We start from the raw sequence: 45,923 nt of genomic DNA on the forward strand, positions 1-45,923 counted from the left end.
ACGGCCCGCACGCCGGCGACCGCGCAGTGGAACGCCACCGCCGCTCCCGCCGGGGCGGCACCGGCGGAGGCACCGGCCCTGCCCTACGCGGCCGACGGACAGTTCGACGAGCGGTTCGAACAGACGCTGGATGCCTCCCCCGTGGCCGTGTCCACCGACCGCCACACGGTGTGGGGTCAGGGTCAGGACGACCCGGACCTCCACGTGTTCGTGGCCGAGATACCGTCCCTCGGACTGCGTGGCGAGTACAACCCCGACGGCCCCTCCGCCGGAGGGGTGACGGACATGACCGGAACCGTCCACACCAGGGGCCCTGCCTGGGACTGGTACCTGCCCGGCCGGGGGCTCGTCGCCTCCTCCCGGCTGCTGACGGTCCCGCGCACCGCGGTCGAGGACGGGCCGTCACCCGTGCCCGTGGGCTGGCCCGTCACCGGCCCGGTGAGCCCGACACCGCCCGTCGACCCGGCCGCGGTCGCCGCGGACCCGGCCGCCCTGGCGGGTCGCAGGCTCCCCGAGGCGCTGTGGCGCGATCACGACGGCCCGCTGTACCGCTTCAGCCCCGACCCGCCCGAACACGTCTTCGGTGCGGGGCTCAAGCCGTACGGCCCCGACATGGTGCACCTCATCGACCACGTCTACGGCGGGAGCGCGCTCGTCCCGCACACCGCCTTCGCGAGCGCGACCGCCAACCGCGACTACGTGCGCGACAGCGCCCGCGCGAACCCGAGCGGCGCCCCTGCCCTCTACCGCCGCTACCGCTGGCGCTACGACATCGAGGTCCCCGGCGGGATCGACGTGAACGCCACGCTGGGGTTGGCCTCGCCCTTCCCCGACCAGGAGGAGATCCTCTTCCCCGGCGGCGTCGCGCGCCGCTACATCCGGGGCGCACAACCGATGGAACACGGCATCCCGCTCGGACCGTACGTCGCCAATCCGCACTTCCGGCCGCCCGCGCCGTCCACCGGGGGCGGCGGGACGTCCGTCGTCGACGCGGACTTCGCGGGCCCGGCCACACCGGCCACCGGACCCGTGCTCGAATCGTTCCCCGCCCTCTCCCTGGGCTCCGGCTCCGACGAGGATTCGGACCAGGACGACGACCCTCGCCCGCTGCTGTCGAGGGGGGACGACCCGGACCCGGAAGACACTCCGCGACCACTGCTGTCCCGCGACGCCGGGGCGGGCCCGGACGAGGACCCGGCGCCCCCGCCGCCACGGCCCGGGGACCCCTCCGTCGGGGAGACGGACGGGCCCCCCGCCCCCGACTGGGTCCTGGCACGTGTCCGTTACACCGAGGAAGCCCTGCACTTCGAGCAGCGGCTGGCCGCGTACCTGTCCGGGAACGAGCAGGTCAACGCCGAGTTCGGCAAGGTCGTGAGGGCACTCTGGCTGATCGCCCTGCACAACCGCACGGACTACCGGATGTTCGGCAGCGACAGCGGGGAGGACGGCGGAGCCGTCGGGACCTCGTACGAGAACCTCGCGCGGGTGGTGGAGTCCGGCAACCTGCGCGAGCGGGTGACGTTCCTGTTCAACGGCGTGGCCAGGCAACTCGTCCCCTACCTCCTGGGCGGCGCGGAGCCCGCGCATCCCGTGATCGCTCTGGAGCGCCGGGACCGGCACCGGAGCGAGCGGCTCGAGCGCTTCGAGCGGGAGTGGGCGGAACTCAAGGCGGCGGGGCTGGACCCCGAGGACGAGGCCCTGGAGCTGGACGAACTGGAGCGGATGCTGCGGACGCCGCTGCGCCCCCACGAGGTGTGGCCGGAGCTCAGCCCGGCCGAGAGGCGGCTCGCGGTCCGGGAGGGGGAGCTGCTCTGGTCGCCCGCGGGAATGACGCACACGCTGCCGATGTCCGCCGACTTCCAGGCGCGTTCGGAGGACTCCGGCGGGCTGGTGCTGACCGGAACCTCGGGCAGCGCCTACCGCATCCTCACGCACGTGGCCAGGCTGCCCCGGCTCGCCGGTGTCCCCGTGGACCTCGGCCTGATCAGGGCGGGGCTGCTGAGCGTCCTGGTGGGCGTGGGCCACCACAGCTTCCACGAGGTCATGACCGGCGCCCAGCACGCCCTCGACGAGACCGACCGCGCGGCGGCCTCGGTCTACGTCGACAACTGGGGCCGGTACTGGGACGTGCATCCGCTGACCGAGGCGGAACTCCGTGCCTTCGTCGCCCGCGACGGCCTGTTCCCGGACGAGCACGCCCGGGCGCTGCTGGCCGAGCTGGAGGCGGCCCGGAAGACGCCGGAGGCCGGGCCCGCCGCCGGCGCCAGGGTGGGTGACGACCGTGAGCCACCCGGGTGATGGGATGGGTCCAGTGCCTTCCTCCGAGCCGGGCATCGCGCGGCACGACTGTCTGGAGTGACCCGCATGACTGATACCGGCGAGGAGCGGGGCGTCGCCCAGGGGCGGTCCATGCCTCCTTCCACCCCGGCGGTGCCCGCGCGGGCGACCGTGGCGCGAGGCGAGCCGGGCTTCCCCGTGCCGCCCGAGGACGTCACCGCCGCGGCCGGTGCCGCCCCCGACCACTGGCTGTCGGTGACCGACCGGCACTGGCTCGGCGGGACGGACGACGAACCACCGCCACCGTGGGCCGTACTCGGCCGCTGGCGCAGCGACGCCCACGGTGAGATCACCGAGTGGGAGGCCAATCCGGACTACCGTCCCTCGCCCGCAGCGCTCGGCTGGGCCCCACCGGTCACCGACGCCGACGCCGCCGTACACCTGGCCGCCACCGGGTACGGGCCGGACGCGGACGTCGCCGAAGCCCTCGCCGAGGCCGGCACGGTGGCCGTGTGCGTGGCCGGTGACGGGGGGCCGGCGTGGACGCGGGCACCAGGTGGCGCGTCGGCGGTTCCCGTCTTCCCGGCGTCGCCGCGGGCGGCGGCCCGGCCGCTGCCCGCGCACGTGCTGATGACCGTCCCCGCCCTCCTCGACCTGCTGCCACCGGGCCGGGACGTGCTGTTCCTCAGTTCCTCAGCCCCGGCCGCCCTGCTCGTCCCGGCGGACGACCTGCGGGCACGATGGCAGGAGACCACCGGCCGGTCCGCGCCTGAGGGCCCGGCGCGAGGCACCGGACCGGACGAACCCCAGTGAGCGAGGACACGCACGAGATGACTGATTCCGGCGCGGGCGAGACCGCGGTCCCCGAGCCCCCCGAGGAGTTCGTCCGGGCCGCGAGGACGGCACCCGACCACTGGCTCTTCCTGAACGATCCGGCCTGGCAGGGGGAGGGCCCGCCCCCCGCGTGGGCCGTGGTCGGCCGATGGCGCTCCGACTCCGACGGCGTCATCGTCGCGTGGGAGGACAACGAGGAGTACAGGCCGTCACCGGAGGCGATGGGCTGGCCGGAACCCGACGACGAAGTGGACCGCGCCGTCCAGCTCGCCACCACCGGGTACGGCCCGGCTGAGGGCGTCACCGACGCCCTGGCCAGGAGCGAGGTGGCGGTGCTGGTCACGGCGGACGGCGAGTTGGTGAGCGCGTCGGCGCCCGACGGAACGGCGGTCGTCCCGGTCTACACCTCCCCGCGCCACCTCCGGGCCGCCGGGCGGCTGGGGTTCGAGCGGCTGCCGGCCGCGGACCTGCTCGACCGGATCCCCGCAGGCCACAGCTTGTACCTCAACAGCTCGGCCGCGGTCGGCATGGTGCTGCCCACGGACGGACTCGCGGACCTCCTGCGGGAAGCGGCGGCCGGGGAGGCGGCGATCCCGGCGGGGGAGTCGCAGGAGGGGCCGGCCCGGACAGGGGAGTCGCGGGACGGGCCGGTCCGGGCAGTCCCGCCCGGGGTGGCGCACTCCTCGGCCCCGGCGTGAGATCCGCCGGCCCGTAGGGCGCCAGGTCGGGCGCGCGCACGGAGCCGGACACGCCGTCCCGTCCCCCCCGGCGGGAGGGCCGAGGCCACCGCTCGCACCGCAGGTCAGCCGTCCGCCGGGCCGAAGCGCTCGGGAGCGAGGCCGGCGAGCAGCGACGTGACCACGAGGTCGGTGGAGGCCGCCATGTCCACGGAGCCGGGGTCGAGGAGCCACTGGACCTGGAGACCGTCCATCACGGCGATGATCGCGTTGGCCGCGTGTTCGGCGCGCCGCCCGCTCTCGCCCCCGGGCAGCCCGCACGCCTCGCGCAGTGCGTCGGCGACGAAGGTGCGCAACCCGGTGTAGCGGTCGCGGAAGTAGTCCTGGGCCGGGTGGTCGTCGGTGACGGACTCCGCCGAAAGCACCGCGTACAGCCGGACGATGCCTTCGCGCTCGGCGTTGCGGTGCGCGGTGTTGACGAGGTGGCGCAGGAACTCGAGACCCTGCGGCCGGTCGGGGCCGAGCTGTTCGATGTCCGTCCGGTCACGCAGTTCCAGGACGCTGGTGAGCAGCAACGCCTTCGAGCGGAAGTAGTGCAGGACACCCGCCTGGGTGAGTCCCGCGCGGTCGGCGATCTCGGCCAGGGAGGCGTTGTTGTAGCCGCGGGCGGCGAACGTCTCCATGGCGATGCGCAGGATGTCCCGCTGCCGCTGCTGGGCCTCGGGGCTGCGGGGGGTTCGCGGTCGCGAGGCGCGGGGTGTCCTGCCCACTGACTGGTTGCTCACCCGCGACAGCTTAAGCCCGGCGACTCAGCTCCCGGAGCGGTCTCCGCCGGTCCCGCGCCGCCCCCGCGCGGGCCTCGTACCAGCCCGCACCGGACCCGTTCCCCCTCCCGGCGGGCCCGAGCCCCCTCCCGGCGGGCCCGTGATCCCCGACTCCGTTACGGCACCGACCTGTTCCGCTCCCACGACCGTGGCCGCGCCGGCCCCGATCGTGCGCAAGCGATGTGACCCAAACCACTTACTAAGTAGTTAGCAAGTGTGCTTTCATGGCGCCGTCACGGGGCCGTACCCCGCTCGCAGCCCCGGTCCGCCCGAGCCCGTCCGGAGCGCGCTCCACCCGTCCGGCCGGCCCGGTGCACCACCCGTCCGACGCACGGCATCACCCCGAAGGAGAGCCGCCCGTGTCTCATCCACGCCGCTTCTGCCCGAGAGTTCGTGCCGCAACAGTCGCGCTCGCCCTGGCCGCAGCCGGGCTCGGCCTCACCGGCACGGGCTCCGCCCATGCGGCCGATCCCGTGGCCCAGGTGTGGGTCACCACTCCCGACGGAGCCAAGAAGCTCGCCGCCGAGGGCGGCATCCCGTTCACCGCGACGCCCCAGCCCGTCGACATCCGCATCGACGCGAACAGCAAGGGGCAGAGGTTCACCGGGGCCGGCGCCTCCGTCACCGAGGCCTCCGCCCACCTCGTCCAGGGCCTGCCCGCCGACAGACGTGGCGAACTGATGCGCTCGCTGTTCTCCACCGGCAGCGACGGCATCGGGCTCAACTACCTGCGCCAGCCCCTCGGCAGTACCGACTTCAACGCCGGCGGCTTCTACACCTACGAGGACACGCCCGGCCAGTTCGCCATCACCCGGGACCGGGCGGAGATCATCCCGGTGCTCCAGCAGGCCACCTCGGTCAACCCCGCGATCCGCTTCATGGGTTCCCCCTGGTCCCCGCCCGCATGGATGAAGACGGGGAACTCGCTCAACGGAGGCAGCCTGCGGCCCGAGCACTACCAGACCTACGCCGACTACCTGGTCAAGGCGATCAAGGCGTACGGACAGCAGGGCATCACGCTGACCGACCTGACCGCCCAGAACGAACCCGAGTTCGCCACGTCCTACCCGTCCACGTCGATGACGTCCGCCGAGCAGGCCGAGTTCTTCAAGGTCCTCGACCGGGCCCTCACCGCCGCCGGTCTCCCGACCAACCTGCTGGCGTACGACCACAACTGGGATCACCCGAACTTCCCGCTGGACGTCCTCTCCCGGACGTCCGGCATCCCGCGCGTCATCGGCGCCGCCTTCCACTGCTACGGCGGGACCCCCGCGGCGCAGCAGCAGGTCACCGCCACCGGGAAGCGCGTCTTCTTCACGGAGTGCTCCGGCACGGACAGCGCCGACAGGTCCACCACCTTCGCCGACACCCTCAAGTGGCACGCCGAGAACCTCGTCGTGCAGAACATGCGGACCGGTGGCGAGACCGTCGTCAACTGGAACCTCGCCCTCGACCAGAACGGCGGCCCCCACCAGGGCCACTGCACCGACCGGTGCAACGGCATCGTCGAGATCGCGAACGGCACCGTCACCAAGGGCGCCGAGTACTACGTCCTCGGCCACGTCACCCGATTCGTCAAGCCCGGCGCCATCCGCATCGGCTCCACCAGCCAGGGCGGCGGCGGTGTCCGTAACGTCGCTTTCCAGAACCCCGACGGCACACGCGCCGCCTATGTCGTCAACACCGCGTCGAGCGCCCAGCGCGTCTCCCTGACGGACAGCGGCAGGTCGGCCGCGTACACGCTTCCCGCCGGTGCCGTCGCCACCTTCACCTGGAGCGGCAGCGGGTCGGGCACGGGTGACACCCAGGCCCCGACCGCTCCGGGCGGGCTCACGGCCACCGCGGCCGGCGCCGCCGCCGTCGACCTGCGCTGGGGAGCGTCCTTCGACGACACCGCCGTCACCGGGTACCGCGTCTACCGCGGTACCACCCTGGTGGCCACCACGGCCGCCACCGCTCACACCGACACCGGTCTCACCGGCTCCACCTCGTACACCTACACCGTCCGCGCGATCGACGCGGCCGGGAACGTGTCACCGGCGTCCGCCACCGCCACAGCCACCACCGCCCCGGGCGGGAGCGGTTCCACCATCGACCCGACCGTCTGGTACCAGGTGAGGAACAGCGCCGGCGCCAAGTGCCTCGACGCCGCCGACTGGGGCACCGGAGACGGCACCGCGCTCCAGCAGTGGGCCTGCGGCGGCGGCGCCAACCAGGCATGGCGGTTCACGCCCACCACCGGCGGTGCCTACCAGGTCGTCAACCGCCACAACGGCAAGGTCTGGGACGTCGACGGCGGTCCGGGCGCCACCGCCGACGGCACCGCGGTCCACCTGTGGACCTCCGGTGGCGGCACCAACCAGCAGTGGACGGCCACGGACCGCGGCAACGGCGCGTACTCCTTCACCGCACGCCACAGCGGGAAGTGCCTGACCGTCGAGAACGCCTCGACAGCCGACGGGGCGAGGCTCGCGCAGCGGCCCTGCACCGGTGCCCCGGCCCAGACGTTCACTCTCGACCGCTGACGGTGCGTCGCCTTCCGGGCTGACCCCTCGTGCGGGATCCGCCGCATCCGGGCCGGATGCCGCACGAGGGCACACAAGGCCCCGGACCGATCCGGGGATTACTTTCGGTCGCGTCGCGCTCACTGCGCCGCAAGCGCTCCCTGCGTTCATTGGTCGACGCCAACGGCTCTCGGACGGGGGCACGACCTGCCACTTCATCAGGGCGAAACCTCTTCGTGGCCCCGGAACCGCCTACCCACCCCCGGCACGCCACTTCCTCGCATCACGTCCCAGTGTGTCTCTGAACTGGCCCTACCTTCGCGATGGAGGTGGGCTTCGGTCGCTCACCGTCGGTTCGTCGGGCTCTGAAAGTTGCCGCAAAATCTTTCATGCCGGGATGGGGTCGCCTTAGGTTGAGGGCAGACCATTCAGCAAGTGAAGGGAAAAGTGCGGTGAAGTCCTTCTTCCGTTCAACTGTCATGGCGGCAACGGTGGTTATGGCTGTGGCGGCCTCCGGTGCGGTGGCCGGCGCCGAGTCCCGGCTGGGTGTGGAAGGCCGGCTTCCCGCCCCCGACTGTGTGACGTACAGCGCGGACTGGCGCTACACGTTCGTCACCAACAACTGCTCGGACACCCACACCGTGCAGGTCGTCTACCGCGACGGGACCACCGTCCCCAGCCGTGTCGCGCCTCCAGGAGCCTTCGTCACCTTTCCGGGGTACGGGACTTCGGGCAACCAGGTGCTGGGGGTCGTCCTGTGCGACGACGGCGACGACGACAGCGCCTGACCCGCTGCCCACCGGCGGCGGATGTGGCAGGGAGTGGCTGTGCGATGCCCCGGCCGCTCCGGGCTCGACCGGCAACGCCGACGCCGCACCGCCCCCGGCCGCCTCGCGCCGTCGTGCCGGCCACCCACGACGACACCGCCCCTCCCGGCGGGCGGGGGAGGGGCGGCGTCATCCGGGTGGGGCAACCACCGCGCGCGGGGCGCCCTGACTGCCCCCACCACGTCACGGGACGGGGGAGGTCAGAACTTCCCCCGGTAGCCGGTCAGGTCGGCCTCCGGGCAGGCGACCGATCCGATCAGGCAACTCGCGCTGGCGTAGCTGCGGGTGTACACGTTCTTGACCTTGCCGCCGTCGTAGATGTAGATGTGGTGATTGGGCATCAGGCGGTGCTTCCCCGAACGGATGGTGTAGTTGCCGCCCGTCGTCAGCTGGATGGTGAAGGCTCCGTCGATGGCCCCCTTCACGCCTCCCAGTCCCGTGCAGAACGGGTTGGTCGCGTGCGTCACCATCCGGAGGTCCACGTAGTTCTTGCCCGACCCCAGCTTCTTGGCCTGCATGTTCTTGCTGGTGGCGGTTTTCGTCGCCACCTTCTTGCCGGTCTTCTTCGAGTACACGGTGGTAGGACTGACGGACTTGTTGCCTGTCACCTTCTTGGAGCTCCAGGTGATGGTCGCATGCAGTGCCGTGCGGTACTTCGAGGACTTCCAGTCGAACTTCGTACGGCCGTCGCCCCCGAACTGGTACTTCGATCCGTAGGTGCAGCCCTTCGCGGGGCCGTTGATCCTCTTCTGCGGGATGAAGGTGATCCAGGACAGTGTGGTCGTCCTGGCCACCGCGGCCGCGGTCGCCTGTGCGGTGGCCCCCTGGCGAAGAGCCGCCAGTGAACCGGCGGCGGGCACGGAGACCTTCATCCCCCACAACCGGGCCCGCGGATGGCCGCCCTCCGGGAGAACCGGCACCACCTGGTAGTCGTAGTCGTTGCCCGGCACCACCCGCGTGTCGCGGAACGCGGTCACCCCCGGGCGGAGGTCGGCGACGCGGACGCCGTCGCGGGTCACGACGTACCGCGCTTCCGGTGCGTACCCCCGCCACGACAGATCCACGAACGAGGGACCGTATGCCGCGGTGATCCCCTGCTGCTGCATGGACCGGTCGACGATCGCCTTCTCACCCGAGGGTGCCTGCGTCACGCCGAACCCCTGCGTGGCGAGGACCTTCCCCTCGGCGCTCACCTCACTGACCCCCGAGATGTCCTTGGCGGTGCCGCTGGACAGTGCGGATATGGAGAACGCCGGAGCGTCCGGCCGGGGCCCCTCGTCCGGTGCCGCCGTCGCCGGCGTACCGACTGCCAGAAGTGCCATCGGCACCACGGCCAGCAACGCCTTCTTCGTCGTAGGGCGATACTTCACTTTTTCTCCCGTTTGATCTTTCGTCGTACCCTGACTGCCCAGGCGTGAGGTCGATCTCACTCGTCCCGTCCGGGCGGTCAGTCCCGGACTCTGAGCAGGAAATGCCATGATGGAGTTCGCGGGATGGTCTTCCCGCGCCGGTCGGACATCGCGAACCGGCTGACAGAAATGCGAGCAAGGATCACTTCATGACCGCCCCCGAACAGGCAGACAGCCCCGCATCCCTCTACGGAATCGCGTCCCTGGTTCTCGGCCTGATGGCTCTGCTCACCGCGGTGCTCGTCAACTACGTCGGGATCGCGTTCCCGCTGCTGCTCGGCTGTCTTGCCGTTACCTTCGCCGTCCTCGGACTCACGAAGCGGCTCAGTCGTGGCCGATGCATCGTCGGCCTGGTCACAGGGGGCTTCGGAGTTCTGTACTGCGCTTTTCTCCTGGCCACGTTCGGCGGCTGATCCGCACCGCCCGGTCCCACGCTTTCCGGTGCACACGAAACGTCTGCGCCGGGCAGGGCTCCGGTGGCATCGCCGAGGGCGGCCACGCTCGGCCGTTTCGGCTTCACCACTGTTGTGCCGGAGCCCTGGCAGGCAGCGGAACTCTGGTGTGCCACCTGCCAGGAAACTCCGTGCGCAGTTTTCTTCCACTGCTCCGAAGTGTCATCCGTCACCGCGGACCGAAGGAGGTACGCGCGACCCTCGGCGGGTGATTCAACCCCGGGGCGGGGCGGAGTTCGACCGGCGGTAACCGGATGTACCGGGTCGCGGCGGAACCGCCGTTCCCTTACGAGGTGACGTTGTAGACGTTGGAGCAGAGAAGCCCCGCGCTGTTGCTCCCGATGCAGGCCCAGAACGTGTACGTCCTGTCCTCGGTCAGGTCCCTGTGCGCGGTCGCCGTGTACGGCGAGTTGTGCCCCGAGGTGTCGGCGATGAGATAAGGGTCCGCGGTCACGTAACCGGATATCGCGTAGCCGTCCGCCTTCGAGTCCGCAGCGGTCAGCTTGTCCCCGTTGGCCGTCCACTTCACGGTGCCGGCCGTCGTGCCACCGGACTTGACGGTGATGGTGCGCGAGCCGTCACTCTGCATGGCTCCCACCGAGAACGTGGCGCTCGGGGCGGCGGATGCGGTACCCGCGCCCATCGTCAGAGCCGCACCGGTCGCGACGGCCGCAGCGGTAAGGACGGTCGCCACACGCTTACGAATGGAAGTGCTCATTCTTCCCCCAATTGGTACTGATGGTCGGTCGAACATGATCATAGTCGAACCGATCTTCGGGAGCGAGGGAATTAAAAATGGGTGCCTGAGGTGGGGAGATTCCCGATCGTGCGCTTGGTGCGAAGATTCCTGGATGTCCGTTATTTCACTTTGTGTGTGACGTGGACAGGTGCGTTCCGTATGGTGTGCATGGCACTGAAGGCTGATGTGCGGCGGCAGGTCCTCAGTAGGTCGGGAACAGGTTAGGATCCGGGTCCGGTGAGGGTTCACTTCTCCCCGACAAGGGGGTCGATCGCCTTGTGGAGTTCGCTGTCGTCGACCGCGCCGAGAACCCTGGCGGCAATCTTCCCCTCCCGGTCCAGGACAATGGTCGTCGGTAGGGACTGGGCATTGATCGTGCCCTTGGGGAATCCCGAAAGGAGAAGCTTTCCGGCCGGGTCGTACAGGCTCGGATAAGACATCCCGTAGTTGTCCTCGAAGGCCCTGGGAAGAGACCTGTCGCCGTCGCGGGCGTTGATGCCGACGAACTCGACACCTTTCGCCTTCACCTCCTCGGCGACCTTGTTGAGGTACGGGGCTTCGGCCCGGCACGGCGGGCACCAGGAACCCCACGCGTTGATCACGACGACTTTCCCCCGCAGGTCGGCGACGTCGAGGTGCTCGTCCTGAAGAGTCTCGCCCTTGATCGGCCCGACCGGCTTCCGCTCGCCCTTGGCGACGGTGGCGATGCCGCCCGCGCCCGCGACGTAGTTCGTCCGGCCGCCACCTGTGGCCTTGCCGCCCCCGCAAGCTGACAGAGCGAGCGAAGCACATGTGACGATCGCGGTCAGCGCGACCGCACGGAATACCGGCCTGTGAGTCATGGGGCCGAGTTTCCCACGGGCGTCCTGAAGAGGAGTCACCCCCTCGGCCCAGGTACCCGCCGGGCCACCCCTGGGCCGGCCCGCACATGCACCCGCGAACCGGTGACTTGGCACCTGCTGAAGCCGTCCCGGCGAGCACATGGTGTGTGTGCGCCCAGGTCTCCCGGAACAAACAACCGCTTCTCCCGGGACAGCCGTCCGCGGTGCACGGCCGTCGAGTTGGGCCCTTGATCACAGCCTTTGATCACAGCCCTCGATCACGGCCCTCGATCACATCCCTTCATCGGCGCCCCAGGAGGCTCGTTCGCCGGTCGCGTCCCGCCGCTCCGCCCTGTCCGAGCAGCCGTGCCTGCTCGCTCTTGAGCCGGGCGAACCGCTCGGCGATGTACCCCCGCAGTTCCCGGCCGGGGAAGGTGATGACGGACAGGTGCTCCGTGTAGTCTCCCTGGGCCCAGCGTGCGGCAGTGATCTCGTACCCCGAGACGTGGGCGCAGAGTCGGAGCAGGGCCTGGGGCATCTCCTCCTCGATGAGGAGGTCCGCCTTGGCGACCACGACGTCGCGCATCGCCCGGATGTTGGGGATGAAGAGGTGGTCGCCCAGGTGCGCCACTGTGCCAGTTCCTGCTCGGTGGGGGGTGTCTCGTGGTGGAAGGGGTCGCGGCCGTCGGGGCGGGCGTACTTCGCCGAAAAGGTGTCGTAGGTACGGCTGTTGGTCTCCATCAGGGCGAACAGCGGCCCGTAGAACTCACTCAGCTGCTGGTTGACGCGCGTGAGCCGGGCCTGCCTCTGTGCCAGCCGCAGTCCGTTGAGGTAGGTCGCCAGATAGCCGACGAACGCCAGCCCGACGGTCACGATCACTGTGAACATGAGAGGCGATGGTATGAGCGCGCCCGGCCCCCGTCGACGGCGAGGGGGTACGTGCGGGCGCCGGTGGCTTCCGCGGCATGCCGCTCCGCCCACCGGCGGCGCCCGGCCGGCCCCTGTCGCTAGCATGCGGCCCATGGCCATCAGACTCGAGAACATCGGCATCGCCGTCCGCGACCTCGAAGCGACGATCTCCTTCTTCACCGATCTCGGCCTCACGGTCGTCGGCCGCGACACGGTGAGTGGGGAGTGGGCCGACACCGCTGTCGGTCTGGACGGCAACCACGCCAAGATCGCGATGCTCCGGACGCCGGACGGTCACGGTCGCCTCGAGTTGTTCGAGTACATCCACCCCGAGGCGATCGAGACGGAGCCCACCCGTCCCAACGAGATCGGCATGCATCGCGTCGCCTTCTCGGTCGACGACATCGACACGGCACTGGAGGCGGCCGCGAAGCACGGATGCCGTCCGCTGCGCGGCGTGGCGACCTACGAGGACGTCTACAAGCTCGCGTACCTCCGTGGCCCCAGCGGCATCCTCGTGATGCTCGCCGAGGACCTCAGGAAGAACTGAGACTCCATCAGGTCCTGTCCCGGCCGGAGCCCGGTCACGCCGGTGCGGCGGGATGCGCGAGGCACCCCGCCGCGGGATCGGGCGGTCCGGGCGCTCACCGCCCGGCTCCTGCCGCCGACCGGCTACTGCGAGACGCGCACGTAGTCGACGAGCATCTTCTGCGGGAGGACGGTCGTGGCGTCCGGCGCTCCGGGCCACTCGCCGCCGACCGCGTTGTTGAGGATCAGGTAGAAGGGGTGGTCGTAGACCCAGGGCCCCTGCGTCGCCTCCAGGGTGGAGCGGGACACGGTGAAGAAGGCGTTCCCGTCGACCGAGAAGGTCATGTGGCTGGAGTCCCAGTCCAGCGCGTAGGTGTGGAAGGCGGAGGAGAAGTCGCTGCCCGCGATCCGGTACGGGGAGCCGTAGCCGCCGGCGCCGTTGTAGGCAGGGGCGTGCAGGGTCGAGTAGACGGTGTCGGGCACCTTGCCGATGTGCTCCATGATGTCGATCTCACCGCTGGCAGGCCACGGCGTACCGGTCCGGAAGTTGGAGCCCAGCATCCAGAACGCCGGCCACAGTCCCTGTGTCCCCGTCACCTTGATGCGCGACTCCACGTGGCCGTAGGTGAAGTTGAAGTGGTCGGAGGTGTTGATGCGGCCCGACGTGTACTGGCAGGTGGTGGACCCGGTCAGCGGGTCGGTGGGACAGCTGGAGCCCGGGGTGGCCTCCTTGCGGGCCTCGATGACGAGGTTGCCCGCGCCGTCCATCGTGGTGTTCCTGCCGTTGGTGTAGTACTCCAGCTCACCGTTGACGCCGGGCCCGGTGTCCTGTGTCCACTTGGAGGGGTCCGGCGTCGTTCCGGCCGGTGTGTTGAACTCGTCCTGGAAGACGATGCGCCCGGGGTTGCCCGGGGCCGGCGGGTCGGCGGGCGGCGCGGTCGGGGCGCCCCCGGTGCCGAAGACGTCGAACGTCCACAGCGAGTACCCGTACGCGGTGCCGCGCGCCGTGCCGTACATGCGGACGTAGCGGCCGGTGCCGTCCACGGTGAGGGTCTGCTTGAAGCCCTTCGACGTGGTCGTGGAGTAGATGTCGGTCCAGTTCGTGTTGTCGGCCGAGACCTGGACCTTGTAGGCACTGGCGAAGGCCGGGTCCCACTGGAGGACCACCTGGGTGACGTGCGCGGTGGCGCCGAGGTCCACGCTGATCCACTGCGGGTCGGTCCAGCCGGTGTTCGCGGCCGTGGCCCAGCGGGTGGCCGGGTCGTGGTCGACGGCCTTGGCCGGGGTGCAGCCCCCGCACTGCGCGTCGTCCTGCGAGCTGGAGGCGGTGGCGGGCTTCCGGTAGGAGAGGAGCACGGCGCCACCGTTGTCCGGCGGCGTGGTGGTCCCGGTGGTGAACACCCGGAAGTCCCAGAGCGAGTAGCCGTACGCGGTGGCCCGGGCGGTGCCGTACATCCGCACGTAGCGCCCGGAGCCGGTCAACGTGAGCAGCTCGGTCGCGCCGACGCCGTTCGCCGTCCGGTACACGGTGGTCCAGGTGGTCCCGTTGTCGGAGACCTGGATCTGGTACTCCTTGGCGTACGCGGACTCCCAGCTCAGCTGGACGCCGCACACGCTCTGCTTCGAGCCGAGGTCGACCTGGAGCCACTGGGGGTCTGCGGCGGTGCTGGACCAGCGGGTGCCGGTGTTGCCGTCCAGGGCGGCGGAGGCGGGGGTGCCGGCGTTCTCGGTGGAGGAGGCGGTGGCGGGCTTGTTGAGCGCCGCGTCGGTGGTCGAGCACCCGGTGCCGCTGCTGCCGGTCGTGCCGTAGACCTGGAACTCCCAGAGGGAGAAGCCGTACTGGGTGCCGCGCGCCGTGCCGTACATGCGGACGTAGCGGCCGGTGCCGCTGACGTTCAGCGTCTGGGTGCCGCCGGTGGCCGAGGTGGTGGTGTAGACGTCGGTCCACGAGGAACCGTCCGCCGAGGTCTGGATCTTGAAGGCCTTGCCGTAGGCGTTCTCCCAGTTCAGGACGACCTGGTCGATCGTGGCGGTCGAGCCGAGGTCGACCTGGAGCCACTGGGGGTCTGCGGCGGTGCTGGACCAGCGGGTGCCGGTGTTGCCGTCCAGGGCGGCGGAAGCGGGGGTGCCGGCGTTCTCGGTGGAGGAGGCGGTGGCGGGCTTGCCCTGCGACAAGAGTGTTCCCGCCGCCTCCGCGGGTGCCTTGACCAAGGTCATAAGGCAGGTCGCCAGCAGGGCGGTGATGACGGCGAACAGCACCGTCCGTGGGGATCGTGCGACGGTGCGGTGGAACGGGTGGTGCGGGGGTTTTCCGCTCACGGCGTCTCCTGCGGGTTGCTCGCCGGATGAGAGAGCGCTCTCTCCGGATGGCTCGATGGTTACGGTCTTGTTGCTGACACGTCAAGACAGTGAACGAAAAACGGGCTTCGGCTTTGCGTGATCGAGGCATGGCTTCACTGGTCGAATGCGTTCTGGGATGAGGAGTTCCAGTTCGCCTCATTCGCCCCTGTGCGGGGTGGACCCTGAACGCGGAACAGTGGCTTTGCCGTGCGTCCGGGGAGCCTCGGCTTCCGTGGCACGGCGCCGGCTGCCGAGCGGGCGCAACGGCGGGGGCGTCGCACGAGGCGGTGCCCGGCAGGCCCGAGCGCAGGTCACGGGGCCTTGGTCGATCACGCGGAGCGATCCGTGCAGGGTGGGGCGGTGCGCATGGCGGCCCTGCGAGCGGCCGGCCCGCTCCCGACCCGTGCTCGGCCCACGCGCGACCGGTGGTGGGCAGGCCTCACTCCGACGGGTGAACGCTCCCGCCGGGGTCCAGTGGCCGAGGTGCAGCGGAAGCACGAGGGCGGGTGCAAGGGACAGGCGCCGCGCCACCTCCACCGACCTCGCCCGCTGCGTTCGGTCCTCTCGCCCTGTGGGAGGCATCCGGCGCAGTGCCTGCCCGGTCTTGCCCGGTCTTGCCAGGTCTTGCCCGGCCTTGCCCGGTCTGCCCGTCCTTGCCCGGCCGACGGGGACCACCGGTGAAACGCCCACCGGACGAGGCGGGGGAAGCCCTACTCGCGCGGCTCGGTACCTCGACGCAGCCGGCTCCGGCGGACTTGACGACGTCGTCCGAGCCGCTTGCGACGACAATGAGTGAGGGGCGCATCGACGACACGATGAGGAAGGCCATGGCGAGAGGGAAAGCGCCGCAGGACACCGCGGCGGCGCTGCGACGGACAGCCGCCGACGTGTTCGGCTGGGAGACGTTGCGGCCTGGGCAGTCGAAGGCGATGGAAACCGTACTGGCCGGCCACGACACCCTCGCGGTCATGCCGACCGGGGCCGGTAAATCCGCCATCTACCAGGTGGCGGCGCTGCGCCTGCCCGGCCCGACCGTGGTGGTCTCCCCGCTGATCGCCCTGCAACGGGACCAGATCACCGGGCTGTTGCGGCACCGTGCACCGGACGCCGTAGCCGTCAACTCCGCCCAGGCCGCCGAGGAGACCGCCGACGCGTGGGAGGCGGTGCGCGAGGGTGAGGCGGAATATCTGTTCCTCTCTCCGGAGCAACTGGCCAAGGAAGCGGTGGTCGAACGCCTGGCACAGGCCGCCCCCTCGCTGTTCGTCGTCGACGAGGCGCAGTGCGTCGCCGCCTGGGGCCACGACTTCCGTCCCGACTACCTGCGGCTGGCGCAGGTAGTCGAGCGGGTGGGCCGCCCGGTCGTCCTCGCCCTCACGGCCACGGCCGCGCCTCCTGTACGGGAGGAGATCGTGGAGCGCCTGGGAATGCGGCAACCGTCGTTGGTGATCGCCGGCTTCGACCGCCCGAACATCAGGCTGGAGGTCCGGCACTTCCTGGAGGACGAGGACAGGCGCCGCGCGGTGGTGGAGTGCGCCGCAGGGCAGGCCAAGCCCGGCATCGTGTACGCGGCGACCCGGAAGGACGCCGAAAGCTACGCCGCGGAACTCGCCGGGCTGGGTCTGAAAGCCGCCGCCTACCACGCCGGCCTGCGCCGCAAGGAGCGGTCGAGGGTGCACGACGCCTTCCTGTCCGGAACCATGGACGTCGTCGTCGCGACATCGGCTTTCGGTATGGGTATCGACAAAGAGGACGTTCGATTCGTTCTCCATGCCTCGATGCCCGGCTCCCTGGACGCCTACTACCAGGAAATCGGCCGGTCCGGCCGCAACGGGGAGCCGGCCGTCGCCGTGCTCCACTACCGGCCGCAGGACACCGGCATGCGGAACTTCTTCGCCGCGCGCACACCGCGCGAGGACACGCTCGCCGACGTCACGGCCTGTCTGCACCGGCACGGCGCCCCCCTGTCCCTGGAGGATCTGCACGAGAGGACCGGCCTGTCACGCAACCGCGTGACCGCTGCGGTCAATCTCCTGGAACAGGCCGGAGCGGCGACCACGGACGGCGGGGGCGACGTGTCCGCCGTCCCGGACCTGGCAGCCGCCGACGCCGTCGAGCGGGCCACGGCCGCCGCGCGGGCACGGCGGAAACTCGAGCGATCGAGGGTGGAGATGGCGCGGGCGTACACGGAGACCACCGGCTGCCGCCGCCGCTTCCTGCTCGGGTACTTCGGCGAGGCATACGAGGCCCCGTGTGACAACTGCGATGTGTGCCTGGCCGCGGACGAGGGTGGCGGGGAAACGCCGGAAGGACTTCCGCAACAGGCCGCCGAACCGCCCGAACACCCTGTGGCCGGCGAATTCCGTACGGGAATGCGGGTGAGGCACTCCGAGTGGGGTGAGGGCATGGTCCTCGGTGAGGAGGGCGACCGGATCACCGTCCTCTTCGATTCCGTGGGGTATCGCACCCTCTCCTTGGCCACTCTCGCCGACCGCGGTCTGCTCACCGCTCTCGACGAGTCCTGAACTCGTCGTTCGTCGTCCCGGTGCCGAGCGGTCCTCCGCGGGTCGAGGCGTCAGTCGATGCGGATCAGGCCTGTTCGCAGGCCCGGCACTCGGCCGGCCGCGACGGCGATCGACCGGGTCGGTGCTCCCGGACAGGTCCACGTCCTCCTCGAACCAGCAGTCCTCGAACCAGCAATCCTCGAACCGAAGGGCGTGAGCGAGCTGCGCGCCGGCCAGGTCGTGGTGCCCGGATACCGGGCGCTCCGGCGAGCCTCAGGCACGCGACGGCGCCGTCTCAGTCGCCGTGGAGGTGGAGTTCCAGGCTCCCGGCTTCCGCGCAACGCTCGGCCAGCTCCCGGATCCTCGCCAGGAGGCTCCGCTCCCGCGGTCCCTCCACCAGGCCACCGGTGGCGTCGATCTCGGCGATGAACTGCGGCATGTCCGCCGACGTGAGGACCCGGGTGCGGTACGGGTCCACCCGGTTGAGCATGGGCAGACGGCTGCTCACGCACAGTCCGGCGAACAGGTCCGCCTCGTCCTGGACGACTCCCACCGTGGTCAGCTGACGCTTTGCGGGGCTCGTCCCCCGACGCGTCACCCGCGTCAGCACTACGTCGACGCCCATGTCCGGTACTCCTCGCGCGATCCGGGACGCTCACCGAGGCTCCGGAAGGCGGATCCGGGTTCCGTCCGCGAGCAGGACGGCGTTCGCCCTGCCGCATCCTCCCACCCTGCGAAGAGGCACCGGCCTCGGTACGCCTGTGAGACGGCAGGACACAGTGGCGGATGGCGCGATCCGCCTTCCGGCACGGGCGGGCGCCTCCACCCGCCCGAACAGGAGCACGGCCTCTGTTACCGTGCGCCGATGTCCAGGATCAAGCAGTTCCAAGTGACCTTCGACTGCGCGGAACCCGCGCGCCTCGCCGGCTTCTGGTGCGAGGTGCTGGGCTACGTCGTACCCCCGGTCCCGACGGGGTTCACCACCTGGGAGGACTACCATCGCTCGCTGCCGCCCGAGGGTCAGGTGATCTACTTCGCCTGCAGTGATCCCTCGGGCGTGGGCCCGCGGTTGCTCTTCCAGCGCGTTCCCGAAGGCAAGGTCGTCAAGAACCGGCTGCATCTCGACGTGCGGGCCGGTACGGGACTGGTGGGGGAGGAGCGCCTGGCCGCGCTGGAGGCCGAATGTGCCCGGTTGGTCGCGCTCGGCGCGGTGCATGTGCGAACGATGCGCGCTGATGGTGAGAACGAGTCCTGCATCGTCATGCAGGACATCGAGGGCAACGAGTTCTGTCTCGACTGAGCGATGTCCGAGCCGGCGAGGTGAGGGGGCCGTCTCCGCCGGACCCTGTGATCCCGCAAGCGGCACAGGCTGTCCGGTGGACAGCGGGATCGCGGCAGTCGGCTGACGCGGAGCAGGGCGTGCCGGACGCCGTGGCCCTTGAGGTGACAGCCGCGGAGACCGCGGACGTCCCATGGGACACGGAGACGGTGGGACCGGCGAACACGCGTCTGCCGCCCTGCCCCCACCGCGGCTCCCGCCGGCCGGCGAAGCTGCTGACGCCTTCCTCCACCGCGTCCCGCCGACGGCCCGAGTGCTCACAGTGCATTCGTCAATTCTCTGACGCGAACTTCGCGTCGGTGCACGTGCACCGGGTGCGGCCTGACATCCGCCACACCCGGAGTGCGTCCCACAGGCGTGCCTGGCGGTCCGTCAACTGTTCAGTCATGTGCCTCCGTTGACGCGTGCGAGGGGCGACGGTCGCAGACCGGCGAACGGGACAGCGGTGGTGCGAGTGGTGGTCCCGCATCGGACGGCGGAGTCCGGACGGCTGAGTCCGGACCTGTCGTGCCGGCCGCAGGCGCACACCCTGCCGAAGCGCGGTCGGCGCATTCGCCGGCCGGGCGACGCGGCCGACGTCCGCGTGCCCAGGTCGAGTGATGGGACGCCCGGACCGCCCTCCTGGAAGCCTCCGAGAGGCGGTTTCAAGCCATCGGTCATTCACCTTGCTGCATCCCTGTACGCGTTCCGGGGGGCCGTGTACCGTCTCGGCCCTACAGCGTCCCAGCCGCTGGATGGGAGCGCTCCCACTCACTACCGGGTGGTAGTCCATCCGCCCTTGCCCGCACCAGGAGGTAACCGTGACACGCATGACGGCTCTGTCAGTGACCAGCTGCGGTCGCCTTTCCTGGATACGGAGACGGTCTGCGGCGACTGGTTGTGCCCTCCGTCAGGAGCCCGGGCCGGTCGCCGGTCGAGCGCTACCTAGGCTCGCTGCGCGGCGGAGTCGGCCGGCGGCCGGTCGCCGGGTTTGGCGCCCGGTGTCGCCGGTACGGACCCCGTACTGACTGCCGGTGCGGACCACGTGCTGATCGTCGGCGCAGCCCGTGCTGATCGCCGGTTGCGCCCTGCCTCGCCGGACCGTCGGCGGACCTCGCCCACGCTGCCCCTTCTGCCGGAGTGGCCGCTCGCGGGCCCGGATGCATGAGACGCCTGGTCCACGACCAGGTCCCCGCATCCCGCCCGGACGCCACCCTTACCCGCGCCGTGTCGGTCGTACGTGCCGGTGAGTGCGCCTTCCATCCCTGTTCGTCCGGACGGATTCCCCGTCGGTCCGGGATCACGCGAGAGTGAGGAAACCAATGGGTCTGCTCGACAAGAACCGTGATTACGTACTCGGTCTGTTCCGCGTCGTCGTCGGGTTGCTGTTCGCCTGCCATGGAGCGGCGACCCTGTTCGACGTGTTCGGCGGCCCCCACGGCGCGGCTCCGGGCCTGTTGGAGTGGCCCGGGTGGTGGGCTGCGGCCATCCAGCTCGTCGGCGGCGTCCTGGTGCTGGTGGGTTGCGGCACCCGGGCGGCGGCGGTCATCTGCTCCGGCTCCATGGCGTACGCCTACTTCAGCACCCACCAGGGGACGGCGCCCCTGCCCATCGAGAACGGCGGGGAGGCGGCTGCGATGTTCTGCTGGGCGTTCCTCCTCATCGCGGCCCTGGGACCGGGCCGTTGGGCCCTGGACCAGGTCCTGTCACGAAGCGACGACACACGGACGGAGGCTCCGCTGACGCGCCACTGAACCAAGGTCCCGACGTTCGGCTCGGCCCGTCCCGCCCGTCCCGCCCGTCACTCGGCACCGACCGTCCACATGGCGAGGCGCACGCCCGCAGGCTTCTGCCGCACCCGAGGGTCTCGTCGTGCGTGCGCCCGTAGTTACGTGTCCCAAGGCCTGAGCGGTGCCGCACCGCGGTACCGGAACTGGAGGCTGTACGCATGAGGAAGACCCCCCTGCTCGCCGCTCTCGCGGCGCTGCTTTCGGTGGCCGCCGTGGCGGCACCCGCGTCATGGGGCTCAGGCCTGACGAACGGCGGTGCGCAGAACCGCGAAGCCCGCACCTGCGCCCGCGGCGCCCTGATGTTCTGCGAGGACTTCGCCACGCTGCAGCCGGGGAAGGCCCGTGGCCGTGGTGGCTGGACCACCGATGTCGCCGACGGCACCCTGACCGTCGAGCGGGACGCCACCCGCCACAGCAAGCACCTGCGCATCCGCACCGAGGACAACGGGCGGGCGTTCCTGCGGGTCGAGAACCTGCACCCGCCCGCCAACAGTTTCTGGGGCCGTGTCCGCCTGCGCGTCGAGGCGTTCCCGGCCGCCCCGGACTGGGCGCACTGGACGATGGTCGAGGCCACGGGGGAGGGGCCGGGGTACGTGAGGCCGCTCGGGGGGCAGTACGTGCCCACGGTCGGGAAGAACCTCTGGGGCGTCGGGTCCGACGGCGGCCCGACCGGGGACTGGACGGCCTGGCGTGAGTCGGCCCCGGCCCGCGCGGGCGTGTGGCAGTGCGTGGAGTGGCGGATGGACGCCCGCGACAACGCGATCTCCGTGTGGATCGACGGGCAGGCCGAGCCGGACCTCACCGTCTCCACCCGTCACCACGGCGGCGCCGACGCCGACTTCGTCTTCCCCCGCTTCCGTACGGTCAAGATCGGCTGGCAGCTCTACCAGGCAGGCCCCAGCCCGTCCTCGTACGACGTGCGCATGGACGACATCGCGCTGGACAGCCGGCGTATCGGTTGCTGAGCGGTGCCGGCACCAGGCCGCTGCCGTGCCGCCGCCGACCGGGACAGCCACGCCGTCCCTCCCGGGCGGCGTGGCCGCGTCGGCCGGCGGCTGCCGGACGAGAGCGGTCGGGCGGCCGTCGCACCCACCGTCGGGCTCGGCGGTTGCCGGGAGCCGCGAGTGACTCCGCACCGGATCACAGCGCTACGGGGTCGCGACAGCGATCGAACACCGCGCCCTGCCCCCACCTCATCCAGTCCGGGCCCCGACGGTGGTACTCGGCACGGCCGGTTCGACGAATTGGCCGGAAGGCTTCCGGCTGGATCCCTCGACCGCCGGCGCTGACGGCATCGGCTGCCGGCCGGTGCTGTCCCGGCGGCAGACGCCGGCGGGCAGGAGTGACATCGTGCGGCCCTGACGGATGGCGCACCCCCGGTGCTCCGCACCACGGCCTCCCTCAAACACCCTGTAGGCGTCCGTCCGGACCGATCGGACCCACCACCACGGCGTCCCTGGCAGCCACCCGGTCCGCGACCCCGCGCTTCATGTGAGCCCCCTCCAGCTGACCGGAGAGGCATGGCATCGAGTCGGGGCGGTGATGAGCGCGGATCCGGGACGTCGCCCGCACGCCACCTCGGAGGCAGGGGGCCGGGGGCGTCCGACGTGACGTCCGGCCCGCGCAGCAGGTCGACAATCCCGGGGCGGGTCGTCACCGCCGCTCAGCCGGAACTCACCGACCACCGGGTGGAGTGGCAGCGGAGCTCCTGACGGCAAGCCCCGGTGCCGTCCCGTGCTCCCGGCGGCTCGGACCGGCGGCGTATGCCAGCGGAGGCGCGATCGCTTGTGCATCAGCTCCCTCGCCGACCCACAGGCCGATGAACAGCGCGGCGGTCGCTTCCAGAAGCCCCGCGCGTTCGAGACCGCCACCGGGCACGGGTACACAGCCCACGTCCCTTACCAACTCGCGTACCCGCACGAGCGCCGACTCGTCGTCCCCGCAGACCGGCACGGCCAGCGGGCGCGCGTCGAAGACGGGCGGCCGCATCCGCCACACGTCTTCGTGGCAGAGGTTGAAAGCCTTGACCACGCGGGCTCCCGGTGCGGCCGCGGCAAGTCGACGCGCGGCCGAAGGACCTCCTTCCGTCAGCAGGCGGAAGCCCGGTCCGACCGGGTTGGAGCAGTCGATCAGCACCTTGTCCTCCAGGGCCGCGTGCAGGTCCCGTGCCACCTCCGTGCCCGCCCCGAAGGGCAACGCGGCCAGCACCACCTCACCGGACCCGGCCGCCGCCCGCATGTCGGCAGGCTTCGCACCGCCTCCGAGGCGTGCCGCGAGCCGCTCCGCCTTGTGTGCGTCCCGTCCCCCGATGACCACCTCGTGTCCGGCCCGCACCCAATGGGCGGCCAGCGCGTCGGCCATGTTCCCTGTGCCCAGTACGCCGATCCTCATCGCACGTTCCTCTCCCATGCCCACTACGACCGTTTCCACCGACGGTAGAAGGTGGTTCGGGCACCATTCGGTACGTGACGACCAACGCCTTCCTCGCCGACTGCCGTGCCCGCCTCGCCTTCGACCTGCTCTCCAACACCTGGAACGCCGTGGTGCTCCGGGCGCTGCGCGACGGTCCAGGGCGACCGGTCGAACTACGTGAAAGCATCGGGGGCATCAGTTCCAAGGTCCTCACCGAGACCCTGCGCCGGCTGCAGTTCAACGGACTGGTCGACCGCCACGCCCGCCCCGGCGGAGCAACAGGGGTCGAGTACCGACTCACCCCTCTGGGACGGACCTTGCTGGCGCCCCTCGAAGCCGTAGGCGCCTGGGCCTTCGAGTACGGCGACGAGGTCATGGCAGCCCGGGCAGCAGCATGCACGTCCGCCCAGGAGTGACTTCCTCCTCGCCGGGGGCTGTACCGCACCCGTTCCGGGCAGACGTGCGAGCCGAGCACGGCGTGGTTGCGGGCCGTCACACGTGGGACGGCAGTCGTGGAGGCCTTCCGGGACTTCACGCGGGCGGCCACCACCGTCCTCCCGGGCAGCGGACGCCCCGAAATTCTCGGCTCCCACGACGACGAGCCGATACCGTCGGCCCATGAAGAAGATCCCGACCCTGTTCCTCCGCGACTTCGACGCCCGTCCGGCGTACGTCATCCCGGAGGTCGACCCCCGGTGCCGGTGGGTGATCGATGGTGAGGGCACGGCCACCAGGAAGTACGACGGCACCTGTGTCCGGCTCGACCGGACCGGCCGGTGGTGGGCTCGCCGCGAAGTCAAACCCGGCAAGCCCACGCCACCCGACTACGAGACCATCGGCTCCGACCCCGTCACCGGCAAGACCGTCGGGTGGGAGCCGGTCGCCCGGACGGCCTTCGCGAAGTTCCACGCCGAGGCCCTCGCCAACAGCGGCGCCGACGAACCGGGGACGTACGAACTCCTCGGCCCGAAGATCAACGGCAACCCGGACGGCTTCGCCGTCCACGTCCTGATGCCTCACGGCTGGTCGACCCCCTCCGTCCGCCAGGACTACGCCACCGCCCCCCGCGACTACACCGGCCTCCGCCGGTGGCTCCACGCCCGCCCGTACGAGGGCATCGTCTGGCACCACGACGACGGCCGCATGGCCAAGCTCAAGGCTCGGGACTTCCCCACCTGACCCACGCCGGGCACGCCCCGCCCCGAGTACCGGGGCGGGGCGCATCCGTGTCCGTCCACGGCGTGGGCATCCCTCTCACGCATGTGCGCCGCTCGGGAAGCCCGGTGGACTGCGCGGACACGTCCGGGACGTTCGGGCCACCGCCGAGTCTCCAGCCGGACACGTCGCGCACCGAGTGCGGCAGCTGCGGCAGGTCGCGCACGGCGGTTCGTCATGCCGATGACCCCACCGCCCGCGCCGGACGAGGGGCGGCCCGACGCCGGGACCGTACGGCGCCGGCCGGTTTCCGGTCAGCCACCGCATCCGCCCTGGTGGTCCGTCAACCCGCCTGCGCGTAGCGGCTGGAGGGGCGAGCCAGGCCCAAGTGGCCGCGCAGCGTGGTGGAGTCGTACGCCGCACGGAATGCCCCGCGTCGCTGCAGCTCCGGGACCAGGCCCCGGGTGATCGCCGTGAGGTCGTGCGGCAGGGTGCCCGGGCGGAGGCGGAAGCCGTCCAGACCGGTGGAACGCCAGTCGAGCAACAGGTCCGCCAGTTCCGCGGGCGTGCCGGTGAAGATCTTGGCGTCGGAGGCGAACACGGACCCGGCCGTCTCGTCCAGACGGGCCTTGCGCCGGGCCGCGGCGCCCGGTTCGTCGTCCAGGAAGACGACGAGGTCCGCGAAGGTCCGCAGTGGGCGGTCGCTCACGTCCCGGCCGGTGCGCTCCACCGCTTCGGCCACCTGGGTGATGATCGCCGCCGTGCCCGCCCGGTCGTGCGGGGTGATGGCGACGACGTCCGAGCTGAGCGCCGCGAACTCGTACGGCGTGGTGGCGTGCGCCAGGCTCACCACCAGCGGCTGCCCCTGGGGGGTGCGCGGGGTGATCGAGGGGCCCTTCACGCTGAAGGTGGTGCCCTGGAAGTCGATGGGGTGGACCTTGTCACGGTCGAGGAAGCGGCCCGTCGCCGCGTCCCGTATCTCCGCGTCGTCCTCCCAGCTGTCCCACAGCCGCCTGGCAGCCTCCACCACCTCGGCGCCCTCCGCGAAGAGGGTGCGCAGCGGCCGGGAGATCAGCTCCGAGTCCGTCACGTCGTCCTCGGTGAGCTGGGGCGTGGTGCGGCGGCCGAAGTGGGCGGCGTCGGCCGCGCGGGACGATATCTGCGGGCGCCAGCCGGCCCGCCCCCTGCTCGCGTGGTCGAGGGTGGCGATGCCGATGGCGAGGTGGAACGGCTCGGTGTGGGTGACGTTGGTGGTGGGGACCAGGCCGATGTGGGTGGTGAGCGGGGCCAGGTGGGCGGCGAGCAGCACCGCGTCGATGCTCCCCCTGACCTGGTCGGTGCGCTCGTCGGGGAGGTGGAAGGCGGCGGACTGGAGGCCGAGGGCGTCCTCGAAGGTGACGAAGTCGATCAGGCCGCGTTCCGCCTCGGCGACCAGGTCGGCCCAGTAGGCGGCGTCGAGCAGCTCGCCGGGCCGGGCACCCTCCTCGCGCCAGGCCGCCGGGTGCCAGCCCGCACCGTCGAGCGCGACGGCCAGGTGCAGCGGGGCGGTCCGGCCGCCGGGGGTGCCGGAGGCGGCGGTCGTGCCGGTCATGCGGAGGTCTCCTTCTGGTCGCGCAGGGGCTCGTCGCGTCGGGGCTTCCCGGGTCCGCCCCATCCGGCCGGGCGGGGCGCGGCGGACAGGCCCAGGTGGTCCCGGAGCGTGGTGCCGGTGTAGTCGTCGCGGTGGACGCCCTTCTCCTGGAGGATCGGCACCACCTGGTCCACGAAGTCGTCCAGGCCCCCCGGGGTGAGGTGGGGCACGAGGACGAAGCCGTCGGCGCCCTCCGTCTGCACGTAGTCGTCGATGGCGTCGGCGATCGTCCGGGGGCTGCCGACGAAGGTCTGGCGGCCGCCGATCTCGATGACCAGCTCCCGGATGGAGAGGTTCCGCTCCTCCGCGAGCTTGCGCCACTGCCGTGCCGTCTCGGCCCGGCCCTTGCGGAAGACGGAGTGCCCCTTCAGGAGGTGCGCCTCGTCCGCGGGCTCGATGTCGGGCAGCGGCCCGTCCGGGTCGTACCCGGACAGGTCGCGGCCCCAGACCGCCTCCAGATGGGCTATCGCGGTCTGCGGACTGACCAGTTCGCGGCTGATCTCCTCCGCGTAGGCGGCGGCCTCCTCGTCGGTGTCGGCGACGACCGCGTTGGCGGTGGGGAGGATCAGCAGGTCCTCGGGGCTCCGGCCGTACGCGGCCAGACGCCGCTTGACGTCCCGGTAGAAGTCCCGGGCCACGTCGATCCGGTTGTGCTTGCTGAAGATGACCTCGGCGTCCGAGGCCGCGAACTCCCGGCCCGCGTCGGACTCGCCGGACTGGATGATCACCGGGTGGCCCTGCGGGCCGGGCGGGGTGGTGAACCGGCCGGAGATGTCGAAGTGCTGCCCCCGGTGGGCGAAGCTGCCGGCCCCGGGAGCGATGAACTCCCCCGTCGCCGCGTCGGCCTTCAGGTCGCCCTCTCCCCAGCTGTCCCACAACTCACGGGTCGCGCTGAGGAATTCGGCCGCCCGGGTGTAGCGGTCGGCTTCGTCGAGGAACCCGCCCCGGCGGAAGTTCTCGCCGGTGAACGCGTCGTAGCTGGTGACCACGTTCCAGGCGGCCCGGCCGCCGCTGAGCCGGTCCAGGGTGGCGAACCGGCGCGCCACCTCGTAGGGCTCGTTGAAGGTGGCGTTGACCGTGGCGGCGAGGCCCAGGCGCGTGGTGACGGCGGCCAGGGCGCTCAGCATGGTCAGGTTCTCCGGGCGTCCCGCGATGTCCAGGTCGTAGACCTGCCCCTTGTGCTCGCGCAGCCGCAGCCCTTCGGCGAGGAAGAAGAAGTCGAACTTGCCGCGTTCGACGGTCTGCGCGAGCCGGATGAAGGAGTCGATGGATATCTGGCTCTCGGAGCGCGGGTCCGACCAGACGGTCACGTTGTGGATGCCGGGCAGCTGCGCTGCGAGATGCACCTGTTTCTTGGGGGCGGCGGGCACGGTGCGGTCTCCTCCTGCGGATTCCGGCGGCGGGACGGTGGGTGGAAAGGGAGGTGGGGGGTGGGGCGGTGACCCTCAGAGAGTGCCTGAGCCGGACGGGATCTGCACAGACCGACCGGCCCCACTTCACAAGGTGTTCATGCCGTGGCGACAGGCGCCGGGGAGACGTACCGCACCCGGTTCTCGAAGGCGACCCCGTGGCTCTTCACGTCGATGGCGATGCGGTCGCCGTCGGCGATCCGGAACCCGTCGTGGAAGCTGGCCTCGTCGGCGCCCAGGAGGATGTAGTTGACCAGTCCGGGCCGCCGTACCGCCGGGAACGTGAACAAGTGGTCCGCCATGTCCTGCACCCGGTAGTAGAGGGCGTCGTCGCCGCAGTCGAACGGGCCCTCCCAGGCAGTCGCGCCGTCCCGGACGATGGTGACCCGGCCGGTCACCGTGCGCGGCGGCGGGCCGAGGAAGAGCCACGGGGTGAGGGCGGTGTCGCACAGCTTGCAGTACGGGTTGTAGCCCGGGTCCTGCCGGTGCAGGCCGATGTCGCACAGGTCGTTGCCGAAGGTGTAACCGGCGTAGTGCGGTGTGCCGTCGGCGTCGTTGACGTAGACGAGGGCGACCTCCGGCTCCTCGATGAGGGCGACCGGCCGCGCGGGCACGTCCAGGTCCTCACCGGGCAGCTTCACCCAGTCGCCGAAGCCCTTGAAGAACCACTTGGGCGGGGTGAACGGGGCGTCGTCCGGAGCGGTTTCACCGCCCCACTTCTTCTTGTGCGTGCCCATGAAACCGCTGAGCAGGGCGTTGCCGGTGGCCTGCGGAAGCAGGGGCGGCAGCAGCCGCAGATCCGGGTCCCCGGCGGTGACGACGACGGTCGCCGCACCCTCGGTGAGGGCGGCCCGCAGGGACTCCTCCGAGCCGTCGCCGGCGATGAAGGCGGCGGCGACCTGGCCGTCCTCCACCCGGTACAGGGTCAGCTGCGTGCCGTCCTCGGGGTGGCCGAAGCCGACATGGCGTTCGCCGTTGTGGAGGGCCTCGAAGAGGACGGGGAGGTGGGAGTGGGGCATCGGTGACTCCTTCGGTAGGTGGGTGGTAGTGGTCGCATCGGGGTGTTCGCAGGTGTTCAGGGATGCGGGGCGAGTGCGGGGACCCGCACGCCCGCGAGGTCGGCCAGGACCTCGTCGACCCGGTCGACCGATCCCCGTATCCACGGCAGGGCGAGCGGGTCCGGCGCCTCCAGGGCCGCCGTGCGCTGTTCGTCGGTCTCGCCGTAGAAGTGGCTGGTCGCCGCGCGGATGCGCAGCGGGCGGCCGGGCTCCCCGAACGCGGTGGCGGGGAGGACGCCGACCCCGTACCGCTCGGAGAGCAGCGCGGCCAGTCCGTCGCCACCGTGCACGCCGTGGGCCTTGGCCAGGTGCTCCCGCAGGTGCTCGAAGTCCGGGTAGAGGTAGCAGGTCGCGGAGACGGGGGCGAGCTCCGCGCCCACGGCGGTGAAGCGGGCGGCGACCGCGCGCACCACCGTCTCGTGCAGCCGCCGGCTCGCCGCGACGCGCTCGGTGACCTCCGGCGGCTCCCCGAACGCCCACGCGGCCGCCGTCTGCACCGGCGCGGGCGGGCTCGACCAGATCTGGCTGGCCACAGCGACGAGCCGGGTGTGCAGGGCGCGCCCCAGCTCGCTGTCGGGCAGCCGCGCCACCCCCGTGCGCCAGCCGCCGAGCGCCAGGTTCTTGGTGAGGCCGCTGGTGACGACGGTCCGCTCGGGGGCGTGCAGCGCAGGGGAGACGGCCGGTTCTGAGCTGTCGAACACCAGGTCGCAGTAGATCTCGTCGGAGACGATGACGAGGTCCAGCTCGCGGGCCGCCTGCGCCAGCCGCCGTACGGTGGCGGCCGACGCGACCGTGCCGGTCGGGTTGTCCGGCACGGTCACGACCACCGCACGCGGGTGCTGCCCGGCGGCCCGCGCGTCGGCGACCGCCTCGCGCAGCCGGTCGGGGTCCGGCACCCCGCCCTGCCCCGGCAGGATCGGCACGGGGATGGGCCGGGCCCCGACCAGCCGGGCCTGGGCCGCGTAGCTCACCCAGCTCGGCACCGGCACGATCACGTCTCCGCCGATGGCCAGGAGCAGGGCGAACAGCAGCGACTTGCTGCCCGGCCCGGCCACGACGAGCCCCGGGTCCACGGCCAGACCGCGCCGCTCCCAGTACCCGGCGACGGCGGTGCGCAGGGCCGGGCTTCCGGCGACGGATCCGTACGCGTTCTCGTCGGCTGCCGCCGCGAGCCGGTCCCTGAGCGCGGGGAGCACGGGCAGGCCGATCTCCCCGCTGGCCATCGACAGGACCCGCTCCCCGGCCCGGCGCCGCCGGGCCAGGGCCTCGTCGGCGGCGAGGGTCGCCGACATGGTGACCGGTGTGGGTTCGGGCATGACAGCTCCAGCGATCGGTGGGTGCTCGACGGGTACGGGGGTCAGGCGGGGGTGGGCGTGGCGTACCGCTCCCGTAGTTCCGCCTTGCGGACCTTGCCGGTCAGGGTTTTCGGGAGGGCCGGGAGGAGTTCCACCCGGTCCGGCAGGAAGCGGGCGTCGTGGCCCGCCTCCGTGACCCGGGCCCGGACCTCCTCCAGCGTGGGGCCCCGGCCGCCGCGCGGGACGACGACGGCGACGATCACGTTGCCGGGACCCTGGCCGGCGGCCGTTTCCAGACCCACCAGCGCGGCTTCCACGGCCCTCGGGTGGCTGCCGATCACCGCCTCCAGTTCCGTCATCGGCGCCACCTGACCGTCCCGCAGCACCGCGTCCCGGGCCCGGCCGATGATGCGGATGCCGCCTCGGCCGTCGTCCCGGGCGAGGTCGCCGGTGTCGAACCAGCCGTCCTCGCCCAGCTCGGCCTCGAACGCCTCGGGGCGCCGGTGGTACCCGAGCGCGAGCGAGGCGCCACGCACCTTGAGCCTGCCGACAGCGACCTCGGCCGCCGAAGCCCCGTACGCCTCCGACGTCTCGATCCGGGTCTCCATGGCCTCGATCGAACGGCCGTTGCTCCGTGCCGCCCAGCCCTCGGGGTCCTCGGGCCGCGTGGTGGTCACGGGGCCGGCCTCGGACATGCCCCACAGGGAGTGCGCGCGGGCGCCGAGCGTCTCGTGGACCTCGTCGGCCAGCTCCTCCAGGACCGGCGCCGAGCCGATCACCACATGCCGCAACGTGCTGGTGTCGCGCCGCTCGGCCCGCTGGGAGGCGGCCACATCGGCGAGGGTGGCCGGCGGCCCGTACAGCAGGGTCGCGCCGTAGCGCTCCACCAGGTCGAGCAGCGCCTCGTTGCGGCGGACGTCCTGGAAGGCGACCGTGCCGCCCAGCATGACGCCGGCCAGGACGCCCTGGGCGAAGCCCGAGTAGTGGACGAGCGGCGTGGAGACCGCCGCCACCCAGCCCTCGCCACGGCCGCTGCCGTCGCCCTCACCCGCCCCGAACGCGTCGACGTATCCGCGTACGGCCGCGTGCACCGTGTTCTGGCTGTGCAGCACCCCCTTCGACAGGCCGGTGGTGCCGGAGGTGAACAGCACCACGAACGGGTCGTCCGCGCCGAGCGCCAGACCGTCCAGCCGGACGGCGGCGCCCTCCTGTTCTTCCCGCTCCCGGGCCACGAAGTGCTCGTGGAAGAGGAGCGCGCCCGCAGGCGGCAGCGGTCCGTCCACCACCAGCACGTGCTTCAGAGAGGGGAGTTCGTCCTTGAGACGGGTTGCGATCTCCGCCAGCGGGGTGCCCGACCACTCGGGGAGGGTGATGCACACCCTCGCTTCCGTGAGGCTGAGACGGTGGCGCAACTCCTCCTCGGTGCAGATGGGCGAGATCGGGATGATGACCGCGCCGACCCGGATCGAGGCGAAGATCAGCGGCACCATCTCCCACCGGTTGGGGAGCTGCACGGCGACGAAGTCACCGCGCCCGACGCCCAGTTCGAGCAGTGCCAGCGCGAACCGGTCGGTCAGCCTGTCCAGTTCGCCGTAGTCGAGCGTGTCGGTACGGGACTCCGCGACGCGCCGGCCCGCGACGGCCAGCCGGCGCGGGCGCAGGCGGGCCTGGCGGTGCAGGTCGTCGAGGAAGGTCTCCTCCCGCCACCAGCCACGGCGGCGGTACTCGGCGGCACGTCGTTCGTGAGCTCCGGACGGCTGTTCGGATGCGGCCCCCGCGGCGGCGGTCGGCCGCTCCCTCGCCGCCGTACTCATCAGCGCTCCTTCCGGCGGGCCGCCAGCAGCTCGGGCAGCGGGTTGCCCGCCCGCGAGGCCGCGATCTCCAGCAGGTCGCGGGTGTTCTGCCGGACCCGGTCGCCGACCCAGTCGAAGACCCACGCCTTGCGGGCCTCCGCCTCCAGGTCGAACGGGACGACCCGGGTGACGGCCAGGGCCGCCGAGGCCGCGCCGCCTATGTTGGCGATCACGCCCGGGACCAGCCCGGCCCCGGACGCGGCCACCTTCTCCTTCGCCGCCGCACTCGAGGCGAGGTTGGCGCCCTCGACCACCAGGCCGGCCCGCAGGCGGTGGGCGTTCTCGGCGTTGATCGCGTACTTCTGCGCCGCCAGGATCAGGATGTCCGCGTCCACGTCGAGCCAGGCGTCGGGTTCACCGGAGAGCTTCACGTCCTGCGGCAGCCGGGTGCGGTCGATGGCCCCGAACTGGTCGGTGATGGCGACGAGGTCGGCGACCGGCAGCCGGTCCGCGCTGATCGTGCCCCGGATGTCGGCGATGCCCACGATGACGTGCCCGCGGTCCTCCAGGAACCGGGCCACCGCCCGGCCCACCGCGCCGAAGCCCTGCACCACGACCCGGGCGGACCCGGTGCGGCCGCTCGCCTCCAGGGCGGTGATCGCGGCGACCCCGACCCCGTGGCCGGTGGCGTCGATGAGGGGCTCGTAGTACGTACGCCAGTCGATCGGCATGTCCGGGGCGCCGAGCCGGTAGCGGGGGTCGTACTTCGCTTCCTCGAAGAAGACGGCCCGGTCGGCGGGGGTGACTCCCATGTCGATGCCGAGGTGGATGCCGCCGTGCAGCAGTGGCTTCACCGTGCGGCCGAAGGTGCGGAAGGTCTCCTCGCGGCTCGCGCCCTCCGAGTTGGTGCCGTCGGCGACGATCCCGGCCTTCGCGCCACCGATACGGAGTCCCGCCAGGGTGAACTTCTCGGTCATGTCCCGGGCCAGGCCCGCGACTTCCTCCTCGGTGACCCCGGTGGTCATCCGGGTGCCGCCCATCGCCAGGCCGTCGACGAGCGTGTCGACGACCACCCATCCCTTGATGGTGCCGCCGCTGCCGTTGAGGTGGACGGTGAGGGCGGGGTCCTGCGGTTCTTCCACTGCTGCACTCATGGTGAGGTCCTTGTTCTGTCCGGATGTACGAGGGGGGTGCGCATACGTAGGGAGGTCGCGTACGTAGGGCGCTCGGGTCACTGGTAGAGCTGGGCGAAGGCGCGCAGGATCTCCAGACCGTCCTTGCGGAACTCCAGGTGGGCCTGGGCGCCGTGGATCCGGCCGTCGTCCGAGCGCAGGAACTCCACGGGCGCGTGCTCGGAGCGGCCGATGGATCGGTAGCCCGCCGGAGCCTCCTGGAGGTACAGGGTGTGCCGGTGGAAGACGGTGACCGTCGGCTTCACGTAGGTGAACAGCGGTTCCTCCGTGTCGACCTGCACCTCGTAGCCGCCGACCCGCTGCGGCCCCTCCGCGAGGCGTCCGCCGGCCGCGACGGCAAGGATCTGCATGCCGCCGCAGATGCCGAAGACCGGCACGTCCGCGGTGGTGACCAGGTCGATCAGGGGCTTGTAGAAAGTGCTGTCGTACGCGCGCACCTTGGTGCCGCTCAGCACGATCGCCTGGTAGCGGCCGTCCACCCGGCTGGGGACGGACGAGGCGTCGACCGCCTCGGTGTCCGAACCCAGTTCCTCGAAGCGGGCGCGGAGTTGTCTGAGGGAGAGCGTTCCGTTGTTGACGACCAGCACGCGGGGCCGGCTCATTCGCTCGCTCCTGTCGTATCGGCGGCGGCCGGGACGCCGGCCTCGGTGATGACCGTCCCGGTGGAGCCGTCCAGCAGGTCCGTCACGGCGGCGCTGCCGATGACGACCCGCTCGACGCCGTGCTCCAGGGCCTCGCCCGCAGCCCGCAGCTTCTTGCGCATGCCTCCCTTGGCACCCTTGTCGCGGAAGGCGGCCGCGTCCTCGGCGCTGATCCGGCGGACCGGCTCCCCGTCGATCAGCAGGTGGCCGACGTCGGTGACGAGGACCAGGTCGCGGGCTCCGGTGGCCCCGGCGATCGCGGCCGCGGCCCGGTCGGCGTCGGTGTTGACCTCCTGGCCGGCCGCGTTCCGGGCGAGCGGGGTGACGAGGTAGGCGTGGCCCGGCTGGAGGTTCTTCAGCGGGGCCGGGTCGACGCCGGTGATCGGGCCGACGAGGTTCTCCAGCTCGACCAGCTGCTTGTCCCGCCACCACCACCGTTCACCCTCGCCCGCGCTGACCAGCCCGTCGCTGCCGAGCAGCCGCTCGGCGGTGATTCCGCGGGCCTCCAGCCGGCCGAGGACGTCCTCGGCCAGCACGCCGCTGACGGTCTTGATGTCGTCGATGACCTCGGGGGTGGTCCACCGGCTCTGGTTGCCGTACCGGTCGCGCAGGATCGCCGTCGGTTCGCTGTAGCGGGCGTCGAGCTTCCGGAGCGGTTTGGACCAGCCGTGGACGAGGACCAGCGGACGGTCACGGCCGTGGCGGGCCAGGTCGTCCCACCAGGTGCCGTCGAGGTCGTCCAGGCAGCTGCCGCCGAGCTTGACCACGGTGGGGACGGAACGCTGCGCGCTCATGCCGGCATCACCGGCTGCTGCGTCAGCCCCGTCTCCTCCGGCAGGCCGAACCGCAGGTTCGTCACCTGCACGGCCTGGCCGGCCGCCCCCTTGACGAGGTTGTCGAGCGCGGCGAGGACGACGATCCGGCCGCCCTCCTCGTCCAGCAGCACCGTCACGTCCGCGTAGTTGGAGCCGAGCACGACCTGTGGGTCGGGCACCGGGATCCGCGTCTCGTTGTGCCGCCGCACCCGGACGAACGGGCGGCCCTTGTAGAAGCGCAGATAGGCCCGATTCAGCTCACGCTGGTCCACCTTCTCGTCGGTGAACACGTACGAACTGGTCAGCAACCCGCGTACGTTGGGGACGCCGTACGCCGACATGGACAGGTTCCCGATGGTGCCGGGCTTGCTCCGCTCCAGGAAGTCACCGACCTCGGCGGCGTGCCGGTGCCCGGTCGGGGAGTACGGGGCGATGGCCCCGGCCCGGAACGGGTGCAGGTCGGAGGTGCGCAGCTGGATGCCGCCGCCGCTCGACCCGCTCTTGCCGTCCACCACCACCGTCTTGAGGTCGAGCCCGAGGCCGAGGGTGAGCGGGGCCAGGCCCAGGGTGATCGCGGTGGCGTAGCAGCCGGGCAGCGAGATCAGTGCCGCGTCCTTCAACTGGTCGCCGATCAGCTCCGGCACGCCGTAGACGAAGCGATCGGCCAGGTCGGTACGCCGTTTGACCTTCGGGTACCAGCGGTCGTGCAGCTCCGGAGTACGGATGCGGAAGGCGCCGCTGAGGTCGACGATGGCCGGGATGCGGTCGGCGAGCAGCGAGGACAGCTCGGCCGAGACCGGTGCGGGGGTGGCGAGGAAGAGGACGTCGACCTTGTCCACGACGTCTTCGGTGACCGGCTGGATGGTCAGGCCCCGGTCGTCGCGGAGGCCGGGGTGGAGCTCGGAGGGGCGGCGGCCGATGTGGGAGGAGCCGCCCAGGAAGGTGAGTTCCAGGTCGGGATGCTGGGTGATGAGGCGGATGAGTTCGCCGCCGGCGAGCCCGGAGGCGCCGACGACTCCTGCACGGATCATGCGAGTAGCTCCTGCACGTAACGGCCGATGGCGGAGGGGATGTCCGCTCCGGTGGCGGAGGCCACGGCCCGGAAGCCGGGGGCGTGGTTGACCTCGTTGACGACGTAGCCGTCGGGGGTGGCGAAGAGGTCGACCCCGTAGATCCCGGGCCCGAGCACGTCCACCACTCCGTCGACGATCTTCAGGACGTCGGGGTCGTGGGCGACCGCGCGGTTCTTGTTGCCGAGGGCCGCGTTGTTGCGCCAGTCGCTGCCGCCGCTCTCGAACTCCGCGGCCCCGATCAGCTCCCGTCCCACGACCAGGCACCGTACCGAGCTGCCGCCGAGGTAGGGCTCCACCACGCTGGCCTGCTCGAAGGCGTGCGCCAGGTCCTCGATGTAGTCGTACACGGAGTGGGCGGTGTCGGCGTGCCGGATCAGCGTCACCCGCTTGCCCATCCCGCCGAAGACGGGCTTGAGGACGAGCGGCAGCGGCAGATCGGCGAGCGCCTTGTCGAAGTCCTTGCGGGAGAGCACGAGCCGGTGGTCCGGCACCGGCACGCCCGCCGTCCGGAGCAGGGCGCGCAGGGCTGCCTTGTTCTCGCAGGCGTGGATGGCCCGGGCGGTGTTCAGCGTGGGGACGCCTGCCGCCTCGGCGAGGGTGGCGATCAGCCCGCCGCGGGTGTAGCTGCGGCTGCGGACCAGCAGGGTGTCGTACCCCTTGATCGCCGGGGCGTCCGGGTGGCCGAGGGAGAGGGACTCGTCGTTGACCCAGTCCAAGCGGAGGCCGAAGGCCGGGGCCGCCTCGATGAGCAGGCGTTCCTCCCAGGCGATCCGGTCCGCGACGAGCGCGACGGCGCGGGGGGCACTCATCTCACTGGCCCCAGTCGCGCAGCTGCATCTCGACCATCTCCAGCGTCAGCCGGCCGTCCTCGACGGCCTCGACGCGGAGGGTCAGGAGGCATTCGGGGCAGGAGAGGGTCTCGCCCAGGGTGACCGGGGGGACGGTCAGATCGGTCTCGCACTCGGGGCATACGCCGGTCAGGGTGGCGGTGGACATCTTCAACTCCGGTGGAAAGTGGGAATGTCAGGGGGTGGGGTGGGTCAGGCGGGGAGGGGGCGGAAGTCGATGGCGGCCTTGCGGATCGCGTCCCGGTCCAGGAGCGGGCGGCCGTCCCGCTCCTGCCGCTCGGCCAGCCACGGGGTGAAGGCGTCGACGTCGACCTCCAGGCCCGAGTCGGCCAGGGCCCAGCGGACCAGGGCGGTGGTCAGGCGGCTACGGACCCGCAACTCGCGTCGGTTGCCGACGAGTTCGGGGGCCAGTGTCTCGTAGGCCACGGGGTGGCTCAGCTGGCCCGGCAGTTCGTACGCGAAGGCGTGCGGCGTGGTCGGTCCGGATTGGAAGGCGTCCCCGAGGCCGGCGCCCCTGAGTGCGATCCGGGACAGCTCGGTGAGGTGGGTGAGGTCGAAACGGGTGTCGCCGTGGATGACGCGCAGCGAGGTGAGCAGCTCGGCCAGCGGGGCGTTCCCGCCGCGCTCACCGATCCCGCCGACGGTTGCCGAGATCCACTGGGCGCCCGCCCGCACGGCGGCCAGGGAGTTGGCGACGGCCATGCCCAGCATGTTGTGCGAGTGGATCTCGATCTCGGAGCCGTCGATCGCGGTGATGTCCGCGATCACCTCCTCCATCTGCCAGGGCGAGAGGTACGCGACGGTCTCCGCGAGCCGGAACCGGTCGGCCCCCGCCGCGAAACCCGCCTCCACATAGGGGACGAGCCGCTCCCTGGGCGTGCGGGCTCCGTCCTCGCCGCTGAACGTGACGTGGAAGCCACGCTCCTTGGCCTGGGTTATGGCCGAACGCGCCAGCGCCTGGAGGAACTTGGGGCTCGCCGACTCCAGCTTCAGTTGCGCGTGCTGCTCGGAGGTGGGGATGGAGTACATGATGTGGCGGACGCCCAGCCGCTCGGCCTCGTCCAGTGCGCGGGCGACCTGGCGGCGGTCGCGTACGACGAGGAGCGACATGCTGCGTTCGGGGGTGATTGCCTCGTGGGTGGCGAGGACCAGGTCGGCGTCCTTGGAGTCCGGCCCGGAGATCATGCCCACCTCGACGAGCTCGACGCCCGTCCGTACGAGCAGGTCCGCGATGGCTGCGGCGTCCTCGGGGCCGAACTCGACACCCGCCATGTGCGCGGAGTCCCGCAGCGTCGCGTCGGATATACGGGGCGGCCGCTCCAGTTTCGCGGGTCCTTCTGCTGCCATTCCCTCTGCTCCTCATCTTCCGAAAAGGGGGCTGTATTTCGCTGATCCACATCCTTCGCTGCCCGGGCGGGAGGGGGCAATATCTTTCGCGTCACGGCTGTGTGGCGGACTGTCAGGGAATGTCAAGAAGGAAAAGGAGTGCAAGGGCGGCGTGAGCCGGTGCCAAATATGGGACGACAGGCGTCCGCCGTTTTGATGCGGGTCCTACTGTGACAGCCATGGATCTCTTCTCACTGCCCCGGCTGGGGGTCGTCGTACCGCCGGAGAACCCCACGGCGGAACCCGAGTTCAGTCATCTGCTCGGTGCCGGCATGAATGTGTACACCTCCCGGTTCCCGGTCACGCCCGGCATCGGGCTCCGGGCGATGCTGGAGACGTACAACGAGGTGCTCCCCGAGCTGCTCGGCAGCTTCGGCGCGCTGCGTCTCGACGCCACGGTGGTGGCGTGCAGCGCGTCGCACTACCTGCTGGAGCCGGAGGGCGACCGGGCCTTCTGCGACGAGCTGTCCGAGCGCGCCGGCTTCCCCGTGCAGTCCTCCACGCAGGCGATCCTCGCGGCCTGCGAGGCGCTCGGGGTGAGGCGCCTGACGCTCGTCTCCCCGTACCAGCCGTGGCTCACCGACACCTCCCGCGCCTTCTGGGAGCGGGCCGGGCTCACGGTCGACGGGGTGGTGCTCGTCCCGGCGGAGGAGGCCGCGACCCCGGGCGGGGACGCGCACTACGACCCGTACGAGGTGACGACCGGGGTGATCCTGCGGCGGATACGGGAGCAGGAGCTGCCCCCGGACACGGCCCTGCTCTTCACGGGCACGGGTATGGGCACACTCGCCGCCCTCGAGGAGCTGGCCGGGTGGGAGCCGCACCGCACACTGCTGACCTCGAACCTGGCGTCGGCCTGGTGGGCGCGGCGCGTGGTGGGGGAGAAGGGCGAGGCGCATCACCCGCTGCTGCGGCGGCTGGAGGGCGCGGCACTCTGACGGGGAGGGCCCGGGGAGCACGGCCGTACGCTCCCCGGGGCCCGCACCGCGGGTCCGCTCAGCCTGCGGACGATTCCGGCATCCGCCAGGCGTAGCCCATGCGGTAGCCGACGCCCCGGACCGTGATAATCCAGCCGCTGGAGCCGAGTTTCGCCCGGAGGCTGCTCACATGCGTGTCGATCGTACGGCTGGTGTGCCCCCAGTCGCTGCCCCACACCCGGGCCATCAGCTCTTTTCGCGTGACGACCGTCTCGGGGGTGGCAGCCAGGGTGTACAGCAGCTCGAATTCCTTCGACGTGACGCCGACGAGCCGGTCGTGCAGCCGCACTTCCCGCAGATGCGGATCGATATGGAGATGGCGCAGGGTAATCGCGGCCGGAAGGGCCTGCTGCGGCTTCGTGCGCCGCAGTACCGCCTCGATACGGGCCCCGAGTTCCCTGAATCCCCAGGTTTTCACCACGCAGTCGTCCGCACCCGCGTGCAGAACGAGGACCCGCTCCAGTTCGGCGTCGGCATCGGTGACCGCTATCAGTGCAGTGTCTCCGCCGTTCCGCAAGGCTCGGCACAATTCCAGTCCGTCGATATCGGGCAGCTCCAGGGAGAACAACACCAGATCCGCTTCGCCGTACACCCGCAGAGCATGCTCTCCGGTGGAGACGCTGCGGGCGGCGAACCCCTGCCGCCTGAGATCGCTCACCATGGCCGCTGCGGCGGAGGTGTCCTGCTCCACCACGAGTACCTGTCTCACGTGCCCACCCTTTCTCCTCGGTCACACGTCAGTCGGGGATGCCGGAGAGCGCGGCGGCCGGGGCACGGGGCGGCGCCTGTGCCGGCGCGGGGGTCCTCCCGGGAGCGCAGGCCAGGCGGCGGTAGACGTAGGCGGCCGAGGCCATGGTCATGTGGTGGTGCCAGCCGGGGAATGAGCGCCCCTCGAAGTCCACGACGCCGAACTGCTGGCGCAGCGTCGCCATCGTCGTGAGTGCGGCGGTGGGGCTGCGCGCCAGCCGGAGGACCTCGTCCACCCGTCGGTCGGTGAGCGTGGTGAGCCAGTACCGGGACGGTTGCCGCCCGTCCGGGTCGGGCCGTTCCAGGATGCGGTACGGGCGTGTGCCCACGTCGTCGCCGATGCCGGGTCTCGGCGACCCCACCGTGCCCGAGTAGGTGTGGACCGGGAGGGCCCGGACGCGGCCGTCGGGGGTCTGCTGGAGCAGGACGTGGGTCTGCCGGGCGTGCCGCAGCTCCATGAGCGCGCTCACGGCGGTCACGACAGGCGGTAGCTGCCCGGTGGGGAGCACCAAGTGGTCCGGGTGGACCTCGCACACGACGTCGGCCCGCTGCCGGGCGAGGCCCGCGAGAACCCCGGCCGCAGCGTCGCACCGGGTGAGGTCGAGCACCCACGGGACACGCGGGAGTTGCGGCTGGGCCGCAGCCTCGGCGGCGTACCCGAGGACATGGTCGGCGGGGGTGCGGCCTGCCTCGGACCCGGGGATACGCGCACGGCGCCTGCGCTCCCGGTCCGTGTCCCACGTACCGCCGAGCACGAGGCTCCAGCCCACCGGGTAGCACTGGGTGCCCGAGACGAGGAAGAAGACCAGCGCGCGCTGGCAGTTGACGGTGCGTCCGGTGGCGGGGTCGAGGCGCCGGTGCACGCCCACCGAGTGCTCGCCGCGCTTGGGGATGATGAGTTCCGCGACGGTCCAGGCGTGCGGTGTCGTGCGCGCGGCGACCCATCGGGCGAGCCGGCGGCGTACCGGGGTCCAGTCCCACGGACTCGCGTTGATGAACTGGTGGAGACCGTGTGCCGCGGCCGAGGGCAGGGACTTCGCCAGTGCCATGCGGCGGGGTGTCTTCTTGCCCGCTACGTGGATCATGGCCCACAGGTATGCCTGGGCCCACCGGCGCTGCTCCGGCCGCTGGAACGCCCGGAAGATTTCGTCCAAGAACGTCTGCATGGACGCGCCGTCGCCCGGCGCCGCCGCGCGTACCTCACTTGACGACATGTAACGCTACGCCCCCTCGATACTGGTCATCGCTCGCACCCGAGTAGATACATGGCACATGAGTACGAGGTGAAAGTACCGTCCGGGACGGAGTTTGCCCGGTTCGGCCGCCGATTTTGCGAGTTCGCGGGCTGACCTGCGAAAACGCCCGTCGGCAGGGCGTAGCGAGGGGGGCGTACGCCGGGAGAGATCAGCTCCACCAGTGGTGGAGCCGCACTCCGGACCGGCCATGTGAAGTGTCAACAAATCATGAACATGACCCGGGCACGGTCCGGTGCACGGCTTCCGCGGCCGGAGACCGCGTCCGGGACGTATACGAGAGGCGACCGCCGGAGGAGGGGCGAGGGTGCCTCCGGCGGCCGATCGTCAGGCCGCCGGGACCGAAGCCTCCTCCGTCTCGGCCACCGGCCGGTGGGCGGGGAATCCGGCCTGCCGGGCGTAGAGCACGACCGCGATCACCGGCAGCAGGAGCAGCAGGACCGTCCAGGGGAAGGACTCGCTGCCGGCCGTGTCGAGCAGGATGCCGCCGACGATGCCCCCGCCCGCCATCGCGACGTTCCAGAGGGTGACGAGCATCGCCTGGGCCGCGTCGGCGGATTCGCCTCCCGCGTCACCGACCGCGGTCTGCAGCAGGGTGGGCACGCCACCCCAGCCGAGCCCCCACAGCACCGCGGCGACGTAGACGAGCGCGGTGGTGTCGGAGAGGACGGCCAGGAGCAGCGAGGCGGCGGCGACGAGCAGGGCGCCGCCGACGGTGAGGCCGCGCAGCCGCCGGTTGATCTGCGCGCCGACGATCCAGATGCTCGCCAGTGAGGCGGCGCCGAAGACGAGGAGGATCAGGCCGGTGGAGCCGCCCAGGCCCAGGTCGTCGAGGTAGGTGGCGATGTACGCGTACAGGATGGTGTGGGCCAGCACGAAGACCAGCGTGACGAAGAGGACCGGGGAGACGCCCGGGATGCGCAAGGTGGGAAGCAGCTTCGGCCGCTCGCCGCGCCCCTGGCCGGGGAAGTCCGGTACCGCCGCGAAGATCCACACCAGGAGCACCACCGTGAGCACCGTCATCGACAGGAACGCCACGCGCCAGCCGAGCCAGTCGCCGAGGAACGTACCGGCGGGCACACCGAGGGAGAGCGCGACGGGGATACCGGCCATGGCGATGGCCAGCGCCTTGCCCTGGAGGTGCACGGGGGCCATACGGCGGGCGTAGCCGGCGAGCAGGGCCCAGGCCAGACCGGCCGCGACACCGGCGACGAACCGGGCCACCATCGTCAACTCGTACACGGACGACACGGCCGTCACGGTGTTGGCCAGGGCGAACCCGCCCATGGCCGTGAGCAGCAGCTTCTTGCGTCGCCAGCCCGCGGTGGCCGCAGTGAGCGGAATCGCGGTCAGGGCGGTGCCGATCGCGTAGACGGTGACCGTCTGACCGGTCGCGGACTCACTCACCCGCAGGTCCTCGCTCATCGCGGGCAGCAGGCCGGCGGGGAGGGTCTCGGTGAGGCTGGTGATGAAGACGGCGGTGGCCAGGGCCAGCAGCGCGAAGAGCGGCAGCTTCTGCTGTCCGTCGCCTCCGTTCTTCGGGTCAGGTGCCGCAACGGCGGTGGGCGCCCTGTCGGGTGCGGTGCTCATGGGGTGTGCTCCAGTGTTCCGGAATGGAGGTGTGGGACGGTGGCGGGCGGGTGGGTGACGGAGGCGGCGGTGGTGATCCGGTGCGGCCGGCTCAGGGGCGGCCGAGTCCGCCGTCGACGGGCAGCCGGGCCCCCGTGGTGAACGTCGCTTCCGTGGCCAGGAAGAGCGCGGCGCGGGCCACTTCCTCCGCGGCGCCGAGACGTCCCAGCGGTGGCAGGGGTACGGTGCCGGAGCCCGGCACCTCGATACAGCCCGGGGCGACCGCGTTCACGCGGATGCCCCGGAAGGCGAGTTCGGCGGCGAGCGCACGCACGGTGTCGGCGCACGGGGTGGGGGCGGTCAGCACGACGGCGCCACCGTCCCTCAGGTGCGGCAGCAGGGGGCGCGCGGCGGGGACGGCGTCGGCGAAGAGGAGATCGACGCCGCCGGGAAGACAGGCGTCCCCGGAGCCGATGGAGCCTCCTCCCATGAGGGCCGCCTCGACGGCCGACGGGGTGACGACACGGGCGGCGGAGCCGAGCTCGGCGATCGCGAGCGCGCGCTCCTCGTCGGTGCGGGCGGTCAGCAGGACCGTCGCCCCGCCCTCCACGAGACGCTTGGCGATGGCCAGCCCGATACCGGTCGCCTCACCGGACACGAGGGCCGTTCTGTGCGCGTACTTGGTCATGGTTGCCGCTGCCTCCCGGGGTGCCTGTTCCTCGCAGGTGGAGCGGTGCCACCGGCGGGGACGACTCTGCGCCCGGGTGCTTCGGAAAACCTTCGGGAAAACTTCGGGTCGGCTGACGGCCGGGGCGCCGGTCCGTCCGACATGTACGGTGGCGGCTATGCGGTTTGGGGTACTCGGGCCACTGGTGGTGTGGGACGGCGAGGGGCGGGAGATCAAGGTTCCCGAAGCCAAGGTCCGTGCCCTGCTGGCGGACCTGCTCGCGAACGACGGGGGGCCGGTCTCCACCGACCGGCTCATCCACGACCTGTGGGGAGACACGCCTCCGGGCAGCCCCGCGGGCGCCCTCCAGGCCAAGGTCTCCCAGCTGCGCCGGGTCATCGGCCGGGACCGGGTGGTGCGCCAGCCCGCCGGTTACCGGTTGCGGCTCGACGACGGCGTCGGCGACGAGGTGGACGCCGTACGGTTCCGTGCCCTCGTGACCGAGGCCCGCCCCGTCCGGGACCCGCGCGCCCGAGCCGCGCTGCTCACGCAGGCCCTGGAGCTGTGGCGGGGACCGGCGTACGGGGACTTCGCGGACGGCCTGTTCGCGCGGGGGCCCGCGGAGCGCCTCGCGGAGCAGCGGCTCTCCGCGCTGGAGGAGCAGGCGGAAGCGCGCCTGGAGGCGGGGGACCACGCGCTCCTCGCCGGGGAGCTCTCCGGACTCGTCGCGCTCCACCCGCTGCGGGAACGCCTGCGCGCCGCCCAGATGAGGGCCCTGTACGCGGCGGGACGCCAGAGCGAGGCGCTCGCGTCGTACGAGGACCTGCGCACCCGGCTCGTGGGAGAGCTGGGGGTCGACCCGAGCCCCGAACTGGTCGCGCTGCACAGGGCGGTGCTGCGGCAGGAGCCGGGACTGAGCGTGCGGGCGTACGGGGCGTCGGCGGACGACTGCGCAGGGTCGGCGGAGCCGTCCCCGCAGGGCGCGGCGTCCACCACGGCCACCGCCCCCGCCACGGGTGCCCCGCCCACCCGAGCCCCCGTTCCTCCCCCCCAGTCCAATCTCCCGGTCCCCCTCACCCCCCTCGTCGGCCGCCGCCAGGCGCTCGGCGAGCTCTCCCAACTCCTCGCCGAGGCACGGCTGGTGACGCTCACCGGCCCCGGTGGCGTGGGCAAGACCCGGCTGGCCGTCGCGGCGGCCACCGTCGAACGGGCCGGCACCCGGGCCGGTGAACTGGCCGACGGGGTGTGGCTCGTGGAGTTCGCCGGCGTCCGCGCCGGCACGTCCGCCGACCTCGCCCAGGTCGTCGCGGCCACCCTCGGTATCCGGGACGACGCCCCCCGCCCCCCGCAGACTGCCGGCACCGGGGCCGCCTCCCTGCCGCACCGCCTCGCCGCCGCCCTGCGCGACCGCCGTACCCTGCTCGTCCTGGACAACTGCGAGCACGTCGTCGACGCCGCCGCCGAGCTCACCGAGCTGCTCCTGCGCACCGCCCCCGGGCTACGGGTCCTGGCCACCGGACAGGAGCCGCTCGGCCTGGCGGGCGAGACGGTGTTCCTGGTCGAACCCCTGCCACCCGCCGACGCGGTCCGGATGTTCATGGAGCGGGCAGCCGCCGCCACCCCCGGCTTCCCGCGCGACCCGGACGCCCTGGAGGAGCCCGAGCGCCGGGCCGTCGCAGAGATCTGCCGCCGCCTCGACGGCATCCCGCTCGCGCTGGAACTGGCCGCCACCCGCGTACGGGCACTGGGAGCGCGGGAGCTGGCGGACCGGCTCCACGACCGGTTCCGGGTGCTGACCTTCGGGCAGCGCGGCGCACCGGCCCGCCAGCAGACACTGCGGGCGGTGATCGACTGGAGCTGGGAGCTGCTCAGCGCCCCGGAACGCATCGTCCTGCGCCGCCTCGCCGCGCACAGCGACGGCTGCGACCTGGCCGCCGCCGAAACGGTCTGCGCGGGGAACGGCGTCGCCCGCGACGAGGTGCTCGACCTCGTCACCCGGCTGGTCGACCGGTCCCTGGTGGTCGTGGTGGGCGGGCCCATCGGCCCCCGCTACCGGCTCCTGGAGTCCGTCGCCGCGTACGCGACCGAACGCCTCCACGAGATGGAGGACCTCGCCGCCGTACGGGACCGTCATCTGGTCCACTACAGGGCCCTGGCCGAGCACGCCGAGCCGCAGCTGCGCGGTGCCGGGCAGCGGCCCTGGCTGACCCGGCTCGACGTGGAGGCGGGGAACCTGCGCACGGCACTCGACGAGGCGGTGCGCCGTGCGGGCGCGGGCGAACCGGACGAGGCGGTGCGACTGGCCACCGCCCTGGCCTGGTGGTGGCTGCTGCGCGGTCGCCTCACGGAAGCCCGCCGCAGCCTGGGGGCGGTGCTGGCCGCTACGTCCACCCGTTCCGCCCCAGCCGAACTCGTGCTGCTGCATGCCGCCTTCGCCCTGCTCACCGGGGACCACGCCGCGGCCGCCTTCACGGCGGACAGCTGCGGCCTCACCGCCACCGGCGACGCCGTGCCCGACCCCGTACGCCGGGCGCGGGCGCTGTGGCTCTGTGCGTACGGCCTGTTCAGCGCGGGCGACGCGACGAAGGGCGACGAGGTGAACACCCACGCGCTCACCCTGTTTACCGCCGCGCAGGACCAATGGGGCACCGCCGCCGCACTCGGTCTGCGCGCCACGCTCGCGCTGGTCTGCGGCGACCTCGCCCGCCTCGGCCGTGACGGGCTGCGCAGCGCCCTGATCTTCCGTGAACTGGGCGACCGGTGGGGCGAGTTGCAGACCGTTTCGCCGCTCGCCGCGCTCGCCGAGATCAAGGGCGCGTACGAGGAGGCGGAGCGGCGCCAGCACGAGGGTCTGCGCATGGCGAGGGAGCTGGGCCTCGAGGCGGAGGTGTCCGCGCGGCTCTCCGGCCTCGGACGGCTCGCCCTGCTCGCCCGCGACTGGGACCGCGCGCGCCACTTGCACGAACAGGCGCGCACCATCGCCGTCGAACAGGGCTACAAGTACGGTGAGATCCACTCCGAGATGGGCCTCGCCCTCGGCGCGCGCCGTTCGGGCGACCTGGAGGGGGCCGAGGCGTACCTGCTGCACCTCCGCGACGGCTACGCCGACGTCTCCTCCCGGGCGGGCGACCACCTGCTCCTGGCCGAGCTCGGCTTCGTCGCCGAGCTGCGCGGCGACGCGTGCGGGGCGGCGGCCCGCCACCTGGAGGGCCTGGAGATCGCTCTCGCCCTCGACGAGCCCCGCGCCCTGGC

General features: G+C 71.8%; 38 protein-coding genes and 1 pseudogene. 15 read left to right on the plus strand and 24 right to left on the minus strand.

Annotation, left to right across the window (positions count from 1 at the left end; all coding sequences use genetic code 11):
- The 3 genes from ABZ371_RS04390 to ABZ371_RS04400 all read left to right on the plus strand — a co-directional run.
- A partial coding sequence (locus tag ABZ371_RS04390) for a hypothetical protein (protein ID WP_358673248.1) occupies positions 1–2,298 on the plus strand: 2,298 nt, incomplete at its 5' end.
- Positions 2,299–2,364: 66 nt separating this feature from the next.
- Positions 2,365–3,090 carry a type VII secretion system-associated protein gene (locus ABZ371_RS04395; protein ID WP_358673251.1) on the plus strand — a complete coding sequence of 242 codons (726 nt, stop codon included), beginning with the start codon at positions 2,365–2,367 and terminating at the stop codon, positions 3,088–3,090.
- Between the two features lie 17 nt (positions 3,091–3,107).
- Positions 3,108–3,809: a type VII secretion system-associated protein gene (locus ABZ371_RS04400; protein ID WP_358673253.1), complete on the plus strand. Its 702-nt coding sequence runs from the start codon at positions 3,108–3,110 to the stop codon at positions 3,807–3,809.
- A gap of 104 nt (positions 3,810–3,913) precedes the next feature.
- Here the strand turns inward: ABZ371_RS04400 and ABZ371_RS04405 are convergent, their stop codons facing one another.
- Complete coding sequence (locus ABZ371_RS04405) at positions 3,914–4,573, minus strand: TetR/AcrR family transcriptional regulator (RefSeq protein WP_358673256.1); 660 nt, start codon at positions 4,571–4,573, stop codon at positions 3,914–3,916.
- Positions 4,574–4,971: 398 nt separating this feature from the next.
- Here ABZ371_RS04405 and ABZ371_RS04410 point away from each other — a divergent pair, with 398 nt between their 5' ends.
- Both ABZ371_RS04410 and ABZ371_RS04415 read left to right on the plus strand, forming a co-directional pair.
- Positions 4,972–7,137 carry an RICIN domain-containing protein gene (locus tag ABZ371_RS04410; protein ID WP_358673259.1) on the plus strand — a complete coding sequence of 722 codons (2,166 nt, stop codon included), beginning with the start codon at positions 4,972–4,974 and terminating at the stop codon, positions 7,135–7,137.
- A 476-nt stretch (positions 7,138–7,613) separates the two neighbouring features.
- Positions 7,614–7,904 (plus strand): alpha-amylase, encoded by a 291-nt coding sequence (locus ABZ371_RS04415; RefSeq protein ID WP_358673262.1) that lies wholly within the window; start codon positions 7,614–7,616, stop codon positions 7,902–7,904.
- A gap of 239 nt (positions 7,905–8,143) precedes the next feature.
- Here the strand turns inward: ABZ371_RS04415 and ABZ371_RS04420 are convergent, their stop codons facing one another.
- Positions 8,144–9,313, minus strand: coding sequence for a hypothetical protein (locus ABZ371_RS04420; RefSeq protein WP_358673265.1), 1,170 nt, complete (start codon positions 9,311–9,313; stop codon positions 8,144–8,146).
- 188 nt (positions 9,314–9,501) lie between these two features.
- On the opposite strand from ABZ371_RS04420, the gene ABZ371_RS04425 reads away from it, so the two are divergent.
- A complete protein-coding gene (locus ABZ371_RS04425; RefSeq protein ID WP_358673268.1) occupies positions 9,502–9,765 on the plus strand; it encodes a hypothetical protein in 264 nt (87 codons plus the stop codon).
- A 325-nt stretch (positions 9,766–10,090) separates the two neighbouring features.
- On the opposite strand, the gene ABZ371_RS04430 is transcribed toward ABZ371_RS04425, so the two are convergent.
- The 3 genes and pseudogenes from ABZ371_RS04430 to ABZ371_RS04440 all read right to left on the minus strand — a co-directional run bounded on the left by ABZ371_RS04430 (position 10,091) and on the right by ABZ371_RS04440 (position 12,252).
- Complete coding sequence (locus tag ABZ371_RS04430) at positions 10,091–10,522, minus strand: hypothetical protein (RefSeq protein ID WP_358673271.1); 432 nt, start codon at positions 10,520–10,522, stop codon at positions 10,091–10,093.
- A gap of 266 nt (positions 10,523–10,788) precedes the next feature.
- Entirely contained in the window at positions 10,789–11,385 is a 597-nt protein-coding gene (locus ABZ371_RS04435) for a TlpA disulfide reductase family protein (RefSeq protein ID WP_358673274.1), read from the minus strand.
- 280 nt (positions 11,386–11,665) lie between these two features.
- A pseudogene (locus ABZ371_RS04440) lies at positions 11,666–12,252 on the minus strand (hypothetical protein).
- A gap of 133 nt (positions 12,253–12,385) precedes the next feature.
- Between ABZ371_RS04440 and ABZ371_RS04445 the strand changes: the two are divergent.
- Positions 12,386–12,823, plus strand: a complete 438-nt coding sequence (locus tag ABZ371_RS04445) for a VOC family protein (protein ID WP_358673276.1) — start codon at positions 12,386–12,388, stop codon at positions 12,821–12,823.
- A 122-nt stretch (positions 12,824–12,945) separates the two neighbouring features.
- Here the strand turns inward: ABZ371_RS04445 and ABZ371_RS04450 are convergent, their stop codons facing one another.
- A complete protein-coding gene (locus ABZ371_RS04450; protein ID WP_358673355.1) occupies positions 12,946–15,045 on the minus strand; it encodes a discoidin domain-containing protein in 2,100 nt (699 codons plus the stop codon).
- Positions 15,046–15,968: 923 nt separating this feature from the next.
- Here ABZ371_RS04450 and ABZ371_RS04455 point away from each other — a divergent pair.
- Entirely contained in the window at positions 15,969–17,663 is a 1,695-nt protein-coding gene (locus ABZ371_RS04455; RefSeq protein WP_358673279.1) for a RecQ family ATP-dependent DNA helicase, read from the plus strand.
- Positions 17,664–17,937: 274 nt separating this feature from the next.
- Here ABZ371_RS04455 and ABZ371_RS04460 read toward each other — a convergent pair whose 3' ends face one another.
- On the minus strand, positions 17,938–18,267 hold the full coding sequence (locus tag ABZ371_RS04460) for a hypothetical protein (protein ID WP_358673282.1): 330 nt from the start codon (positions 18,265–18,267) through the stop codon (positions 17,938–17,940).
- A gap of 240 nt (positions 18,268–18,507) precedes the next feature.
- On the opposite strand from ABZ371_RS04460, the gene ABZ371_RS04465 reads away from it, so the two are divergent.
- The 3 genes from ABZ371_RS04465 (at position 18,508) to ABZ371_RS04475 (ending at position 21,715) form a co-directional block, all read left to right on the plus strand.
- The gene (locus ABZ371_RS04465; RefSeq protein ID WP_358673285.1) at positions 18,508–18,942 is read left to right on the plus strand and encodes a VOC family protein; all 435 of its coding nucleotides are present in this window, start codon (positions 18,508–18,510) and stop codon (positions 18,940–18,942) included.
- Between the two features lie 1,340 nt (positions 18,943–20,282).
- A complete protein-coding gene (locus ABZ371_RS04470) occupies positions 20,283–20,714 on the plus strand; it encodes a DoxX family protein (protein ID WP_358673288.1) in 432 nt (143 codons plus the stop codon).
- A gap of 194 nt (positions 20,715–20,908) precedes the next feature.
- The gene (locus ABZ371_RS04475; protein ID WP_358673291.1) at positions 20,909–21,715 is read left to right on the plus strand and encodes a hypothetical protein; all 807 of its coding nucleotides are present in this window, start codon (positions 20,909–20,911) and stop codon (positions 21,713–21,715) included.
- Positions 21,716–22,424: 709 nt separating this feature from the next.
- Here ABZ371_RS04475 and ABZ371_RS04480 read toward each other — a convergent pair.
- Entirely contained in the window at positions 22,425–23,141 is a 717-nt protein-coding gene (locus ABZ371_RS04480; RefSeq protein ID WP_358673294.1) for an NAD(P)-binding domain-containing protein, read from the minus strand.
- A gap of 74 nt (positions 23,142–23,215) precedes the next feature.
- Here ABZ371_RS04480 and ABZ371_RS04485 point away from each other — a divergent pair, with 74 nt between their 5' ends.
- Both ABZ371_RS04485 and ABZ371_RS04490 read left to right on the plus strand, forming a co-directional pair.
- Positions 23,216–23,578 (plus strand): helix-turn-helix domain-containing protein, encoded by a 363-nt coding sequence (locus tag ABZ371_RS04485; protein WP_358673297.1) that lies wholly within the window; start codon positions 23,216–23,218, stop codon positions 23,576–23,578.
- Positions 23,579–23,780: 202 nt separating this feature from the next.
- Entirely contained in the window at positions 23,781–24,341 is a 561-nt protein-coding gene (locus tag ABZ371_RS04490; RefSeq protein ID WP_358673300.1) for a DUF5565 family protein, read from the plus strand.
- Positions 24,342–24,660: 319 nt separating this feature from the next.
- Here ABZ371_RS04490 and ABZ371_RS04495 read toward each other — a convergent pair whose 3' ends face one another.
- From ABZ371_RS04495 to ABZ371_RS04550, 12 genes are all read right to left on the minus strand, one after another.
- Positions 24,661–25,908: an LLM class flavin-dependent oxidoreductase gene (locus ABZ371_RS04495; RefSeq protein WP_358673302.1), complete on the minus strand. Its 1,248-nt coding sequence runs from the start codon at positions 25,906–25,908 to the stop codon at positions 24,661–24,663.
- Positions 25,905–27,317: an NtaA/DmoA family FMN-dependent monooxygenase gene (locus ABZ371_RS04500; protein ID WP_358673305.1), complete on the minus strand. Its 1,413-nt coding sequence runs from the start codon at positions 27,315–27,317 to the stop codon at positions 25,905–25,907. Before ABZ371_RS04500 ends, ABZ371_RS04495 begins: the two co-directional genes overlap by 4 nt.
- Positions 27,318–27,454: 137 nt before the next feature.
- Positions 27,455–28,375 (minus strand): fumarylacetoacetate (FAA) hydrolase, encoded by a 921-nt coding sequence (locus tag ABZ371_RS04505; RefSeq protein ID WP_358673308.1) that lies wholly within the window; start codon positions 28,373–28,375, stop codon positions 27,455–27,457.
- Between the two features lie 56 nt (positions 28,376–28,431).
- Positions 28,432–29,730, minus strand: a complete 1,299-nt coding sequence (locus tag ABZ371_RS04510) for a pyridoxal phosphate-dependent aminotransferase (RefSeq protein WP_358673311.1) — start codon at positions 29,728–29,730, stop codon at positions 28,432–28,434.
- Between the two features lie 41 nt (positions 29,731–29,771).
- Entirely contained in the window at positions 29,772–31,523 is a 1,752-nt protein-coding gene (locus tag ABZ371_RS04515) for an AMP-binding protein (RefSeq protein ID WP_358673314.1), read from the minus strand.
- Entirely contained in the window at positions 31,523–32,656 is a 1,134-nt protein-coding gene (locus ABZ371_RS04520) for a Glu/Leu/Phe/Val dehydrogenase dimerization domain-containing protein (protein WP_358673317.1), read from the minus strand. Before ABZ371_RS04520 ends, ABZ371_RS04515 begins: the two co-directional genes overlap by 1 nt.
- Positions 32,657–32,733: 77 nt before the next feature.
- The gene (locus ABZ371_RS04525) at positions 32,734–33,297 is read right to left on the minus strand and encodes a gamma-glutamyl-gamma-aminobutyrate hydrolase family protein (protein ID WP_358673320.1); all 564 of its coding nucleotides are present in this window, start codon (positions 33,295–33,297) and stop codon (positions 32,734–32,736) included.
- Positions 33,294–34,130 carry an acetylglutamate kinase gene (locus ABZ371_RS04530; protein ID WP_358673323.1) on the minus strand — a complete coding sequence of 279 codons (837 nt, stop codon included), beginning with the start codon at positions 34,128–34,130 and terminating at the stop codon, positions 33,294–33,296. Before ABZ371_RS04530 ends, ABZ371_RS04525 begins: the two co-directional genes overlap by 4 nt.
- Positions 34,127–35,182, minus strand: coding sequence for an N-acetyl-gamma-glutamyl-phosphate reductase (gene argC / locus ABZ371_RS04535; protein WP_358673326.1), 1,056 nt, complete (start codon positions 35,180–35,182; stop codon positions 34,127–34,129). The genes ABZ371_RS04530 and argC overlap by 4 nt, the downstream gene beginning before the upstream one ends.
- Positions 35,179–36,033 (minus strand): RimK family alpha-L-glutamate ligase, encoded by an 855-nt coding sequence (locus tag ABZ371_RS04540; protein ID WP_358673329.1) that lies wholly within the window; start codon positions 36,031–36,033, stop codon positions 35,179–35,181. Before ABZ371_RS04540 ends, argC begins: the two co-directional genes overlap by 4 nt.
- Before the next feature lies 1 nt (position 36,034).
- A complete protein-coding gene (locus tag ABZ371_RS04545) occupies positions 36,035–36,220 on the minus strand; it encodes a lysine biosynthesis protein LysW (RefSeq protein ID WP_358673332.1) in 186 nt (61 codons plus the stop codon).
- Between the two features lie 44 nt (positions 36,221–36,264).
- Positions 36,265–37,419 (minus strand): LeuA family protein, encoded by a 1,155-nt coding sequence (locus ABZ371_RS04550; RefSeq protein ID WP_358673335.1) that lies wholly within the window; start codon positions 37,417–37,419, stop codon positions 36,265–36,267.
- 218 nt (positions 37,420–37,637) lie between these two features.
- Between ABZ371_RS04550 and ABZ371_RS04555 the strand changes: the two genes are divergently transcribed.
- Complete coding sequence (locus tag ABZ371_RS04555; RefSeq protein WP_358673338.1) at positions 37,638–38,396, plus strand: arylmalonate decarboxylase; 759 nt, start codon at positions 37,638–37,640, stop codon at positions 38,394–38,396.
- 58 nt (positions 38,397–38,454) lie between these two features.
- Here ABZ371_RS04555 and ABZ371_RS04560 read toward each other — a convergent pair whose 3' ends face one another.
- The 4 genes from ABZ371_RS04560 to ABZ371_RS04575 all read right to left on the minus strand — a co-directional run bounded on the left by ABZ371_RS04560 (position 38,455) and on the right by ABZ371_RS04575 (position 42,692).
- Positions 38,455–39,144, minus strand: a complete 690-nt coding sequence (locus ABZ371_RS04560) for a response regulator transcription factor (RefSeq protein WP_358673341.1) — start codon at positions 39,142–39,144, stop codon at positions 38,455–38,457.
- Between the two features lie 28 nt (positions 39,145–39,172).
- Positions 39,173–40,348, minus strand: coding sequence for a transposase (locus tag ABZ371_RS04565; RefSeq protein ID WP_358673344.1), 1,176 nt, complete (start codon positions 40,346–40,348; stop codon positions 39,173–39,175).
- Positions 40,349–40,762: 414 nt separating this feature from the next.
- Complete coding sequence (locus ABZ371_RS04570) at positions 40,763–42,025, minus strand: MFS transporter (RefSeq protein ID WP_358673347.1); 1,263 nt, start codon at positions 42,023–42,025, stop codon at positions 40,763–40,765.
- A 91-nt stretch (positions 42,026–42,116) separates the two neighbouring features.
- Positions 42,117–42,692, minus strand: coding sequence for an SDR family oxidoreductase (locus tag ABZ371_RS04575; protein ID WP_358673349.1), 576 nt, complete (start codon positions 42,690–42,692; stop codon positions 42,117–42,119).
- 157 nt (positions 42,693–42,849) lie between these two features.
- Here ABZ371_RS04575 and ABZ371_RS04580 point away from each other — a divergent pair.
- Positions 42,850–45,923 (plus strand): BTAD domain-containing putative transcriptional regulator (locus ABZ371_RS04580; RefSeq protein ID WP_358673352.1); only part of this gene is annotated, 3,074 nt, incomplete at its 3' end.

Source organism: Streptomyces sp. NPDC005899, assembly GCF_040629645.1.
Taxonomy (GTDB): domain Bacteria; phylum Actinomycetota; class Actinomycetes; order Streptomycetales; family Streptomycetaceae; genus Streptomyces.

Bases quoted from the DNA above. Each gene is read 5' to 3' on its own strand.
- ABZ371_RS04395 (WP_358673251.1), top strand. From the start codon at position 2,365: ATGACTGATACCGGCGAGGAGCGGGGCGTCGCCCAGGGGCGGTCCATG.
- ABZ371_RS04400 (WP_358673253.1), top strand. From the start codon at position 3,108: ATGACTGATTCCGGCGCGGGCGAGACCGCGGTCCCCGAGCCCCCCGAG.
- ABZ371_RS04415 (WP_358673262.1), top strand. From the start codon at position 7,614: ATGGCTGTGGCGGCCTCCGGTGCGGTGGCCGGCGCCGAGTCCCGGCTG.
- ABZ371_RS04425 (WP_358673268.1), top strand. From the start codon at position 9,502: ATGACCGCCCCCGAACAGGCAGACAGCCCCGCATCCCTCTACGGAATC.
- ABZ371_RS04430 (WP_358673271.1), bottom strand. From the start codon at position 10,522: ATGAGCACTTCCATTCGTAAGCGTGTGGCGACCGTCCTTACCGCTGCG.
- ABZ371_RS04435 (WP_358673274.1), bottom strand. From the start codon at position 11,385: ATGACTCACAGGCCGGTATTCCGTGCGGTCGCGCTGACCGCGATCGTC.
- ABZ371_RS04445 (WP_358673276.1), top strand. From the start codon at position 12,386: ATGGCCATCAGACTCGAGAACATCGGCATCGCCGTCCGCGACCTCGAA.
- ABZ371_RS04455 (WP_358673279.1), top strand. From the start codon at position 15,969: ATGGCGAGAGGGAAAGCGCCGCAGGACACCGCGGCGGCGCTGCGACGG.
- ABZ371_RS04460 (WP_358673282.1), bottom strand. From the start codon at position 18,267: ATGGGCGTCGACGTAGTGCTGACGCGGGTGACGCGTCGGGGGACGAGC.
- ABZ371_RS04465 (WP_358673285.1), top strand. From the start codon at position 18,508: ATGTCCAGGATCAAGCAGTTCCAAGTGACCTTCGACTGCGCGGAACCC.
- ABZ371_RS04470 (WP_358673288.1), top strand. From the start codon at position 20,283: ATGGGTCTGCTCGACAAGAACCGTGATTACGTACTCGGTCTGTTCCGC.
- ABZ371_RS04475 (WP_358673291.1), top strand. From the start codon at position 20,909: ATGAGGAAGACCCCCCTGCTCGCCGCTCTCGCGGCGCTGCTTTCGGTG.
- ABZ371_RS04480 (WP_358673294.1), bottom strand. From the start codon at position 23,141: ATGAGGATCGGCGTACTGGGCACAGGGAACATGGCCGACGCGCTGGCC.
- ABZ371_RS04490 (WP_358673300.1), top strand. From the start codon at position 23,781: ATGAAGAAGATCCCGACCCTGTTCCTCCGCGACTTCGACGCCCGTCCG.
- ABZ371_RS04495 (WP_358673302.1), bottom strand. From the start codon at position 25,908: ATGACCGGCACGACCGCCGCCTCCGGCACCCCCGGCGGCCGGACCGCC.
- ABZ371_RS04505 (WP_358673308.1), bottom strand. From the start codon at position 28,375: ATGCCCCACTCCCACCTCCCCGTCCTCTTCGAGGCCCTCCACAACGGC.
- ABZ371_RS04510 (WP_358673311.1), bottom strand. From the start codon at position 29,730: ATGCCCGAACCCACACCGGTCACCATGTCGGCGACCCTCGCCGCCGAC.
- ABZ371_RS04515 (WP_358673314.1), bottom strand. From the start codon at position 31,523: ATGAGTACGGCGGCGAGGGAGCGGCCGACCGCCGCCGCGGGGGCCGCA.
- ABZ371_RS04520 (WP_358673317.1), bottom strand. From the start codon at position 32,656: ATGAGTGCAGCAGTGGAAGAACCGCAGGACCCCGCCCTCACCGTCCAC.
- ABZ371_RS04525 (WP_358673320.1), bottom strand. From the start codon at position 33,297: ATGAGCCGGCCCCGCGTGCTGGTCGTCAACAACGGAACGCTCTCCCTC.
- ABZ371_RS04530 (WP_358673323.1), bottom strand. From the start codon at position 34,130: ATGAGCGCGCAGCGTTCCGTCCCCACCGTGGTCAAGCTCGGCGGCAGC.
- argC (WP_358673326.1), bottom strand. From the start codon at position 35,182: ATGATCCGTGCAGGAGTCGTCGGCGCCTCCGGGCTCGCCGGCGGCGAA.
- ABZ371_RS04540 (WP_358673329.1), bottom strand. From the start codon at position 36,033: ATGAGTGCCCCCCGCGCCGTCGCGCTCGTCGCGGACCGGATCGCCTGG.
- ABZ371_RS04545 (WP_358673332.1), bottom strand. From the start codon at position 36,220: ATGTCCACCGCCACCCTGACCGGCGTATGCCCCGAGTGCGAGACCGAT.
- ABZ371_RS04550 (WP_358673335.1), bottom strand. From the start codon at position 37,419: ATGGCAGCAGAAGGACCCGCGAAACTGGAGCGGCCGCCCCGTATATCC.
- ABZ371_RS04555 (WP_358673338.1), top strand. From the start codon at position 37,638: ATGGATCTCTTCTCACTGCCCCGGCTGGGGGTCGTCGTACCGCCGGAG.
- ABZ371_RS04565 (WP_358673344.1), bottom strand. From the start codon at position 40,348: ATGCAGACGTTCTTGGACGAAATCTTCCGGGCGTTCCAGCGGCCGGAG.
- ABZ371_RS04570 (WP_358673347.1), bottom strand. From the start codon at position 42,025: ATGAGCACCGCACCCGACAGGGCGCCCACCGCCGTTGCGGCACCTGAC.
- ABZ371_RS04575 (WP_358673349.1), bottom strand. From the start codon at position 42,692: ATGACCAAGTACGCGCACAGAACGGCCCTCGTGTCCGGTGAGGCGACC.